Source organism: Yaniella soli (assembly GCF_054782375.1).
In genome coordinates this window covers 1-56,951 of the sequence record NZ_BAAGSP010000013.1, presented here as the reverse complement: position 1 = coordinate 56,951, position 56,951 = coordinate 1, and the positions used below count along the sequence as shown (strand labels likewise).

Annotated in this window: 54 protein-coding genes and 2 pseudogenes (1 of these 56 running past the window's edge); 20 read left to right on the top strand and 36 right to left on the bottom strand. The window is 55.7% G+C overall.

The genetic code is table 11. The annotated features are described in order from the left end of the window. From ACYVJT_RS08475 to ACYVJT_RS08465, 3 genes are all read right to left on the bottom strand, one after another. Positions 1–447: the 5' portion of an RES family NAD+ phosphorylase gene (locus ACYVJT_RS08475; RefSeq protein ID WP_343956142.1), read on the bottom strand. The gene continues 210 nt to the left of window position 1, outside the view; only the first 447 of its 657 coding nucleotides appear in the window; the start codon lies at positions 445–447; its stop codon lies off the left edge, out of view. Continuing rightward, complete coding sequence (locus ACYVJT_RS08470; RefSeq protein WP_343956143.1) at positions 441–971, bottom strand: hypothetical protein; 531 nt, start codon at positions 969–971, stop codon at positions 441–443. The genes ACYVJT_RS08475 and ACYVJT_RS08470 overlap by 7 nt, the downstream gene beginning before the upstream one ends. Positions 972–1,176: 205 nt before the next feature. Beyond that, the gene (locus tag ACYVJT_RS08465; protein ID WP_343956144.1) at positions 1,177–2,835 is read right to left on the bottom strand and encodes a thiamine pyrophosphate-dependent enzyme; all 1,659 of its coding nucleotides are present in this window, start codon (positions 2,833–2,835) and stop codon (positions 1,177–1,179) included. Positions 2,836–3,022: 187 nt separating this feature from the next. Here ACYVJT_RS08465 and ACYVJT_RS08460 point away from each other — a divergent pair, with 187 nt between their 5' ends. Further along, entirely contained in the window at positions 3,023–3,691 is a 669-nt protein-coding gene (locus ACYVJT_RS08460; RefSeq protein WP_343956145.1) for an NAD(P)H-binding protein, read from the top strand. Positions 3,692–3,762: 71 nt separating this feature from the next. Here the strand turns inward: ACYVJT_RS08460 and ACYVJT_RS08455 are convergent, their stop codons facing one another. Then, positions 3,763–3,954, bottom strand: coding sequence for an LPXTG cell wall anchor domain-containing protein (locus tag ACYVJT_RS08455; protein ID WP_499418304.1), 192 nt, complete (start codon positions 3,952–3,954; stop codon positions 3,763–3,765). Between the two features lie 394 nt (positions 3,955–4,348). Between ACYVJT_RS08455 and ACYVJT_RS08450 the strand changes: the two genes are divergently transcribed. Continuing rightward, entirely contained in the window at positions 4,349–5,422 is a 1,074-nt protein-coding gene (locus ACYVJT_RS08450; RefSeq protein WP_343956192.1) for a 2,3-butanediol dehydrogenase, read from the top strand. A 31-nt stretch (positions 5,423–5,453) separates the two neighbouring features. Here the strand turns inward: ACYVJT_RS08450 and ACYVJT_RS08445 are convergent, their stop codons facing one another. Then, positions 5,454–7,115, bottom strand: coding sequence for a serine hydrolase (locus tag ACYVJT_RS08445; protein WP_343956147.1), 1,662 nt, complete (start codon positions 7,113–7,115; stop codon positions 5,454–5,456). 129 nt (positions 7,116–7,244) lie between these two features. Further along, a complete protein-coding gene (locus ACYVJT_RS08440; RefSeq protein WP_343956148.1) occupies positions 7,245–7,724 on the bottom strand; it encodes a MarR family winged helix-turn-helix transcriptional regulator in 480 nt (159 codons plus the stop codon). A 100-nt stretch (positions 7,725–7,824) separates the two neighbouring features. Between ACYVJT_RS08440 and ACYVJT_RS08435 the strand changes: the two genes are divergently transcribed. The 3 genes and pseudogenes from ACYVJT_RS08435 to ACYVJT_RS08425 all read left to right on the top strand — a co-directional run bounded on the left by ACYVJT_RS08435 (position 7,825) and on the right by ACYVJT_RS08425 (position 10,387). After that, positions 7,825–8,241, top strand: coding sequence for an AMP-binding protein (locus ACYVJT_RS08435; RefSeq protein WP_343956149.1), 417 nt, complete (start codon positions 7,825–7,827; stop codon positions 8,239–8,241). Then, positions 8,213–9,205 (top strand): AMP-binding protein, encoded by a 993-nt coding sequence (locus ACYVJT_RS08430; RefSeq protein WP_343956150.1) that lies wholly within the window; start codon positions 8,213–8,215, stop codon positions 9,203–9,205. The genes ACYVJT_RS08435 and ACYVJT_RS08430 overlap by 29 nt, the downstream gene beginning before the upstream one ends. Beyond that, positions 9,205–10,387: pseudogene (locus tag ACYVJT_RS08425) on the top strand (acyl-CoA dehydrogenase family protein). The gene ACYVJT_RS08430 and the pseudogene ACYVJT_RS08425 overlap by 1 nt, the downstream one beginning before the upstream one ends. 73 nt (positions 10,388–10,460) lie before the next feature. Here ACYVJT_RS08425 and ACYVJT_RS08420 read toward each other — a convergent pair. After that, positions 10,461–11,441, bottom strand: a complete 981-nt coding sequence (locus ACYVJT_RS08420) for an ABC transporter substrate-binding protein (protein WP_343956151.1) — start codon at positions 11,439–11,441, stop codon at positions 10,461–10,463. A gap of 299 nt (positions 11,442–11,740) precedes the next feature. Between ACYVJT_RS08420 and ACYVJT_RS08415 the strand changes: the two genes are divergently transcribed. The 4 genes and pseudogenes from ACYVJT_RS08415 to ACYVJT_RS08400 all read left to right on the top strand — a co-directional run bounded on the left by ACYVJT_RS08415 (position 11,741) and on the right by ACYVJT_RS08400 (position 14,872). Then, positions 11,741–12,736: a Bug family tripartite tricarboxylate transporter substrate binding protein gene (locus tag ACYVJT_RS08415; RefSeq protein WP_343956152.1), complete on the top strand. Its 996-nt coding sequence runs from the start codon at positions 11,741–11,743 to the stop codon at positions 12,734–12,736. A gap of 23 nt (positions 12,737–12,759) precedes the next feature. Continuing rightward, entirely contained in the window at positions 12,760–13,281 is a 522-nt protein-coding gene (locus ACYVJT_RS08410; protein ID WP_343956153.1) for a tripartite tricarboxylate transporter TctB family protein, read from the top strand. A gap of 36 nt (positions 13,282–13,317) precedes the next feature. Further along, a pseudogene (locus ACYVJT_RS08405) lies at positions 13,318–14,331 on the top strand (tripartite tricarboxylate transporter permease); the annotation flags it as partial. A 46-nt stretch (positions 14,332–14,377) separates the two neighbouring features. Beyond that, positions 14,378–14,872, top strand: coding sequence for a tripartite tricarboxylate transporter permease (locus ACYVJT_RS08400; protein WP_499418312.1), 495 nt, complete (start codon positions 14,378–14,380; stop codon positions 14,870–14,872). Here the strand turns inward: ACYVJT_RS08400 and ACYVJT_RS08395 are convergent, their stop codons facing one another. After that, a complete protein-coding gene (locus ACYVJT_RS08395) occupies positions 14,873–15,778 on the bottom strand; it encodes a LysR family transcriptional regulator (protein WP_343956155.1) in 906 nt (301 codons plus the stop codon). 142 nt (positions 15,779–15,920) lie between these two features. Between ACYVJT_RS08395 and ACYVJT_RS08390 the strand changes: the two genes are divergently transcribed. Beyond that, positions 15,921–16,943 carry an MBL fold metallo-hydrolase gene (locus ACYVJT_RS08390; protein ID WP_343956156.1) on the top strand — a complete coding sequence of 341 codons (1,023 nt, stop codon included), beginning with the start codon at positions 15,921–15,923 and terminating at the stop codon, positions 16,941–16,943. A 96-nt stretch (positions 16,944–17,039) separates the two neighbouring features. On the opposite strand, the gene ACYVJT_RS08385 is transcribed toward ACYVJT_RS08390, so the two are convergent. From ACYVJT_RS08385 to ACYVJT_RS08370, 4 genes are read right to left on the bottom strand one after another with little or no spacing between them, the layout of a single operon-like run. Then, complete coding sequence (locus ACYVJT_RS08385) at positions 17,040–17,510, bottom strand: MaoC family dehydratase (protein WP_343956157.1); 471 nt, start codon at positions 17,508–17,510, stop codon at positions 17,040–17,042. 32 nt (positions 17,511–17,542) lie between these two features. Next, positions 17,543–18,721 (bottom strand): acyl-CoA dehydrogenase family protein, encoded by a 1,179-nt coding sequence (locus tag ACYVJT_RS08380; RefSeq protein WP_343956158.1) that lies wholly within the window; start codon positions 18,719–18,721, stop codon positions 17,543–17,545. After that, a complete protein-coding gene (locus ACYVJT_RS08375; RefSeq protein ID WP_343956159.1) occupies positions 18,718–19,623 on the bottom strand; it encodes an amidohydrolase family protein in 906 nt (301 codons plus the stop codon). Before ACYVJT_RS08375 ends, ACYVJT_RS08380 begins: the two co-directional genes overlap by 4 nt. A 9-nt stretch (positions 19,624–19,632) precedes the next feature. After that, positions 19,633–20,556: an SDR family NAD(P)-dependent oxidoreductase gene (locus tag ACYVJT_RS08370; protein ID WP_343956160.1), complete on the bottom strand. Its 924-nt coding sequence runs from the start codon at positions 20,554–20,556 to the stop codon at positions 19,633–19,635. 129 nt (positions 20,557–20,685) lie between these two features. Between ACYVJT_RS08370 and ACYVJT_RS08365 the strand changes: the two genes are divergently transcribed. Continuing rightward, complete coding sequence (locus ACYVJT_RS08365; RefSeq protein ID WP_343956161.1) at positions 20,686–21,150, top strand: MarR family winged helix-turn-helix transcriptional regulator; 465 nt, start codon at positions 20,686–20,688, stop codon at positions 21,148–21,150. Positions 21,151–21,211: 61 nt separating this feature from the next. Here ACYVJT_RS08365 and ACYVJT_RS08360 read toward each other — a convergent pair whose 3' ends face one another. After that, on the bottom strand, positions 21,212–22,771 hold the full coding sequence (locus ACYVJT_RS08360; RefSeq protein ID WP_343956162.1) for an acyl-CoA synthetase: 1,560 nt from the start codon (positions 22,769–22,771) through the stop codon (positions 21,212–21,214). A gap of 204 nt (positions 22,772–22,975) precedes the next feature. On the opposite strand from ACYVJT_RS08360, the gene ACYVJT_RS08355 reads away from it, so the two are divergent. Next, positions 22,976–25,972, top strand: a complete 2,997-nt coding sequence (locus ACYVJT_RS08355) for an FAD-binding and (Fe-S)-binding domain-containing protein (protein WP_343956163.1) — start codon at positions 22,976–22,978, stop codon at positions 25,970–25,972. A 79-nt stretch (positions 25,973–26,051) separates the two neighbouring features. On the opposite strand, the gene ACYVJT_RS08350 is transcribed toward ACYVJT_RS08355, so the two are convergent. The 4 genes from ACYVJT_RS08350 to ACYVJT_RS08335 are packed head-to-tail and all read right to left on the bottom strand — an operon-like array spanning position 26,052 to position 29,962. Next, the gene (locus ACYVJT_RS08350) at positions 26,052–27,050 is read right to left on the bottom strand and encodes a VOC family protein (RefSeq protein WP_343956164.1); all 999 of its coding nucleotides are present in this window, start codon (positions 27,048–27,050) and stop codon (positions 26,052–26,054) included. Positions 27,051–27,059: 9 nt separating this feature from the next. Further along, a complete protein-coding gene (gene ligK, locus ACYVJT_RS08345; RefSeq protein ID WP_343956165.1) occupies positions 27,060–27,743 on the bottom strand; it encodes a 4-carboxy-4-hydroxy-2-oxoadipate aldolase/oxaloacetate decarboxylase in 684 nt (227 codons plus the stop codon). A gap of 16 nt (positions 27,744–27,759) precedes the next feature. Continuing rightward, positions 27,760–28,782 carry an amidohydrolase family protein gene (locus ACYVJT_RS08340; protein ID WP_343956166.1) on the bottom strand — a complete coding sequence of 341 codons (1,023 nt, stop codon included), beginning with the start codon at positions 28,780–28,782 and terminating at the stop codon, positions 27,760–27,762. A gap of 43 nt (positions 28,783–28,825) precedes the next feature. Further along, positions 28,826–29,962 carry a 4-oxalomesaconate tautomerase gene (locus ACYVJT_RS08335; RefSeq protein WP_343956167.1) on the bottom strand — a complete coding sequence of 379 codons (1,137 nt, stop codon included), beginning with the start codon at positions 29,960–29,962 and terminating at the stop codon, positions 28,826–28,828. 147 nt (positions 29,963–30,109) lie between these two features. Between ACYVJT_RS08335 and ACYVJT_RS08330 the strand changes: the two genes are divergently transcribed. Then, entirely contained in the window at positions 30,110–30,772 is a 663-nt protein-coding gene (locus ACYVJT_RS08330; protein ID WP_343956168.1) for a GntR family transcriptional regulator, read from the top strand. Here ACYVJT_RS08330 and ACYVJT_RS08325 read toward each other — a convergent pair. The 15 genes from ACYVJT_RS08325 to ACYVJT_RS08255 form a co-directional block, all read right to left on the bottom strand. Next, on the bottom strand, positions 30,758–31,363 hold the full coding sequence (locus tag ACYVJT_RS08325; RefSeq protein WP_343956169.1) for a PadR family transcriptional regulator: 606 nt from the start codon (positions 31,361–31,363) through the stop codon (positions 30,758–30,760). The two genes, ACYVJT_RS08330 and ACYVJT_RS08325, sit on opposite strands and share 15 nt — an antisense overlap. 98 nt (positions 31,364–31,461) lie before the next feature. After that, complete coding sequence (ligM, locus tag ACYVJT_RS08320) at positions 31,462–32,859, bottom strand: vanillate/3-O-methylgallate O-demethylase (RefSeq protein WP_343956170.1); 1,398 nt, start codon at positions 32,857–32,859, stop codon at positions 31,462–31,464. A 16-nt stretch (positions 32,860–32,875) separates the two neighbouring features. Continuing rightward, complete coding sequence (locus ACYVJT_RS08315) at positions 32,876–33,739, bottom strand: methylenetetrahydrofolate reductase (protein ID WP_343956171.1); 864 nt, start codon at positions 33,737–33,739, stop codon at positions 32,876–32,878. A gap of 179 nt (positions 33,740–33,918) precedes the next feature. Then, on the bottom strand, positions 33,919–34,917 hold the full coding sequence (locus tag ACYVJT_RS08310) for an ABC transporter substrate-binding protein (RefSeq protein ID WP_343956172.1): 999 nt from the start codon (positions 34,915–34,917) through the stop codon (positions 33,919–33,921). Between the two features lie 101 nt (positions 34,918–35,018). Then, positions 35,019–35,924: an ABC transporter ATP-binding protein gene (locus ACYVJT_RS08305; RefSeq protein WP_343956173.1), complete on the bottom strand. Its 906-nt coding sequence runs from the start codon at positions 35,922–35,924 to the stop codon at positions 35,019–35,021. A gap of 43 nt (positions 35,925–35,967) precedes the next feature. Beyond that, positions 35,968–36,741 (bottom strand): ABC transporter permease, encoded by a 774-nt coding sequence (locus ACYVJT_RS08300; RefSeq protein ID WP_343956174.1) that lies wholly within the window; start codon positions 36,739–36,741, stop codon positions 35,968–35,970. Then, a complete protein-coding gene (locus ACYVJT_RS08295) occupies positions 36,741–37,763 on the bottom strand; it encodes an ABC transporter permease (RefSeq protein WP_343956175.1) in 1,023 nt (340 codons plus the stop codon). Before ACYVJT_RS08295 ends, ACYVJT_RS08300 begins: the two co-directional genes overlap by 1 nt. Before the next feature lie 452 nt (positions 37,764–38,215). After that, entirely contained in the window at positions 38,216–38,362 is a 147-nt protein-coding gene (locus ACYVJT_RS08290) for a hypothetical protein (RefSeq protein ID WP_499418299.1), read from the bottom strand. Between the two features lie 11 nt (positions 38,363–38,373). Then, positions 38,374–38,631, bottom strand: a complete 258-nt coding sequence (locus ACYVJT_RS08285; RefSeq protein ID WP_343956176.1) for a transposase — start codon at positions 38,629–38,631, stop codon at positions 38,374–38,376. Positions 38,632–39,023: 392 nt separating this feature from the next. Then, entirely contained in the window at positions 39,024–39,812 is a 789-nt protein-coding gene (locus ACYVJT_RS08280; protein ID WP_343956177.1) for a gamma-glutamyl-gamma-aminobutyrate hydrolase family protein, read from the bottom strand. 163 nt (positions 39,813–39,975) lie between these two features. Further along, entirely contained in the window at positions 39,976–41,334 is a 1,359-nt protein-coding gene (locus tag ACYVJT_RS08275; protein ID WP_343956178.1) for an NAD-dependent succinate-semialdehyde dehydrogenase, read from the bottom strand. A 117-nt stretch (positions 41,335–41,451) separates the two neighbouring features. Then, the gene (locus ACYVJT_RS08270; protein WP_343956179.1) at positions 41,452–42,174 is read right to left on the bottom strand and encodes a gamma-glutamyl-gamma-aminobutyrate hydrolase family protein; all 723 of its coding nucleotides are present in this window, start codon (positions 42,172–42,174) and stop codon (positions 41,452–41,454) included. Further along, positions 42,171–42,878: a substrate-binding periplasmic protein gene (locus ACYVJT_RS08265; protein ID WP_343956180.1), complete on the bottom strand. Its 708-nt coding sequence runs from the start codon at positions 42,876–42,878 to the stop codon at positions 42,171–42,173. The genes ACYVJT_RS08270 and ACYVJT_RS08265 overlap by 4 nt, the downstream gene beginning before the upstream one ends. Positions 42,879–42,911: 33 nt before the next feature. Then, on the bottom strand, positions 42,912–44,363 hold the full coding sequence (locus tag ACYVJT_RS08260; protein ID WP_343956181.1) for a glutamine synthetase family protein: 1,452 nt from the start codon (positions 44,361–44,363) through the stop codon (positions 42,912–42,914). 35 nt (positions 44,364–44,398) lie between these two features. Further along, positions 44,399–45,610, bottom strand: coding sequence for a cytochrome P450 (locus tag ACYVJT_RS08255; RefSeq protein WP_343956182.1), 1,212 nt, complete (start codon positions 45,608–45,610; stop codon positions 44,399–44,401). Positions 45,611–45,922: 312 nt separating this feature from the next. On the opposite strand from ACYVJT_RS08255, the gene ACYVJT_RS08250 reads away from it, so the two are divergent. The 5 genes from ACYVJT_RS08250 (at position 45,923) to ACYVJT_RS08230 (ending at position 51,181) form a co-directional block, all read left to right on the top strand. Further along, positions 45,923–47,209, top strand: coding sequence for an FAD-dependent oxidoreductase (locus ACYVJT_RS08250; RefSeq protein WP_343956183.1), 1,287 nt, complete (start codon positions 45,923–45,925; stop codon positions 47,207–47,209). A gap of 29 nt (positions 47,210–47,238) precedes the next feature. Beyond that, positions 47,239–47,724 carry a flavodoxin domain-containing protein gene (locus ACYVJT_RS08245; protein WP_343956184.1) on the top strand — a complete coding sequence of 162 codons (486 nt, stop codon included), beginning with the start codon at positions 47,239–47,241 and terminating at the stop codon, positions 47,722–47,724. A 58-nt stretch (positions 47,725–47,782) separates the two neighbouring features. Beyond that, a complete protein-coding gene (locus ACYVJT_RS08240; protein ID WP_343956185.1) occupies positions 47,783–48,535 on the top strand; it encodes a FadR/GntR family transcriptional regulator in 753 nt (250 codons plus the stop codon). 5 nt (positions 48,536–48,540) lie between these two features. Next, complete coding sequence (locus ACYVJT_RS08235) at positions 48,541–49,257, top strand: cache domain-containing protein (RefSeq protein ID WP_343956186.1); 717 nt, start codon at positions 48,541–48,543, stop codon at positions 49,255–49,257. A 634-nt stretch (positions 49,258–49,891) separates the two neighbouring features. Further along, positions 49,892–51,181: an ethanolamine utilization protein EutH gene (locus ACYVJT_RS08230; protein WP_343956187.1), complete on the top strand. Its 1,290-nt coding sequence runs from the start codon at positions 49,892–49,894 to the stop codon at positions 51,179–51,181. Between the two features lie 137 nt (positions 51,182–51,318). Here the strand turns inward: ACYVJT_RS08230 and ACYVJT_RS08225 are convergent, their stop codons facing one another. Next, positions 51,319–52,134 carry a gamma-glutamyl-gamma-aminobutyrate hydrolase family protein gene (locus tag ACYVJT_RS08225; RefSeq protein WP_343956188.1) on the bottom strand — a complete coding sequence of 272 codons (816 nt, stop codon included), beginning with the start codon at positions 52,132–52,134 and terminating at the stop codon, positions 51,319–51,321. A 324-nt stretch (positions 52,135–52,458) separates the two neighbouring features. Between ACYVJT_RS08225 and ACYVJT_RS08220 the strand changes: the two genes are divergently transcribed. Beyond that, positions 52,459–53,394: an HpcH/HpaI aldolase/citrate lyase family protein gene (locus ACYVJT_RS08220; protein WP_343956193.1), complete on the top strand. Its 936-nt coding sequence runs from the start codon at positions 52,459–52,461 to the stop codon at positions 53,392–53,394. An 89-nt stretch (positions 53,395–53,483) separates the two neighbouring features. Further along, positions 53,484–54,683, top strand: a complete 1,200-nt coding sequence (locus tag ACYVJT_RS08215) for an MFS transporter (protein WP_343956189.1) — start codon at positions 53,484–53,486, stop codon at positions 54,681–54,683. 15 nt (positions 54,684–54,698) lie between these two features. Here ACYVJT_RS08215 and ACYVJT_RS08210 read toward each other — a convergent pair whose 3' ends face one another. The 3 genes from ACYVJT_RS08210 to ACYVJT_RS08200 all read right to left on the bottom strand — a co-directional run. Further along, on the bottom strand, positions 54,699–55,319 hold the full coding sequence (locus ACYVJT_RS08210) for a superoxide dismutase family protein (protein WP_343956190.1): 621 nt from the start codon (positions 55,317–55,319) through the stop codon (positions 54,699–54,701). 32 nt (positions 55,320–55,351) lie between these two features. Beyond that, positions 55,352–56,302, bottom strand: coding sequence for a catalase-related domain-containing protein (locus ACYVJT_RS08205; protein WP_343956191.1), 951 nt, complete (start codon positions 56,300–56,302; stop codon positions 55,352–55,354). 52 nt (positions 56,303–56,354) lie between these two features. Continuing rightward, positions 56,355–56,951 (bottom strand): IS3 family transposase (locus ACYVJT_RS08200; protein WP_499418296.1); only part of this gene is annotated, 597 nt, incomplete at its 5' end.

Sequence of the window (56,951 nt, the reverse complement as noted above, 5' to 3'; positions counted from 1 at the left end):
CCCAGCACGATGTGCAGCTTCGGCCCATTGCACAGTATGGGTATAAGTCCACATATCCGACGACGTTAGCTCCTGATGAGTAGTGCCCAAGGCTCGGAGCCCAGTACCCATAAACTTGGCCAGGCTCAGCTCCCGATTGGTACGAAGTCCGGCCATCATGCTACCTATGTAGTCGGCTTCCAGAAGCACACCCCCAGCGGCTGGTATATCCCGGAGGAGGGTTTCGCACACAGCTGCTTCGGCTGAATAGGCAGCATACAGTACTGGCACGACTGCCCCGGACTGGTCTGGAAAGAAGGCAAACCTGGTGGGCACACCAAATCCTGGGTTGAAGTCAGTGGCGAGTCTTCCGCCGGCGACACTTAGCACTCGGTATAGCAACTGGTCGGCTTCAACGGTAAATGTCTCTGCGGAGCGCAGACCTGTTGGCCACTGACCTTCTACCATTGGGCCCCGAACCGACCTCTAAAAACTGCCAAGATCTGGTCAGCATCCTCAATGACGTCGACCGGTCGCTCACCATCCAGGCTCGGCGACTCCAGTAGGAACCATTGGGCCACGTCCTCATCCGACACCTCAAGTTGCGAGGCCTCTCGGAGGACATCCAGCACGGAGTGATAGACCATGCCGGAATCGGTAAATTGAAAGCCGGGATACAGATATGCATTGCGCCGAAAGATACCCAGGATTTTGCGAGCTTTGCGCCTGTCGTTAGCAAATCCCCCGGTCGTTTGCTTCGAGCCTGCGAGCCGAGCAACCGTGCGGCCGTCGAGTAGCCCGAACTCGGCTTCAATCTCAAGCCAAGCATTTTCGGTCGCAGCAATACCAGCTGCCATCTGAGATGAAACCGGTTGCTCTAAAGCTTCCATTGCATCACCGAGCAGTCGCATCGATTGCAGCATCCGCTGATAATCCTCGGATTCCGCCAGCGCGAGCTGTTCGGCTCGAGACTCGGGTGTAAGCGTTGGCATAACAGCCTCCTTCCTTCGATTCAATTTTAGTCGGATACCCGATGGAAGTAAAGGTTATTGGTATGGAAACTATATTTCGGACCTCACCGCACCGCCCGCGAACTCCCCGCCACAGCTATATCTAGGGGCACGCAAAAACACTGCGGGGACCAACGTATCCGTCGGTCCCCGCAGTGCTATTACAACTGTTTGATCTCGATCAGTGTTAGTAGGCCTGTTGACGCTGCTCCACGATCAGATGGATGAGCGCAAATTTGCCGTCATTGTCAATGGCGTCGCAGCAGGCTTGAATCGCCGCTGGGATCTGCGAGTTCTCAGTCACCTGCACACCGTAGCCACCAAAGGCGTTTGCCATGTCAGCGAAGTTCGGGTTTTTCAACTGTGTACCGGAGACGCGGTCCGGGTAATCACGTTCTTGGTGGGTGCGAATTGTCCCGTATTCTTGGTTGTCCATGACGATGATGAACGGGGTGGCACCGTATTGGTTTGCGGTGGCGATTTCTTGGCCGTTCATGAGGAATTCGCCGTCACCTGCTACCGTAACTACACGCTTCTCAGGGTTGTTCAGAGACACAGTGATCGCCGATGGGATCGAGTACCCCATGGAACCGTTGCGCGCCGAGATCAGTGAACCATAGTTATGGGTTGGGAAGTAGCGGTGCACCCAGTTGGTGTGCTCGCCCGCGCCGAAAGTGACCATGGCATCGTATGGCAGAGTCGGCACAAGATGCGCCATCATCGCATCCATAGTTGCCGGACCTTCGTTGAGGCTCTGCGTTGGAAGTGCAGCGAATTCTTCCTGCTGGCCGCGCATTTTTGCCGTCCACGCTTCCCACTCAGGTTTATTGGGCAAATCCATCCGGATCAAATCGCGGATGAAGTCAGCTGGCTTGGCAACAATCTGGTGGGACACCGGACCGGAGCGGCCGCGCAGCGACGGGTCAATAGTGACCAGGAAGTTTTTCTTGTCCCAGTTCTGACGAATCGTGAACCCGTCGGTGATCATATCGCCAGGAACCGTCCCGACAAACACGATGAGGTCGGTTTCTTCGAGGAGATCGTATGTTGGTTTGGGACGTCCGTATCCCATCGGGCCAACGTAGGAGGGAGAATCAAAAGCGATGGTGCCCTGAGTACGCCATTCAACCGCGCCAGCGATCTTATGATCTTCCAACCAGTTTGTCAGAGCCTTCGACGACGCATCGTCCCAATCGTTACCACCGGTGATAAACAGTGGCTTTTCGGATGCCAGTAGTGCGTCGTGGAGCTGTTTCCAGTCGTCTACCGTCATGCCGCCACCAGCAACCGGGATCTGTGGATGCAACCGGGCATCGATTTCTTCTTTAATGATGTCTTCTGGAAGCCCCACCACGACTGGGCCTGGGCGACCAGAGCTTGCCGCAAACATCGCTTCAGCGACAATTTCTGAGGCGCGTTCCGCGTGGTCGAGGACCATGACGCGTTTGGTACCGGTGCCGAACCAGGCGTGCGGGTCGAATTCCTGAAATGCTTCTTTTTCGCGGTGTTCGAATGGAATGAGGCCCACGAACAGCACCATTGCCGTCGAGTCCTGCCATGCGGTATGCAGTGCCACGTGGGCGTTAGCTGCACCTGGACCACGAGTCACCATGGCCACACCGGGAATTTGGTTCAGTTTGCCGTCGGCTTCAGCCATATACGTGGCCCCGCCTTCGTGGCGACAGACGACATTTTTAATCGGGGAATCTACAAGTCCATCAAGGACATCCAAATATGATTCACCGGGAACCGAATACACACGTTCTACTCCGTGCGCCACCAACGTGTCGACGATGACGTGTCCGGCTGACTTCTTTTGACCATTACTATTAAGTGGGTAACCCATAAATAGTGCTCCTTGACTGAAATTTTTGGCGTTCAGCCCAGTCGCCATTGACCTGTGGGCAAGCGCTAACCATCTCAAATTACCAGCCTTGCTCGGAATATGTGAACTGTAACCCAACGTTGCAGCATATAGAACCCCTGAAAGCAGTCGAACAGCACACGGTGCTGCGTTAGGAGAACGCTCAGCAATGTCGAACGTCATCATCATCGGTGGTCATGGCAAAGTCGCTCAGCTCGCCACCCCGCTGTTGGTCGAGGCAGGTCACAAGGTCACGTCCATCATTCGCAACCCTGATCAAAAGCAGACCATCACAGACCTTGGCGCGACACCATTGGTCTTCGATATCGAAACTGCAACGCAAGACGATTTTGCAAAGGTCCTTGGCAACCAAGACGCCGTAGTGTTCGCAGCAGGTGCCGGTGGCGGGAACCCGGCCCGTACATACGCAGTGGACCGTGACGCGGCCATCGCTTCGATGGACGCCGCTCAGGGTGCCGAAGCCATGCGGTACATCATGATCTCCTACTACGGTTCTTCCCTCGACCACGGTGTGGATGAGGACAGCTCATTCTTCCCGTATGCCCAGTCCAAGGCGCTGGCGGATGAACACCTCATGGATTCTGATCTGCGCTGGACCATCCTGGGGCCAAGCACGCTGACGTTGGATGAGCCATCCGGCAAGATCCGTCGTGTCGGTCGCATGACCGATGAAGAACTGGCCGAAGGAGACAGCTCCGACACCTCCCGCGCCAACGTGGCACGCACGATCGTTGCTGCGCTGGGATCAAACAAGACCGTCAATATCATTGTGGACTTCGTCGACGGTGAGACTCCGATCGAAGACATCTTCGGTTAAGCCGTCCAGCCACACGCAAGCGCCCGGAAACTGTCTCAGTGTTTCCGGGCGCTTGCTGTAACCGTGACAAGTCAGAGCTCTGGTGGCTGCTCAGCTGCAGTTTTTCGACGGCGCGCTACCAGCAGCATACCGAGGCCAATGGCTACCAGTCCGATGAGCACCGCGATGGTGATGCTGGCACTCGTATTTGCCAAGAAGCCATCTGAGGGCTGAGCATCTGGATCGCCTTCGTCGTCACTGTGGTCATATTCACCGGCGGTCAATGCGCTTCCACTCAGCACAGCTGCCGCACGACAGCTTGCTTTCTTCCAGAAAGATCGTTGAGACGCCACAAACACTCCTCTTCACGTGTGAGACCTTCTGAGAGTAGGGAGCACATATGAAATATTCGGGCATTCTGAGTGAACTCTCAGCAAAGAGTACGTATTGAATGCCTATGCCAAGATAAAAAGCGTCTCAGCCGATAAGTCCCAGACTGACAAGTGATAATGCCACGTGCCTGGCCAGGTCGAAGCTCACCGATCTGATCTATTTTTAAGTGCGCTGATGCATAGTTCCAGCGACTGCTCAGCTGTTTCGTTTCCTCACGAGAGTTGAGACGATGAGATTGCTAGGAAATTTAATGTTGTCTATCAACCAAGGATGGTAATCATGACAATGCGAGCTGCTCGTTTTCACGATCAAAAAGATATCCGTATAGAAGACATTGAACGCCCCACTGCAGGTCCCGATGACGTGCTGATTGACGTCGCCTGGTGTGGTCTTTGTGGTACGGACATCCATGAATACCAAGAGGGCCCAATTTTCATTCCACCGAAAGGTAGTCCACACCCGATTACCGGAGAAGAAGCGCCTATCACCCTCGGGCACGAATTTTCTGGGACCGTCGCGGAGGTCGGCGAAAACGTAACCAACCTCAAGGCGGGCCAAAACGTCGTCGTTGAACCTTATGTGATCTACAAAGAGTATTGGGACACAGAAAACTATCACCTGACGCCGGACCAAAACTTTATTGGTCTAGCAGGCGGTGGCGGCGGTCTCGCCGAACAGATCGCAGTGGATAAACACTGGGTGCACCCTATTCCAGACAGCATCTCTTTGGACGAGGCTGCACTCATTGAACCACTCGCGGTGGCCTACCACGCCGTCGAACGCTCCGAAGCAAAAGCAGGAGACGTCGCGCTCGTAGGTGGCGCCGGCCCGATTGGCCTGTTGACCGCTGCGGTGCTGAAAGCAAAAGGCGTCACCACGATCATCTCGGAGCTGTCGAAGAAGCGTATTGAGACCGCGAACGAGACCGGTGTTGCCGACCACGTATTCAATCCCCAAGAGGTTGACGTGGTGGAAGAAGTTGTGAAAGTTACCGACGGCAAAGGTGCCGATCTCGGCTTCGAGGCGACTTCGGTTGATGTCGTGCTCAATACGCTGTTCGCAGCGGTTCGAAAAGCTGGCGTCATCGTGAACGTGTCCATTTGGGGCCACAAGCCAGAGGCCGACCTGGCCACGATGGTCACGAAGGAACAAGATCTACGTGGGACGATCGGGTATTACAACAGCCACGAGCCATCCATCGAATTAGTCAGCTCGGGCAAGGTCGATTTGAAACCGTTCATCACCCATAAGATTGCGTTGGATGATCTCGTAGACAAAGGTTTCGACATCTTGATCAATCACAACGACACTGCGGTGAAGATCTTGGTCTCGCCGTCAGGTAAGGGTCTCGAAGACTAGCAGTCCTCCCCTGCGGAACTCAGCCTTGGCTCTAGCTATGGGCTAAGGCTGAGAGTCCCAGGCTGCCGAACTTCGCTGGCACATCCATGGTGCCGACCGGTGCGTGTGCCGCCAACGGGACCAGGCCGCGAGGGCCCCTGAGAATCAAGACAGAAGTTCGACCTTCGTGTGCATGTATGCCGTCGAGGCGCGCCCAGCCTGAAATCGTCCAGTGCTCGGCGGTGTGCGGGCCATACCCGGGCAGTGCACACGCAAGGCCTGCAGGCTCGAACACCGAGGACATCCATTCCTTGACTCGACCGTTATGATCGATGAGTTGGCGCAGCACTATCAACAAGTCAGCTACGGTTGTGTACCCGGTGAAGCCTTCACCGCTTGAGCGATCCTCGACCCCGGTGATTGTGGTGTTGGGCAGGCCTGCCACGAACCGACGCCCTTGTTCGAGCACGTCAACGCCCCGATTGTGCAGGTATCCCAGCAGCGCGAGTGTCACTGAGCCATCGCCACTGGCAATCATCAGACGCAGAGCGTCATCCACACTGACTTGCAGGGCGCCCGTGAGATGCCTTAGTGAACCCGTATTCGCCTGCGCGCGGTGCTCGTCCGTGATCTCAATCGTTTCATCAAACAACCCGGGCTCGTTCTTCTCGAGTTCGGCCAGGGTGCAGGCGAAGAAGAGTTTGCCAACCCCTGAGAAGGTGAACACTATATCGTCGTTCACCGCTCGACCGCCTTCAACGGAGTAGAGCAACTCCCCGAACTCTTGTTCCCAATAATTCGGGACAACGACCTGCCGAGCAACGAGCTCATCCGGCGTAGTACTCAGGAACGCATGCTCGATCACTTGACCGCACTCTGCAAAAAATTCAATCGCACGAGCGCGACCCGGCGTGCCGTCCATCAACTCCACCGGGATGTGTTCGGCGAAGACAGCGACCGAAGCAACCGGTTGGCCCGCCACATCTAGGAGCAAGCCAACTTGGGAAAGTCCGCGGATGCCACGGCCGTTCTTTTCTGCCATCACACCCTGACGGAGACGGGCACCAAGCATAGGCGTGAATAAATTGCCCATGAGTTCCACGGCGAAACCGCACAGCTCTGAATTGAGCCCGAGCTTCGCCGCTTCGCGTTCATCGGTGCACCCGTATGCCAGCTTTTCTAGAAGTAACGCCTGATCATGCGCTGAGGTAACCGTCATCGATTCAATGGAATGCGACCATGGCAGCTGACCGGATCGGGGGAAGATCTCGCGGTGCAACGTGTCATACATGCCGACCTGCGCGCAGTAATCATTGACCGACTGCAGAGCATCACCGGTGGCATCTTCAATCGCTTGAAAGACCAGCTGAGTACAAATGTTGTCCGAAGTGATCATCATTTGTGCCAGGTGATCACGCAGAGTCAGTTCGATACCGGCAGACAGGTTGCGCATGATGCCCGCCTGCACGCCGTCCTTCAGCTGCTCATCTATCGTATAGGTGTCGTCTAATGACAGTCTGCCCGACTGCACCAGGGCCAAACATGCCAACAGCACGCACACTTTTCGCGTGCTAAACGCCCCGAGCACTGTCCGGTCGGCATCACCAGCCACATGTCCAGAACTCAAATCACGTATTTGCCAGTGCACAGCAAACGGATACCTATCCGCGAGCTGACGTATGCGCAGTTCTAGCTGGCCCAGTTGTGTTGTCATATGCTCCACGCAGTATCTCGATGTCATCGATGGGTCTTCGTCTAATATAGACTGCCTTGCGCATCGGACGGCTTTTTCACGAGGGCGTTTCGGGCGCGAGAATTCATTGCGCCCTTATGAGCCGGGGAGTTAGATTTCATATGCCTGCGCATTCACACCGGCCCGGCGCAACAGATTGCGAAACTGTGCCTCTTCGACTGCACTAAAGTCTTCGCACAACGCGGTGTCGAATGCGGCAACCTGAGATTCTAATTGACGCATGAGCGCCGCCCCCGAGTCAGTAATCGAGATGACGCGCTCACGTCGATCCTCCTGGGGACGTTTGCGCTCGATGTATCCTTTGGCCTCGAGTGCTTGGATGATGTCCTGCATACTCTGCGGCTTCACAAAAGTTCTTCGCGCGAGCGCGGCACCTGACAGCGCCTCATGCTCCAGCAACACCCCTAGGGTCAAATACTGCATGGTCGTCACGCTCGCATCGCGCAGCAGAGCATCCATCTGACTCCGATTTGCAGCCTCGAGGGATTTCACCAGGTATATCAACGATGGGATCTCACGGAACCTCGACGAAGTATTGGAACCGTGCTGGGCATGGTGGTGAGCGGTCATACAGTGACTCTAATGGATTGCGTCGATGTGTGAGGCGTGACATACTACCTATCAGGAAACCTGATTATTGAGTTTTATAATCAACACGCAAAGGATTGTGATGTCTGGACAAAATATCGGCTTAGGATCTTGGCCGGCACGTCGCGCACGACTCACCCCTCACAGCGTCGCCCTACGTTACGGTGAACGCGAAGACACCTACCGCGAACTGGCAGAGCGGGTTGAGGCACTCGCGGCGGGGTTCCGCAACGCTGGCATTTCCCGAGGCGACAGGGTGGCGTATTTCGGAGCCAATCACCCTGATCTTCTCACCACACTTTTTGCAGCTGCGCGCATCGGCGCGATCACTGTATTACTCAACGCTAGGCTGAGCCCAGCGGAGATCAGTTTTATGCTTGCCGACTCGGACACAGCACTGCTGATCCACGGCTCCGAGGTGAGCGATACCGTGGAACACCTCAGGCACGACCGGCCAGCCCAAAGGTGCCGTGCTGACTCATGGCAACCTATTTTTTAACGATGTGAATGTATTGATCGAAACCGATCTGACCAGTCACGAAGTCTGCTTAGCCGTGGCTCCGCTATTTCACATCGCGGGCCTGAATGGTCTCGTACTCCCGGTCATATTGAAGGGTGGCACAATCGAGATTCTGCCGTCGTTTATCCCTCAGACCGTGTTAGAAACGATTCGCCGTCGTCAGGTGACATGTATGTTCGGAGTTCCAGCAATGTTAGACGCTCTGAGTGCAGAACCTGCCTTCTCACAAGAAACGTTGGCGTCTCTGAACACCGTGATCGTCGGTGGCGCACCTGTACCCCAACGAACACTTCGACGCTGGTCCGAGCATGACGTCGACGTACAGCAAGGGTACGGTCTGACGGAAACCTCACCGGCAGTGCTCAAGTTGGCCGCGGAAGACGCTCGCGACAATATTGGTTCGGCCGGCAAACCACAATTCTTTGTAGACGTTCGTCTCGACGACCCGAACGGCAAGGAGTCAAACAAGACGAGCGTAGGAGAGATTCTGACTCGCGGGCCGAACGTGTTTCGCGAGTACTGGAATCGGCCGGATGCCACGCGGTCGGCATTTCATGAGGACTGGTTCCGCACCGGAGATATCGCCACCGTCGATGCGCACGGGTTCTATAGGCTGAAAGACCGGTCCAAAGACATGTATATCTCTGGCGGGGAGAATATTTATCCGGCAGAGATCGAAGCGCTACTTATGGATATCGAAGGGGTGGCAGAAGCCGCTGTTGTGGGGATTGACGACCCCAAATGGGGCGAGGTAGGCCGAGCGTTCATCGTGACGGACGGCGTCACCCAATGGACAGAGGCCACGTTACTCGATGCTCTACAGGATCGATTGGCGCGCTACAAGCAACCAAAATCCATCGTGTTTGTAGATGAACTCCCGAGAACTTCCACCGGAAAGCTACGCAAAAACACACTGCGAGAACAAGCCCAGGAGAGCGAATAATGTCCACGACGTACCAACCCCTTGCAGCGGACTTTTTGCAAACCCATTCCTATCTCACCGAGCAGGAGAAGGAGACGCTGGCCAACTTACGGGCGCTCCTTGAGGAACATGCCGCACCATACGTGAACTCGTGGTGGCAGTCCACTGAGTTCCCACAGGAGCTGTTGAAGACCTTCGCTTCTGGAGGCTGGTTCCATCACGCTTACGAACAGACACGCCCTTTCGAGAATTCCGCACTCTTCCGTGGCATGATCGCTCTTGAAATCGCACGAGTAGACGCTTCACTTGCGACCTTTTTCGGAGTGCACACCGGATTAGCTATGGGTTCGATCATGCTGTGCGGCTCCGATACGCAGCGCGAGGAGTTCATCCCGAAGATGGCTACCGGTGAACTGATCGGATGTTTCGCACTGACCGAACCAGATCATGGCTCGGATGTGGCACGCGGGTTAGAGACTACGGCACGCAAAAATGGGGACCATTGGGTTCTCAACGGCTCGAAACGATGGATTGGGAATGCCACCATCGCAGATCTAGCAATTATCTGGGCCAAGACCGAGGATACCGGCGAAGTCAAAGGGTTTATCGTCGACCCAAATAGCGACGGGTTTAGGGCTACCAAGATTGAAAATAAGTACGCACTGCGCATAGTACAAAACGCTGACATTACCCTCGACAACGTCATCGTGCCCGAATCAAGGCGATTGCAGAAGGCCGATAGCTTCCAAGATACCGCCAAGGTGTTGAAACTGACGCGGTTAGAAGTCGCGTTCACGGCCTTGGGCAATGCGATTGGTGCGTACGAAAAGGCAGTGGCCTATACAAAGCAGCGCGAGCAGTCCGGACGCATCCTGCACTCTTACCAACTGGTCCAAGATCTTTTGGCAAAGTGTCTCGCCAACATCACCAGTTCATGGTCGCTGGCCATGGAAGTTGCACACATGAAAGATCAAAACCGACAGGATGATGAACACTCCGCCATGGCCAAGCTGGTGGTCGCCAATCAAACGTGAAGTCGTGTCCTGGTGCCGCGAGCTGCTAGGAGGCAACGGCATCGTACTTGACGAAGGCGTGATGCGACACTTTACCGACGCTGAAGCACTGTACTCTTTTGAGGGCACGCGCGAGATGAACTCGTTGATTGTGGGACGGTCCATCACTGGCAAACAGGCGTTCGTCTAATACTTCGGCCGGGCGGACCATCAACGCTCATCGCGCCAATGGTTCGCCCGGCAAAGACAGAAGCCCTCAGTCACTACTCAGAGAGAAACAGATCTTCCTCGGTAGGAGCATTTTCGATGAAATCGTAGCGATCTGCGAGGTTGGTCATTTCCATGAGCGCTTCACGATCCACTTCGCCATCCAAGCGTTCCATCACGAGCGATTCAGCGTCTTCTTCAGAGATTTCTAGGAACTCCACAAGCAGTTCGCGTGAGCCTTCCTGATCTTCTTCAGCTGCAGCGAGTGCCTCTGTCATGGCTTCACCGAATTCTGCCGCCATCTCTGGATCATCGGCGGCGAGTTCCCCCGAAGTAAAGGTCACCATGGTGGACATGCCAGGATCGGTCTCTTGGAAGGAATAGCCGATGAGTTCGTTGGCGTCATCGGCAAGCAGGCCAGAGAGGAATGGCTCCGGAATCCAGACGGCATCGGTGTTGCCGCGTTCCAACTGTGCTGGCATGTCAGGGAAGCCGATTTCTGAGAAGTTCAGTGCCTGCGGGTCTGCCCCGTCTTGTTCTGCAAGATTCATCACGGTGAGATCACCCAGTGTGTTGAGTGCATTGACCGCGGTAGTTTTGCCTTCGAGGTCTGCCCAGGTGTCAATATCGGAGTCTGCTCGCGTCACTACACCAGCAACATCTTCGCCTTCTTCAAGCGAGTTTGAGTACCCTGCGACGATTTTCATGTCCAGGCCCTGGTCTACAGCAGTCACCACGGACAGTGGGTTCCCGACGCCAAAGTCCATCTGGCCGGCGGACACCGCGGGCAGCATGGCCGCGCCAGCACTGGAGACTTCATAGGTCACATCGAAACCGTGTTCTTCAAAAATGCCGTGCTCGATACCGTATGCGACGCCGACGCTTGGAGCGATGGACAGCACGCCGATCGTGACTTCGCGCAGCTCCTCCGAGTCTCCACCGGCAGCTTCTTCTCCACCACCGCCACCACCGCAGGCAGTGAGCAATAGCGCCGAGGCAGCGAGCGTCGCAAAACCGAATGATACTTTCTTGTTCATGTTGTTCTCCCTGTGAAAGTGATTTGATCGAGATATTCATCAATTGAATTACACAATAGACTAGATGTGGCAACGATGGAAGAGTTTTGTCGATTGAATTGTTACGCATGTCACAACTTTCAGGCTTCAATTGCGAGCAAGACAAGCCAGCCACCAAAAACACCCGTCAGCCAGCTGCCGTTACAGATATAAGTAAAATTTGTGGAATACATCAAAAAGTTAAGGTTTTCTCATGTCTGTGAGCCATGTCATGATGACATGCATTGTTCAAACGCCACTGCGATGTAAGGAGATACGCGATGAAACGCGGAACCGGCCTGACCACCCTCGCTAGCGTAACCATGCTCATGTCGACCGGATGCGGTCCCAACGCTGGGCAGCAAGTGTCGGCCGAAGATTATCCAGAGCAAAACATCGAGATGGTTGTCGGCTTCGGCGCCGGAGGACACAACGACTCAGTAGCACGGAAATTCGCCGAAGGGCTTTCCGAAGAGCTAGGAGAACGTGTCTTGGTGGTAAACCGGGAGGGTGGTGGCGGGGCCATCGCCGCAACTGAAGCCGCCCACGCTGCCCCAACCGGTTATGAAGTGCTGTTTGCACCGACTGGAGCCTTCACAGCCACCATGCTGCAGCAAGATGTCGCCTACGAGATCGACCATTTCCGATCGATCACTCCCCTGGCGGAGAACACGTTCGTTATCGCCGTGCCCGCAAATTCGCCGTTTGAAACTTTTGAAGATCTCATTGAAGCTGACGGTCGCGTCGTTTTCTCTGCTTTCGGGGAGGGCCATCAGACCCACGTTGTCGGCGAAGGCATCGGGCGCGAATACGACCTCGACGCTGAAGTCGTAGCCTACCCAGGCAGCCCTCCCGCACTGCAGTCGGTCGTCAATGGTGAGGTTGATTTCGGTGTGCAGGATGTCACGAGCGCGATGCCAAGGATTGAATCGGGTGAGCTGCGAGCTCTGGCCGTGACCACTGACTACGTTCCAGACGCATTTGAAGAGCTGTCCCCCGGAGTCCCTTCGATAGCGGATTATGACCTCGAGCGATACATGACCGCCGGATCGCAAGGACTCGTTGTTCCGTCAGATGTTCCCGAGGAAATCGTCAGCAAGTTGGAAGACGCCTCCGAGAAAGTCATTGAGTCCGAAGAATACGTCGAGTTCATCGAAAATTCGGGCAGCGTCATACCCGATGTGGGCGGCGAAGAATGGTTCGGCCGCTACGTGCCCGGTGAACATGAGCGTTTCCGCACCCTGTACGACGAACTCGGGATCCCCTACGAATCATGACGCCAAACATCAGAAAGCCAGACATGTCGAAAAACGCCGCTGAGCAAAAGCTACCCCAGCATGATGATGAGCTCGACGACTACGATCTCGAGAATTACGAGGGCTCACCGCCGCGCGACGAGCCGGGCATCATCGATTGGTATTCCCCAGTGGTGATGTTCATACTCGGTGTTATCGTGCTGCTCGCCGCGCTCGACCTGGGTATTGGTACGCTACAGGACCCTGGGACTGGGCTGTGGCCCGCGCTGAACGCAGTTTTACTGATCGCGATGGCACCATTGGGGCTATTTGCCCGACACAAGTTCGAGCCTCCCACACAACAGGGACTGCTGCGTGTACTCGGCGTGGCGGCCCCCATGTTGATTTTCGTCCCCCTCTACAACTGGGCTGGCCTTATCGGAGCGGGGGCCGTCGCATTGATCATCATCACCCGGTTCGTCGGAGGGATGCGCTGGCTTCCTGCCTTCGTGACCTCGGTGATGACCCCCGTGATCGTATACGTGGTTTTCGCCATCCTGTTGGGCGTAAACCTGCGACCCTTCTGACCTCCGCCCGCTCGCACCGACTGAAAGTTCTGCATCATGAATGAAATCCTCAACGGTTTAGGCTACGGCTTTTTCGTGGCGTTCCAGTGGGAGAACCTGCTGTTCGTCCTGATCGGCGTAACCGTCGGGACCGTCATCGGACTGATTCCCGGTCTCGGCCCGGTGGCAACAATCGCTCTGCTGCTGCCCCTGACCTACACTCTTGAACCGGCCAGCGCCATCGTGATGTTGGCCGGCATCTATTACGGGTCAATGTACGGCGGTCGAATACCAGCCATTCTCCTGCGCATGCCCGGAGACGCATCAGCGGTGATCACCACCTTCGACGGGCACCCGCTCGCCCAGCAAGGCAGAGCCGGGCCAGCATTAGGCATCACTGCGATCGGGTCGTTTCTCGGTGGTACCGTCGCCATCATCGGCCTCACATTGCTCGCTCCAACTTTGGCCAATGTAGCCGGTGATATCTCCTCACCGGACATGTTTGTTCTTGCCGGGCTGGGCTTGCTGATGATCGCATTCATTGGAACCGGTTCCCGACCGAAAGCCCTCATCGCTGCAGCGCTGGGAATCCTCATCTCCATCGTTGGCCTTGACCCCACTACCGCGGAACAACGTCTTACCTTCGGTTCCTTTGAGCTCACTGCCGGGATCCACATCGTGGCGGTTGCCGTCGGTGTCTTCGGCATCGGAGAAATCATGTTTAACGCTCAGCAGGGTTTCTATGGCGGGTTAGCCAAGACGACCATCGATAGGGTGCTGCCTACAAAAACAGACTGGATCCGCAGTCGTTTTGCCATTGCCCGTGCTTCCATTATTGGCTTCTTCGTCGGTATCATTCCTGGCGGCGGTGGCACGATCTCCTCGGTGTTGGCTTATGGAGCCGAGCGAAGGTTCTCCAAACAACCAGAGAAATTCGGCAAAGGTGCTATCGATGGGCTGGCTGCCACAGAGACCGCAGACAATGCGTCCTCGAACTCCGCGTTCATTCCCCTGCTAACCCTCGGTGTTCCGCCCAACCCGGTACTGGCGTTGATTTTCGGCGCCTTGCTCTTGCACAACATTACCCCCGGGCCCGGATTAGTTAACGATCATCCCGATGTCTTCTGGGGGCGTAATCGCTTCGATGTATGTCGGAAACGTCGTGCTACTGCTCCTGAACCTTCCGTTGATCGCCCTGTTCGTGAAGATGCTGAAGATCCCGGGCAAGGTCATGGCACCAATCATTCTCATGGTCGCAGTTGCCGGAGTCTATTCGGTGCGGAACTCAATGTTCGACGTGCTGCTAGCGATTATTTTCGGGGTCGTCGGATACTTTTTACGAGTGTTCAACTTCGATCTCGGGCCGTTCATCCTTGGATTCATCCTCGGACCCATTTTGGAAGAACACTTCCGCCGCACCATGATACTGTCCGATGGATCGTTCATGATTTTCTTGCAGCGCCCCATCCCCCTCATCATCATGTCCTTGCTGATCATCGCGGTCGTCTGGTTCGCCTACGATTCCCGCCGCCGAAAGAAGCGCATGCTACCCACCATGGATCAGTATCAAGAGGCTGAGCGCACAATAGGCTCAACCGACCGGAAACACTGATCAGTTATGCATTTCGAGGTGTTGTCGCAAAAATTCGATGGCTGTTTCGACCTTTGCGCTACGGGTCCGGTCAGGCTGTTCAACTGCCACGATGGCGTTATGCGGCGTCGTATCGGCAACAGGAATGTAGCGCACTTCGCGACCATCGTAAGCGACATAGGAGGACGGAATCAGGTTGAAATAGGACCACCCCAAACCATGAGCCACCATAGAACGGACGGTCTCGTAGTTCGAGCTCGGCCACTGAATCTTCGGCGTCAAACCAACTCCGGCGATGGCTTCGGTGATCCGCTGCATCGAAGGTGGGATGTCCACGGGGATCAGCGGCTCATCAATAAGGTCAGCAAGATAGATCGACGACCGGTCCGCGAGGGGATGGTTCGCAGCAACCACGACATAGGGGTGGATTTCGTGCACCGTTGTGGTGGTGACCCCGGGGTGGGTTTGGCGTTGATACAGCAGACCGAGATCCGCATTGCCTCGACGAATGAAATCGTATAGCTCGGCTGGTCGCGATTCGGCAACTTCGATCGTCACCTGCGGGTGGTGTTTATGAAAGTGGGTGATCAAGGGCGGAACTACGTGCGGGGAGATCGACGCTGTAACTTCGAGACGCAACGTGCCTCGCATGCGCGACTGATCATCCTGCACAACCGCTGCGGCATCATTTACCGCGGCTATAACGCGCCTCGCGTATGGAATGAGCGAGTCACCAGCCGGCGTCGTCGTGGCTCGACGCGCTGGGGAGCGGCTTAGCAACTGGGCGTTGAGGCTCCCCTCTAACTGCTGCACCGCCATAGAGACGGCGGCTTGGCTTATGTGCAAGGCCCGCGAGGAGGCACTGATCGAGCCGTAGTCAACGACGGCGAGAAAGTACTCCAATTGGCGCACGGTGATATCAGACAATGTCGAAACTCCAGTGTGTGTGCAGCTAGTCGGTTGGCTCAACGAACGTGCTAGCTGCCATGACGATATTCAATTTTCACTATGGACATTCTTGGGCACACTCAAGAAGAACTCAATCTACAACGGTAAGGAGCCAAATTAAATGGACTTCACACAAGGCGAGCATCATCACGTGGTCACCCTTGGCACCGCAGGCGGGCCTCGGTTCTGGCGCGATTCTTCGAGAAAAGGCATCGCTACGGCGATAGTTGTCGAGGACGGTTTCTACCTGGTCGACTGCGGTCATGGTGTTGGCCGACAGCTGGAGCAGGCAGGGCTGCCGCTCAGCGCGCTGAAGGGCGTCTTCATCACCCACCTTCATTCGGACCACACGGTGGATCTGAATACTGTGGGCCTGTTCGGACTATATGAGTTGCAGGACCGTCTCGATCATCCGGTCCCCATCTTCGGACCTGGTGACCGTGGCGTGTTGCCGGCGGTCTCACCGCGAGCGAAAACATCTCCGCAACCAATCGCGCCTGAAAACCCGACGCCTGGTACACGCAGTATGTTCAATCAGTTGATGAGCGCCTACGCCACAAACTTGAACGATCGCATCATCGATTCACTGCGACCCTCGCCGTTAGATCTGTTCAATGCCCAAGACATCGACATTCCGGCCGAAGTGGGCTTCCACGCCAACGATCAGCCGGTGCCGCAGATGGCCCCGTTCGAAGTTTTCCGCGACGAGCACGTCGTCGTGACTGCCACGCTCGTGGAGCATCCACCGATTGCTCCCGCCTTCGCCTTCCGGTTTGACACAGCGCAGGGGTCAGTGGCGATATCAGGAGACACTACCTATACGCCTAACATGGTCACGCTGTCTCAGGGGGCGGGCCTGGTGCTGCACGAAGCCATCAACTTCGATTTCATTGAGCAGATGTATGCAGGCAAGCATGACGAGACCTCGCGCGCTTCTGTAGATCATCACTATAAGTCTCACACCTCGGTGCAGGACGCTGTCAGAGTTGCTCGTGAAGCCGGCGCGCACCGACTTGCGTTGCACCATCTGGTGCCCGAGTTTGATTCACCCGAACAGTGGACACGGTTCGCGGTCGACTACTCGGGTGAGTTCTTGATCCCGGACGACTTGGACGTCATTGGGTTCTCAGTGCCCGATGCCTGACGAGAGTGACGAGCGGCGGCTAGGCAAATTCAATACGAAGGCCCGTGGAACGTTGTTGTACGTTCCACGGGCCTCGTTGCACACTGCTCCGTGTTGTTATGCGTAGAAGCGCGAGAGGAAGGTCGCCACAACTGCTGGGCGCTCTTCTCCTTCGATCTCAATGGTGCCGTTGGTGACCAGGTGCAGGCCGTTGCCCTTGACTTCTTGGACATCCGCGACTTCAGCTTTCATGCGAATGCGTGCACCGGCTTTGACCGGGTTGGTGAAGCGCACTTTGTCCAGGCCGTAGTTGACCTTGGTTGAGACGCCGGTGACGTCGAAGAGTTCGGACCAGAATGGAATGATCAACGACAGGGTCAGGAAGCCGTGTGCGATCGGTGCACCGAATGGGCCTTCTTTGGCGCGTTCGACGTCGGTGTGGATCCACTGGTGGTCGCTGGTGGCATCAGCAAACGTGTTGATCATTTCTTGGGTGACGGTCGTCCATTCGGTGACCCCCAGGTCGGTGCCGGCAAGGTTGGCTACCTCGTCAAATGCAACAACGGTACGTGCGGTAGGTTCAGTCATGGTAATCAGAAGTTCCTTTGCTGTATTTCAGGTTAGACAAAAGCGCTCTGGCCGGTGATGGAACGGCCAACGATGAGCGCGTTGATTTCGTGTGTGCCTTCATAGGAATAGACGGCTTCGGCATCCGCATGGAAGCGCGCGACGTCGGTGTCCAGGGTGATGCCGTTTCCGCCGCATACTTCGCGGGCCAATGCAACGGTTTCACGCAGCTTTGATGCGGTGAACATCTTGGCCAGTGCCGAGTTCTCGTCTTTATAGACTCCGGCCCCTTGCTGCTCGGTAAGTTGCATGGCCATCGCAACGGATGCGGTGACGTTGGCAAGCATGGTCGCAAGCTTTTCTTGAATCAGTTGGAAGCCGGCGATGGGTTTGCCGAACTGTTCACGCTTGGTGGTGTAGCGGACCGCGGCCTCATAGGCGCCGGCCATCGCTCCCGTCGCAATCCATGACACATCGGAACGCATCAAGCGCAGGCAGCTGGCCACATCGCGGAACGAGTTAATGTTCTGCAACCGCGCCGCATCGTCCACCTGCACGTCGGTGTAGGTGATGTCAGCATTCTGCATGATCCGCAGCGAGGCTTTGTGACCGATTTTTTCCAATGTCACACCCTGCGCGTCGCGTGGCACGAGGAATGCTTTGACTTGATTATCGGCGGTATCGCGGGCGAACGTGCAGAGCACATCGGCACGGAATGCCCCACCGATCCAACGCTTTGCGCCGTTGATCGTCCAGGTGCCATCGGCATTCTGGGTAGCTGAGGTTTGCAGACCCTTGGCCACGTCAGAACCGTTCTCTGGTTCGGTCAGCGCGAAAACACCTTGGAGTTCATAGTTGACGATCTTCGGATCCAGTTCGGCAACCTGTTCAGCACTGCCACCTTGCGTGACGGCCGTGCGGAACAGCCCTGCCTGCGCGTTGAAGAACGTCGCGACGTTAGTATCACAGCGCGCGAGCTCGAAAGTGCGCATCGACTCGAAAATATCGCGAACCGACTCGCCGGCCTCGTGCAATGCAGACGGCTCCATCAGCCGCAAGGACTCCAAGGGCTCAATGATCTCTTCGGGGAACCGGTCTTCGTGCCACGCATCATTGAGATAGGGGTATACCTTCTCATCGAGCGTGTGACGCAGCTCGTCTAATGCGGCCTGCTCGGCCGCCGTCAAACGATCCGAGAAACCATAAACATCCCAGCTAGGTGTGCGACTCATGCAGCGTCACCGCCCTGGCCAAGACCCAACAGTTTGACCGCGTTGTCCTTGAGGATGAGCGGCCGAACTTCGTCCTTGATGGGCAGGTCATCAAACGCAGCCAACCATTTGGTTGGTGGGATGAGCGGGAAATCGGTCCCGAATAGCACCTTGTGCTTCAACACGTTATTCGACTGACGCACCAGCGATTCCGGGAAGTACTTCGGCGACCACCCCGAGAGGTCGATGTAAATATTCGACTTGTGGGTGGCGATCGAGTTCGCTTCGTCCTGCCAAGGCACGGACGGGTGGGCCATAATGATCGGCAGGTTCGGGAAGTCTGCGGCAACATCGTCAAGCAGCAGCGGGTTCGAGTACCGCAGTTTGAGGCCAGCACCGCCAGGTAGCCCGGCGCCCATACCGTTTTGCCCAGTATGAGACAGCATCGGCAAGCCAATTTCTTGCAGTGCTTCCCACAACGGGTAATACTGCCGGTCCGATGGATCAAACCCCTGAACTGACGGGTGGAATTTGAAGCCGCGAACGCCAAGTTCAGTGGCCTGACGCTGCGCTTCTTCGATAGCCGCTTTCCCGTTGCGCGGGTCAACCGAGCCGAATGGCAACAGCACGTCGTTATGACGAGCCGCACCGGCTACAACGTCATCGATCGAGTTGGGCAGGTGGCCCTCAAACTGCGTGCGGGCGTCCAAGGTGAACACGACCGCTGCCATACCGAGCTCTCGATATGTGTCAGCGATTTTATCGATCGAGGGCGTACGGTCTTCGGATTTGAAATACTTGGCTGATGCCTCGTAGAAGACTTCTGGCATGGGCTTGTGGCCCTGTTCGTCCAGCTCAATGTGGACGTGCATGTCCAACGCCGAGATGGCCGAAACATCAATATTGGATTCATAGACTGCCATGGATACCACCTAGGCCTTTGGCTGCAGCTCTGCTGGAAGTTCTGGCATCTTTTCGCCAACCTCCTGCAGGTTGTTTTCGATGACGGTACGCCCCTTCGATTGCAAAGCATCGTAGGTCCACCCGCCATCATTGAATTCAGTGGCAACTGGTTCTGGGTGGCTCCACACCTGGAGACGGTCGCCGCCCACACCGATGGCTTGACCGGAGATGTTCTGCGCTTCGTCAGATGCCAGGAATGCCACGAGTCCGGCAACGTCGGCAACCGGCCCGAAGCCCAGGTCTTTGCGGAAGAAGTCTGGCATGGCTTCGCCTGCTTTATCCGCTTCGATCGCAGCCGAGAAGAATGGCACAGTTTCGGTCATGGCGGTTGCAGCAACCGGAATGATGGCGTTGACGGTCACACCGGCGCGTTTCATTTCCAGAGCCCAGGTGCGAACCATCCCGACGATGCCGGCTTTGGCAGCGGCGTAGTTGGTTTGACCAAAGTTGCCACGTTGACCGGTTGGCGAACCGATGGTCACGATGCGACCTTTGACCTCGTTGTTTTTGAAGTAATCGTATGCCGCACGGACACACGTGAAGGTACCGCGCAGATGGACATTGATGACGGCGTCGAAGTCGTCGTCCGACATTTTGAGCAGGCTGCGGTCACGCAGAATGCCCGCATTGTTCACCAAAATGTCGAGCTGGCCGAACTCTTCCACGGCAGCATTGACGAGCTTTTCTGCGGTCTCAGTGGATCCGACGGCCGCCGTTACTCCAAAGGCCTTGCCACCCTCATCAGTGATGGACTGGACTGCGCGATTGGTCACGTCTTCATTCACGTCGTTCACGACGACGCTTGCGCCTTGGCGTGCGAGTTCTTGTGCGTAAGCTAGTCCTAGACCAGCTCCTGATCCCGTAACGATGGCTACTTTACCGTTCAGTGACATTTTGCCCCTCAATTCATTGTGAACTGGATACAAGTGTTAGTTGCATCTAGAAATAATTGTGAATAACACCTATTGTCTATCCCAACCTAGAATTTTGTAGATGTCAATAATTGATGGGAAAATGCTTCTATGAACGCCGAACTGTTAACAGCCAATGATCTCGATCCATCTCCCCTGCGTGAGACCGAACTGGTTCAAGAGGTCCAGTTTCTCACCGCCCGGCTTGCTGCTAAGGGCAACAGCCACGCGAATAAAATGTTGGAAACCGTGGATCTCAATGTTCGGCAGTTTTCGGTTCTTGCACTCGCCGCGTCATCATTGAAACCCACCCAGCGCGAGATGTCTGCTTTCGTTGCCCTGGATCCATCCCAAATCGTTGCACTCGTCGACGCGCTTGAAGATCGCGGCCTCGTGACCCGAGAAACCGACCGTAACGATCGTCGCTCCAAAAATATTGTGGCAACGCCGTCGGGCGAAAAGCTCTACCGCGAGGCACGAGCAATCACCATGGAAGCTGAAGACCACGTGCTCACCAACCTGACCTCAAGTGAGCGCGATCAGTTGCGTGAACTACTCATCAAGGCCACGCTGTAGCGTTCCTTGACTTGACGCCACGGGGGCACAGCTTGAGCGCTGTACCCCTTTTTCGTGTCGACTATTCGCCGTGTAGCTCGCGAAGCTGCGGCTTGCGCACCTTGCCGGATGCTGTACGCGGCATATCGTCGACGAAGACCACCGATTTTGGAATCTTGTATCGTGCCAGCTTGCCGTCAAGATAGGACAGCACGTCTTCTTCGGTGAGCTCGTGTCCTTCTCGAACCACAACCGCTGCGCGAGGCACTTCGCCCCACTTCTCATTGGCAACACCAAATACTGCTACCGATGCTATCGACTCCATTTGGGCGAGTTCTTGCTCGATCTGGGCCGGGTAGATGTTCTCCCCACCAGAGATGATCATGTCCTTGAGACGATCGGAGATAAACAGGAAGCCGTCGTCATCCATATACCCCATGTCGCCGGAACGGAACCAGGTGCCGCCGTCATCGGTAATGAAGGAGGATTCGTTGGCTTCCGGGCGTTCCCAGTAGCCGGAAATGACGTTCGGGCCTTGAATTTGAACCTCGCCAACCTCATTGGGTGGGAGTTCGTTGCCGTCAAAATCAGCAACGCGAATATGCGTGTGCATTTGCGGCAGACCGGCCGACCCCATTTTTTCGCGGGAATAGCGAGCCGGAAGCGTCGTTGCGCCCGGGGCGGTTTCGGTCATGCCGTATCCCATCGTGAAGCTCAGCCCGCGATCCTCATAGGTTTCCAAGATGCGCAGTGGGACTGCAGAACCGCCACACGTGAGATTGTGGAGCGAGGAAATGTCGGTGGTTTCCCAATCGGGGTGCTCGGCCAGCATTTGATACGTCGTGGGCACGCCAGAAATGTAAGTGGCTTTGTGCTGCTCAATAAGTTGTAGCGCGCGGCCCGGCTCAAATCGTGGCTCCAAAATGAGATGACCTCCCTTGAGGAACGTCGGCAGCACACCCATACCCAGCGCCGCAACGTGGAACATCGGTGAGATCATCAGGGCAACTTCGTGATTGCTGATGTCCATATCGGAGATGACGTTCAGCGCATTCCAGGTCATGTTGGCATGGCTGAGCATGGCACCTTTTGGATTGCCCGTCGTTCCCGAGGTATAGAGAATAATAGCCAGGTCATCGATGCCGACATTGACTTGCGGCCGAGTAGCGCTGGCGCCTTCGAGTACGTCGCCGTATTGCTCCACCGGAAGAGTCAACCGACCGTCTTCGGCAGGAACTCGTGAACCATCATCGACAACGATGACACGCTCAACATCGGTCTCCGCCACCCCCGCTGCCACCAGCGGCTCCATGGTGTGTGAGGCGACGAGTATTTTTGCCCCGGCATCATCGAGATGGAACGCGACTTCAGGGCCAGCTAAACGAGTATTGAGCGGTACGAAAACCGCGCCAATACTGCCCAACGCGAAGAGCGTCTCAAGAAATTCAACCGAGTTTTCACCCAAGAACGCCACCCGGTCGCCACGTTGAACACCGCGCTCCGACATGGCATTGGCCAAGCGGTTAATGCGTTCCGAGAACTGCTCGTAGGTCAGCTCCAATGTTCCCGCGGTAATCGCCATTCGACCGGCAGACTTTACTTCCCGTCGATGGATCCAATCGCCTAAACCGTGATTCGTCATCGCACTCCTTGCAAGCGTTTCTGTGTGAGCGGTCTCATATCACTTACATTTTGCCCCAAATCGTTGCTATTCGCAACGATTGCGAAAATAGATCATCTACCATCGAGGCAGACGGACACAGACTCTGGGCGGTGGTGTGCCGTAGGGTAGTTCAACCACCGGGCTTCACCTGCGGACCACACACCGACCGAAAGGGCCCACAGCATGAGACCGTCGCAGCAGCAAGTACCTAGCTCCGCCACCACAAGCAGTCTGGCCGAAGCCGAGAGGGGTGCGATCGTCTCGGCCTTACGCGCGGCAGGGATCTCCAACGTGGATGACTCGCGGCTGTCGCGCGGGATGTACTCTTCTGATGCCAGTCTCTATCGGGTGCTGCCGGAAGTGGTCGCCCTGCCGCAGCACGTCGATGAGCTCCACGCCCTTCATGAGGTGTCTCGCGACCTGAAAGTGCCGGTGACGATGCGAGGTGCCGGCACCTCGATTGCAGGCAACGCGGTGGGCGAAGGAATCGTCGTCGATACCCGAGATCTGAACCGCATCATCGACTTCGACCCGGTGGCACGTACCGCCAGGGTCCAGCCCGGTGTGGTGCACGCGGATCTGCAACGTGCGGTCGCACCACACGGGCTGCGCTTTGGTCCGGACCCGTCAACGCATTCGCGGTGCACTCTCGGCGGGATGATTGGCAACAACGCCTGCGGCTCGCGTGCCCTGGGATACGGTCGCACAGTCGATAATGTGCAGGCGGCACAGGTACTATTCGGCAATGGGGAAGTGGGTGACTTTGACTCTCGTCGCGGCCAGCCCGAGGGCTCCACGGCGGCGCGACTGATGGATTTAGCCGCAGAAAATCTTGCCCACATCCGTACGAGCTTCGGCCAATTTGACCGGCAAATCTCCGGCTACAGTCTCGAACACCTACTGCCCGAAAACCGCTCACGGATAGAACGCTTCCTGGTAGGCAGCGAGGGCACCCTGGCCACCGTGTTGGAGGCCGAAGTACAGCTGGTCGTCGATGAACCCGGCCGACTGTTGTTGGTGCTGGGCTATGACGCCATCAGTGAGGCCGCCGACGCTGTGCCCCATATCCTGGATGCTGCGCGCAGCGAATTCGGGCCCAATAGCCTCATCGCTTGCGAAGGCATGGACGCCCGACTCGTGGAGTTGGTCCGCTCGGCTGGCAAGCCCGTGCCGCAGCTGCCCAACGGACGCAGTTGGCTCTTCGTCGAAGCGACCGGGCAACAGGCCTCCGCGATATTGAAGACGGTCAGCCACGCCGCACAGGCCATCGACACCCGAGTCATCGGCGATGCCGCCGAGGCAGCAGCACTGTGGAAAATCCGCGAGGACGGTGCCGGCCTGGCCTCAATCAGCCTGCCCACCCCGGCACATGCCGGGTGGGAGGACGCAGCGGTCCCGCCAGAGCACTTGGGTGCCTGGATGCGTGACTTCGAAACGCTCATGCAGGACTTCGGACTCCACGGCTACCCTTACGGACACTTCGGGGACGGTTGCATCCACTGCCGAATCGATTTCCCCTTCCACCACGGAGATCCAGCCAGCATCGAGGTCTTCCGCGACTTCATGCTTGCCTGCGCCGAAAAATTAGCCGTCTACGGTGGGTCCATCTCCGGGGAGCACGGCGACGGCCGGACGCGCTCCGAGTTACTGCCATATATGTACGACGCGACGTCATTGGACCTCTTCGCGCAAGCGAAACAGATTTGCGACCCAGACAACCTGCTGAATCCCGGTATCATCACGGCCCCGCAAGCCGAAAGTACCGCTGCCGGACCAGCCACCGGGGTGGCAAACTTCACCGACGATATCCGTCCGACCCAGCCCAATGTGCCACTCCCCTGGCCCGGCTTGAAACTCCCCCACGACGATGGAGACTTTGGCACCGCAGTCCACCGTTGCACCGGCGTGGGCAAGTGCGTGGCCCCGCACACCACCGGGGTCATGTGTCCCTCCTATATCGCCACCAGAGATGAGAAAGACTCCACCCGCGGTCGCGCCCGCATCCTGCAGGAAGCCATGGACGGCACCCTGGTCAAGGGACTCAGCGATCCGTCCGTACATGAAGCCCTGGATCTGTGCCTGTCGTGCAAAGGGTGCGTTTCAGACTGTCCCACCGGCGTGGATATGGCCACATACAAAGCCGAGGCCCTGCACCAGAAGTACGACCGCAATGACGAGGGCAAACCCCGGCGCCGACTCCGACCGCGGACACACTATTTCCTCGGACGGATTCCCATCTGGGCCAAGTTGGCGGCCCCGGTAGCACCGCTGGCCAACCTCGCGATAACGGTGCCTGTGATAGCCGCTGTTGCAAAGTGGGTGACGGGGATCGATCCGCGGCGCTCGGTTCCAAAATTTGCCAATCGAACGCTGCGTCGCAGTTCCAAAAAATCCGGCTTCACTGCACGCCAGAGCCAGACGAACCAGGACCAGCCCGATGTGTGGGTGTGGGCCGATTCATTCACGAACCATTTCTTCCCGCAATCTGGACTGGCGGCCATCCAATATTTGGAGTCGCAGGGACTGGACGTCCGACTCATCGACGAGAGCGCTTGCTGTGCCCTGCCGTGGATCACCTCAGGCCAGCTGGATCAAGCCCGAGGCCGAATTGAGAACGCGGTCAGTACCCTGGCACCATATGTGGACTCGCAGGTGCCAGTGATTGGGCTGGAACCCAGCTGTGTGGCCACGCTGCGCAGTGACGTACAAGAGCTCTCCGACTCCCCGCAGGCTAAAACGGTCGCCGACGGGGTCCTAACTTTCGGGGAACTCCTGACCCGGCTGGTGCAGGAAGACCGCGTGAAGCTACCTGACTTGTCCAGACTGGATGTGGTGGCCCAGCCGCACTGTCACCAGTCGTCGATCATTGGGTGGGATGCCGACCAGACCCTGTTGGAACAGGCCGGTGCCACGGTCACCAAGGTTGCCGGGTGCTGCGGGCTGGCCGGTAATTTCGGCGTCGAAAAGGGCCATTACGAAACCTCCGTGGCGGTGGCCGAGTCCTACTTGTTGCCTGCGGTCCGCGCTCAACGCCAACGCCAGGAAGCTGCAGACAACAATACTGTGGTGCTTGCCGATGGCATGTCCTGCAGAATCCAGTTGGACGATCTGGCCGATGTTCCGGCCATTCACCTGGCCGAACTGCTGGCCGAAAGAGCGCATACTCCGAAGTCACCCTAGGATGAGAAGGCGCTCGATACGTCAGAACGTTCAGCCGAACACGTCGAGCTCATTCCCGTCGTTCAGACACGTACCGCGGTTAGCGGCGAATCCCAGCCAGTGCGTCACGGTCGATTTCTTCCTGGTTTTCCACGTACGGCGTGCCGTGAGTGTGGAAGGTTGGCACGGTCTTCATGCCCCACGCCTGGCCCTTGGCACGTTCGGCTTCAGACCAGTTAACAACGGGTTGATCCGGATTCAGGATCAGGCGTGCACCGGCATTGGCGAACTCGATCCGGTTGCCGCCCGGCTCCCAGACATAGAGGAAAAACGTCTGGTTGATCGCGTGCTTATACGGCCCGTATTCGATATACACGCCTTCTTCCAGGAAGAAGTCTGCAGCTTTGAGTATGTCCTCGCGAGTGTCGGTGGCAAACGCCAGGTGGTGGAAGCGCCCACGCTCACCCGTCCAGTCGTCAGAGTAGACGACGTCGTAGGATTTTTGCGCGAACCGGAACCACCGGGCCGCATAGCCGCCCTCATCCAGTTCGACCTGCTCAGTTTCACGCGATTTCATCACGCTCTCCCAGAAGTCACCGGCAGCATTCACATCGGAGGCCAAATAGTTAATGTGATCCAAGCGGCGGGCATTGACCCCGCGCCCAGGATAGCGGGACGCCTGATTTTTCAGCGCTGGTCGGTCTTCGTCGTCGACAACATAGAGCGTGGTGTCGTAGTAGATGCCGAATTCGTGACCGTCCGGATCCTCAAACTCGTACCAAGCGCCGATGCCGACTTCCGGTTCGCGCCAGCCTTTGCCAAGTCCGGTTGCCTCGATGGCTGCGACGCGACGTTCAAGTGCCTCAGGGCTGGTGGCTCGCAGCATCGTTCGACCGACACCGTTGGTGTTGGACGCGGTCAGCTTGATCGAGTAGGTTTCGTACTCATCCCAGCAGCGCAAATACGCAGAGTTGCCGATGCGTTCGACTTCGCGCATCGCCAGCAGTTCGTTGAAGAACCACAGGCTCTCATCGAATGTTGGGGTCAGGATTTCTACGGCGCTGATGTGCGCCAGGTCGAAGTTTTCTAATTCAGCCATGGTGATTCCTTACTCTCGGTACTGCAGTCCCTTGGCAGCAAGTTTTTCCCGCATGCCATATACGTCTAATCCCAGCTCACCTGCGGCCAACCGCTCGCGCACGCTAGCTTCCTTGGCCTCCCGCGCTTTGGAAGCCTCCGCAACCTCGGCCACGTTCTCGCGCGGCACGACAACTACCCCATCGGCGTCGCCCACCACCACGTCACCCGGATTGACGGTCGCATTGGCGCAGTTGACCGGGATGTTGACCGAACCGAGCGTCTCTTTTACCGTACCGCGCGCATGGATAGCCCGCGCAAAGACCGGGAAATCCATCTCGGCTAGCTCCGCGGTGTCGCGCACCCCGCCATCAATGACCAGCCCGGTCGCACCGCGAGCGCGGAAGGACGTTGCTAAGAGGTCGCCGAAGAAGCCAACGTCCGTCTCGGTGGTGCAGGCCGCCACGACGATGTCACCCTGCTGGATTTGTTCAGCCACAACATGCAGCATCCAGTTATCACCGGGTTGCAGTAGCACCGTGACCGCGGGGCCACAAAGTTTTGCCCCGTCGTACACCGGACGTAAATATGGTCGCATGAGACCGACTCGGCCCATGGCTTCGTGGATGGTCGCGGTGCCGTAGTTGCTCAAGGCTGCGACATCATCGGGGTCTGGGCGGTGGACGGCCGTGTGGACTACGCCAAGGTCATACATGTGTTGCTCCTTGCTTCTACCGGTTCTGTGCCTTGAGGCGGCGATCCAGACGCGGGTGAATCTTGCGGGCGGTGTCTTCAAAAATGGACTGCCGTGATGCATCGGTCAGGTCGGCTGCCTGAATATAGCGCACGGTATCGTCGAAGAAGTGACCGGTCGTTGGGTCTTCGGTCCGCACCGCTCCGATCATTTCCGAGGCGAACATGATGTTTTGATGTGGAATCACCTCGAGCAGCGTATCGATGCCCGGCTGATGGTAGACGCAGGTGTCGAAGTAGACGTTGTTCAGCAGGTGATCTTCCAGTTGCGGCTTATCCATCATCATGGCCAGACCGCGGAAGCGTCCCCAATGGTAAGGTGCGGCTCCCCCACCGTGCGGGATGATCATTTTCAGTTCAGAGAAAGTGGAGAACAAATCGCCTTCCAGCAGCTGCATAATCGCGGTGGTGTCGGCGTTGAGGTAGTGCGCGCCGGTGGTGTGGAACGCTGGATTCACCGACGTCGAGACATGAACCATGACGGGCAGTTCGTGTTCGATGAGCTTTTCATAGACCGGGAACCAGTGTTCATCGGTCAGCGGCGGTGAGGTCCAGTGCCCGCCAGAAGGATCCGGATTCAGATTGACCGCGACGATGTCATGTTCGGTGACACAGCGCTCGAGCTCATCAATGACGGTCGCGGGGTCCACTCCCGAGGATTGGGGCAGCATCGCCGAGGGTACGAAACGGCCCGGATAGAGTTCCGAGACCCGTCCGATGAGATCGTTGCAGTGCCGCGCCCATGCAGACGAGACCTCAAAATCCCCTGCATGGTGCGCCATAAAGGAGGCTCTGGGAGAAAACACCTGCACATCAATGCCACGCTCATCCATCAGGCGCAGCTGATTGGCCTCGATCGAATCTCGGATCTGGTCGTCGGTAATCACCGGACCAGCTACCGCCGGCGGTTTACCGCCATCAAGCGCTGCCAACTGTTCATCCCGCCAGGCACCCAGCGGCTCCGGTGCCGTGGTGTAATGCCCGTGAATATCAATGATCAATATATGTCCTTCCGCTAAAAAACGGCTCTCCAAAAAATTCGGTCTAGGCCTCGGGATCCCATACCGTGTGCGGCACGAAGACCTCACCACGGCTCAGCAACCTAGCGGTACGCGTGTTGCCTGAGGCCACCACCGCACCGGTGTCATCGAGATCCAGCGACGTTTCAAAAATGCCGGATGGATGTTCGATGCCGAGCGTTTGCTGTCGGCCCGTACCGGCAGTGCCCACTTCGGCTGCGACGGAGCCTTCCATCATCAGGGCGGTAGCCACGGTCACCGCAGCGAGTACCCCGATCGATTCGTGCACCCGGTGTGGGATAAAACTCCGCGTAGACAATGCCCCACCGGCCATGGGCGGCGACACCAAGGTCATTTTTGGATACGATGCTTCCGTCACGTCACCAAGGCCCATCCGCTCTCCAGCCAGCAGGCGGAGCTGCTCGACGCGCTGCTTGAGCTCGGCGTTATCGCTGAGCTCAGCGACCGATTCATAGCCGCTGACGCCAAGATCTGTGGCACGGATAATCACTAAGGGTTGGCCGTTATCTATCAACGTCACCCGATAGGTGTCGCCGCCCACGGCTAAGTCATCACTCACGTTTCCCGTTGGCAGCAGTGCCCCGGTCAATGATCCTGCAGTATTGAGGAACCGAATCTCCACTGGTGATGCAGCGCCCGGCACTCCGGCAATGGCCGTGTTGCCCGAATACTGGACAAAGCGGTGCCCGTCGAACTCGGGGGTGTGAATGGTAATGCGTGCGATGAGCCCCGTATTGGTGGTTCGCACGACGGCTTCGGTGACATCCTTTTCGGGTTGCAATAAACCTGACTCCACCGCAAATGGCACCACTGCCGCCAGCATATTCCCGCAATTGGCACTCGTCTGAACAGTCTCGCCATCAGTCTGAAGTTGCGCAAAGGTGAAATCGAGATCAACACCGTCGTACTCGGAGCACTCCACAATCGCGGCCTTGGAAGTCAGCGGATGTCCGCCACCAACACCGTCTACCTGCAGGGGATGCGGACTGCCCATGATCGCCAGTAGCACGGCATCACGTAGCTGTGGGTTGCGTGGCAAATCAACTGCCCGAAACATGGGGCCGCGCGAAGTACCGCCCCGCATGAGGTGAAATGGGATCGCTGTTTGATCCCCAACGCGACGCACTGCACGAGAGCTCATGTTCTTCCTTTACTGTGGGTGTCCTCACACAAGACTATCTGCCAACAAGATTGTTTACAATATTGTTCATGCTTTTGTTGAGTATCTAGCTCCGGTGACTATCATGGAGTCAACGGCAAGCATTCCCTCAGCCATTGGAGACCGGCTATGGCAAGCAACGCATCGCAGGCAACCGAGACAAAAGAAGCACTATCGCTAACAGATCGGTTGCGACAAGATATCGTCACGGGCAACCTGGTCCCGCACCAGCGCCTGGTTGAAACCGATGTCGCAGAGGAACATGGCGCATCTCGTGGCGAGGTTCGGCTTGCGCTCAATGAATTAATCACCGAGGGTCTGGTCGAGCGCATCCCCAATCGAGGTGCACGGATCCGGAAGGTCTCCCGGCAAGAAGCACTTGAGATTACCGAGGTTCGTGGTGCGGTTGAGTCATTGTGCGCGCGGAAGGCTGCAGAGAAAATCAGTGATGAACAAGCCCAAGACTTGCGCGATATTGGTACGCAGATGGAAACGGCAGTCGAACGCGGTGCTCGCGATGAGTATTCAAACCTCAACCGTCAGCTGCATAATTTCATCATCGAGATCGCTGAGCAACCGACAGCTGCTCAGACCATCAGACGCTTACGCGGCCAGGCGATTCGGTATCACTTTCAGCTCTCCACCCAGCCGGATCGACCACAGGTGTCGCTACCGCAACACTTGGCCATCATTGAGGCCATCTGCGCACGCGACTCGGAGCTTGCTGCGACCGCGATGCATGCACATCTAACCTCTGTCACTCAGGCAATTGCTGACTCAACCAGCGTCTAACGTCTCGGATGAGCCCGCCGCACCCAGAAGCGCCAGACCGTCTTGTGCCCATTCGATCTCGGCCTCAGCCTGCTTGAGAATACCCTCGTAGGCGAAAATTTTGAAACGCGTGATTCTGGCGTGCTCAGCGTGCGGGTACCGCGCAAGTCTGCGTTGATGAACTTCAGTCGTCCCCTCTCGGAGCTCCTGCATCTGATATTCTACGTCGGCAGCAACCTGGCGGTAATGCACCAGGTGTTCTTGCAGGCTACGTCGAGCATCCGCGTCTTCAGCGAATTCAAAGTACGCTGCCCGGAGCCGCATGTCATTGCGCTCTGGTCGATAGGTGACAGGCTTTTCCTGCCAAGCACGCAGATAGACCATACCCGCGTCAGTAATCGCGTACTCGGTTTTCGTTGCCCCTTTGGAACCCCACGGCACCGGGTAACCGGTGATGAGCTCTTCCGCCTGCATTTTCTTCAATTCCGGATAAATTTGCGAATCTGGGGCATGCCACAAAAACCCCACCGAAGAGTGGAAGTTCTTAGCGAGGTCGTATCCGGTATGTGGACCCGACGACAAAAGGGTAAGCAGTGCAGATCGTAAACTCATGGTGACCGTAGTGTAATCGAGACAGTGAGCGGCGAAGCGCTATGGAAGAGACGTCGCGGCCGCATCCGGCTGGATACGACCGCGACGAGAAATGAGGTTTAGGCTGTGCGCCATCCGGTCTGGTATGACTCACGCGCAACCGTCGAGTACGGCACCGGTGAGACAACAGCACGAACCGTTTTTTGCTCGTGCGGTTCGACCGAGAGTTTGGCTGAGCCACCATCCGGCTCGCCCCAGGTGACGGAGAGCTCTGCACCTTCAGGCACGTTGGCATCGACGGTGGCCAGCGACAGACCGCGCCGCTCATTTGCGGTGTAGCCGGTAAACATCGAGACCCCGACGACGTTGCCGTCCGCGTCGGTGACCTTGTCGTAGTTGGAGGCGCCGTAGTTGGCCAGTGGGAGGTCAAAGAACTTGTAGTTCGGGCCGTCAACGTTCAGCGGTGCTGCGACAACTTCCTTGAGGTCGTCGGCGTTCCATTCCAGGGTGACTTTGCGACGCTGTTTGTCTTTGTCGATGGCTTCCAAAGCGTTTCGGCCGATGAAGTCGTGATCGTATTTCACGAAGGAACCGTAGCCAATCTCCCAAGGATTCACATAGTAGTCTTCGATGTTGTCGGAAATGAATGAGCCGGCCAGTGGTGCGGTGGCCTCGTAGGAGTCTGCTCCCAGCCATTCGCGGTAGCCCTTTTCCGCTGCGCCCGAGTAGATGCCCGGCAGTGGGGACGGGATCCAACCGGATTCCAAGGTGTTCGTCGCATAGGCACGTGAGCCGACTGGCAGCAGACCGAATTCAGCACCTGCTTCGATGATCGCATTGCGTACGCGGGCGTGGTGTTCGTAGGGACCATAGATTTCCAGACCCGGAGCACCAGCCATGCCATGACGCAGAGTGCGAACCTTGAGTCCATCGATGTTCATGTGGGACATGCGGAAGAACTTCAGTTTTTCGACTTCAGCGCCATTGAGCTTGTTGATAACATCCCAGGCTGCGGGGCCCTGAATCTGGAAGCGGAAGAGTTCGCGGGAGACGGCATCACCATAGGGACGTGATGGGGAACGACGGTCCACCTGCAGATCAAGGTTCTTATAGTCACCTGCTTCGGCGTGGTACATCAACCAGTTGGTGACGGGCGCACGGCCGACGTAGGTGAATTCGTCTTGTCCCTCACGGAACAGGATGCCGTCACCAACCACGGCACCAACCGAGGACACCGGCACATACTGTTTGGCCATGTCGATCTCGAAATTTGCCACCGAGTTGATGGCGGTGTCCGAAATCAGGTTGATCGCGTCGGAACCGGACAGGAATACCTGGTCCATGTGGTGCGACTGGTCGTAGAGCACCGCAGCGTCACGCCAGGCGCGCTGCTCGTTGATCCAGTTACCGAAATCCGCTGGAACAACCGGGTAAATGTAGGAGCCGGTTTGTGCATTGCGTAGCAGATCGACCGCGGATTGTTGGTTGAGCAGGTCCTGAAGAGAGTTTGCCATCATGGCACCTTTCGTATCGTTAGAGGTTTTCAGTAAAGTCTTTGGCCCATTCGGCGGTGTTCGTGATCCCGCCGAATGTGTAGAAATGGACGCTAACATCGCCCTGGAAATTGGTTTCCTGGGTCGTAGAGGCCAGCTCGTTGAGGAATTTATCTGGACCGGCAGTGCCGATCAGGTTGGTAAGCGAAAAGCCGTATTTCAGGGCAACGCCTGCCGATGCTCCTACCCCGAAACGCTTGGCGAATTTGAGTAGTCGACGAATCCCCGCGGGGCCTGGCACACCAATGCGTACCGGGGCGGTGATGTCTTTGGCGGCCAGGTCGTTGAGCCATGCGGCGACAGGGTCGATGTCAAAGCCAAACTGGGTGATGATACCCGAGGATAGATTCTGCTCGGTCAGGGCGGAGAGCTTATGTTGGGTTTCACGCAGAAAATCGTCATCGGCCATGTGCTGATGGCCTTCCGGGTAGCCAGCAATCGAGACTTCTTCGACACCAAACTCAGGAAAAACACCTGATTCAATCATCTCCAACGCGGAACCATATGGCCCCATCGGTTCTGCTGGGTCGCCACCAACCGCGAAAACATGCTTGGCTGCATCGACGTCGGCGAGTGCCTGAAGAAATTCTTTCAGCTCGGCTTCACTTTCGATGCGACGTGCCGAGATGTGCGGCACGGGAACGAATCCGAGATCTTTGACGGCCTTGGCCGCAGTCACCCGCATATCGAGATCCTCGTTGCCAAGAAACGTCACGTTGATCCGAGTGCCTTGAGGCAGCAGCGGTGCTGCCTCACGCACAGCATCGACGTCTTTGCCGGTCATTTCTAGGGAAAAGTCGTGCATCAACGCTTGAGCTGACGTGTCAGTGCTTGAGGGGGACATTGGAAAACCTCGCTTATTGTTGGAGCAGAATTGCCCCAAATCGATGTCGCACATCACACACTATCTATGTACATAGTGAGTTGCAATACTTTTGATAGAAATTCTTGCACTCATGAGAAGAGCCACCCGCTCCCATTAGGGATCGGGTGGCTCCTTTCACTCGATATTCGGCTTAGCGGCTATGCATCCTCGTGCAGCAGTTCGTCGATGTTGACAGCTTCATCAATCAGGCCCGTCTCTTCGGAGAGCTCAATGATGCGTTGGATCGAGTCACGGGTCACCTGTTGTGGGAACTGCGGCATCGTCAGCTCGTCGACAACCTCTGGCTCGATCTCCGTATACTCCGACAGAATCGCTTTGGCATCATCGGGATTATCCTCTGCGTATTGCTGCGACTCTTTCATAGCGGCAATGAACGCATCGACGGTTTCTGGATCTTCTTCAATACGTTCCGTTGACGCGAAATATGCGGCAATGGTCAGATCCTCGATCGGCTCGGCGTAAGGCGAGTAAATTTCGCGCGCACCAGTGTCCATGGCCATGGTCGCAAACGGCTCGACTGCCATGATGGCATCGACGTTGCCGGATTCAAGCTGACCGATCATATCCGGGAAGGCCACTTCGACAAGATCCATAGAATCACGATCGCCACCCTCTTGCCGCATGCCTTCCTTCAAGACCGTGTCGTTGATGTTATTCAGCGTATTGACGGCCACCCTATCGCCCTCGAGGTCAGCGATGGATTCAGTGTCTGAGTCTTCAGGCACCAGTAACGACGAAAAGTCATCCCCCGCTTCACCGGTAGTTTGTGGCCCCGGGGCCACAACCTGTAATGGCAGCCCCTGAGCTTGCCCAATGACTAATGACGTGATGTTGGAAAATCCGAAGTCAAAATCGCCTGACTGTACGGCCGGGATGATCGCAGCACCCCCCTGGGCAAGCGTCAACTCGACATCGAGGCCATGCTCTTCGAAGATTCCTTCTTGCACACCGAGATAAATCGGCGCTACGTCAACAATGGGAATCACCCCGATGGACACCTCGGTGAGCCCGCCATCCTGTGCCGCCTCGTCACCTCCGGCTGGGGCTTCTTCGCCCCCACCACAAGACGTAAGTACCAGTAAGCCTGCAGCCGCAGCTGCAGCAAAACTGCCACGCAATCCAAGTTTTTTCATCATGTTCTCCTCTTGCAGGTGTGAAACCTCAGCATTGTGTGAGGTATATCACAAGAGTATGTTTACTTGCATGTGAACGTCAATAGTTTTGCAAATAAACGCTTTTAGGCTTGAGCTTTGGCTGTGTCTGGGCGGAATCCTTCTTTGGCGAGTTGGATTTGTTCGTAGACGTGGTGGCGCAGTTCGCTGAAGCGTTGCGAGGAGCGGGTTTCTAATTGGTTGCGTTCAGTGGGAAGGTCGATTTTGATGTCTTGTTGGATCACGGTTGGTGAGGAGGACAGGATGACCACACGCTCGCCGAGGTAGACGGATTCGTCGATGTCGTGGGTGACGAACAGTATGGTGATGCCCAGTTGGCTCCAGACGCGTCGGACGAGGTCTTCGAGGTCAGCGCGGGTTTGGGCGTCGACGGCGGCGAATGGCTCGTCCATGAGTAACACTTCTGGTTGATAGGCCACTGCGCGGGCGATCGCGACACGTTGTTGCATACCACCCGAGAGCTGCCACGGATAAGACCGTGGCACGTGATCCAGGCCGACAGCTTGCAGGGCTTCGTCGACGACGTGGTTGCGTTGGGCTTTGTCCGTGCCTTGGACTTTCAAGGGCAATTCGACGTTTTCTCGTACCCGCATCCATGGATACAGGGAGCGCCCGTATTCTTGGAAAACCACGGCCATATTCTTCGGCGGCCCCGTCACCACATTGCCAGCCAAGGTGACTTCGCCAGCGCTTGGTTCTAGTAGTCCGGAGATGGCCTTCAACAGTGTGGTTTTACCGGATCCTGAGGGTCCGACCAGGCAAGTGAGTTCGCCTTTGGGTAGGTCGAAGGTCAGGTTGCGCACGGCTTCAATGTCGCCGCCATCGGTGTGATAGATCTTTTTTAGGTTCCGCACCGATAGTAGCGCTTCGCCATCGGGCAGGGTGTGGCCAACTGGTAGTTGACCGTCTGGTGTCTCGGCGGTGCTGCCCTGGTTGATCACCGGGTTGTGGTCTTGGGGTGGAGTCGTCATAACAAGTATTTCCTTTACAACAGAAGTTCAGTGAGCTTGCGTGTTAGCCGGCGTTTTCCATCTCGCGCTGTCCGTGATACCACTTCAAGACGTTGCGCTCGACGATTTGGAAGATAAACGACATGATGACACCAATCAACCCCAGCACCACGATGCCTGACCACATTTCCGGGATCGCAAAGGACCGCTGGAACTGAATAATGGTGTAACCAAGGCCTGCCGAGGAGGCGAACATCTCAGAGATCACCATCAAAATCAGCGCAATGGACAGCGACTGACGGATACCAGCCATGATCTGGGGCATCGCAGAGGGCAAGATCAGATACCGGATCCGAGCGAACCCATCGATGCGATAGGTATGCGAGGTATCAGATAGGACTTCGTCCATCGACCGCACACCTTCCACGGTGTTGAGCAAAATCGGCCAGACCGCGCCCAGCACGATGACTGCGATTTTCATGTCGTTGCCGATACCGATCAGCAACATAAACACCGGGATCAACACCGGTGGCGGAATCGCACGGAAAAACTCCATGACCGGCTCGGTCAACTGGCGCAGCCAGCGGAAGGAACCAATCAACAACCCCACTACGATGCCCAGCACGATCGACAATAGGATGCCGGCCAACAGGTTGGTCACCGAGGGCAAGACATCCGACAGCATCCGGCCCCAGGTCCAGGTCGTGCTGAAGGCATTGGTCATTTGTTCCAGCGTGGGAACAAAGAAACTCGTCGACTGGGCAGACCAGACAATCCAAGCGGCGATGAGCAGCGCTGGCAGGCCCAAAATGTACAACATGGTTTTGATGTAACGCATTATTTGACCTCCGAGCGGACCGAGGTGTGCCAGGACAGGATGCGACGCTCAACCGCTCGCACGACCATGTTGATTATGACACCCAATAGACCGGTTGCTAGCACCAGTGAGTACATCGACACATAGGCCCCACCGGACTGTGCCCGAGCAATCTCGGCACCCAGACCTGGGGTCCCGATGATCAACTGGGCAGTAATGGCCAAAATCAGTGCGACCGCCGCAGCCAAACGAATGCCCGTCATCAAATACGGCAACGCGGTGGGGAAAATGACATACCGAATCCGATTGACCATCCCCAACCCATAAGATTTGGCGGTATCCATGGCCACCGAATCCACATCCGCGACCCCGTAGAGCACCTGAATCAGCACCTGCCAAAACGAGGCGTAGACAATGAGGAGCAGCGCGGATTCAATACCAACACCAAAGATCAGCACCGCCAACGGAATCAGCGCTACCGAGGGCACTGGACGCAAAAACTCAATCGTCGAGTTCGTAGCCTTACGCAAGAAATTCGACGAACCAATGATGAACCCAAGGATTGCTGCCGAGACAACAGCGATGACCATGCCAATCGCCCAGGCCCGCATGGTATCCCACACCGCAACCCAGAACACCTGATCGGTGAACTTCTCCAACAGATCGGCAATGGCCGCCGAGGCGGGCGGCATAAACCGCTCATCAACAACCCCCAGCACAGGTAACAGCTCCCACGCCACAAGAAACAGCAGCATCCCCGCCACGCCTAGTAAACGGTTGGTCCAGGTACGGCGTCGTTGACGCACAGCACGCGCCTGCCCCGTACTGGTTTTCCGTCCGGTCGCACCGCGCTGGGCCGTCGAGACCGCGGGCGCACCAGGATCTGGACGGGTCGATGTGTCCAATCCAGCCGTGCGATACCCGGCAGGTAGATCATCACCCCCACCGGCCTCAACCCGGTGCAAATCCCGGGCTTGCCGCTGGCGATCCACCGCCTCATCATCGCCCGGCGCAGGCCCCCGCGAAGGGTCGCGTTGTGTCATAAGTTTCTCCACTCAGGTGTGCAAGTTGAGTTTGATGTGTGCCGTAGTTTCACCTCATCATATGTGAAGTGCGCCACTTGAACTAAGCGTAACCCGCGCCCCTAGATGATTCAAGCTAGCAATCGTTTTATTACTCAATGATTCCGTTGGAGTCACAGACATGAAAAGCCCGGGTGGTCATGCATCGTGAATGACCACCCGGGCTTTTCACGCCAGGCATATGACTTAGCAGGCCACGCTACGCTCCAAAGAAATCTTCCTGCGTCGCGCTTGGGTGCTTAACCAACGGTGTGCCCTTCGCTTCCATATGGGCAAATCATTAAGAAACCCGACAAGATTTAGTGCAGCTCGTCGAGGCCATTAAGGTTTAATGGCTCTTCGCAATTAAGGGTCTCGATCGGGTTTTGGATCTGAATGGTCTATGAAGCTTCTATGGACGTCATGCCCTTGATCTAGTCCGAGGCTTGGTTGAGGTGACGGTGGATGCGGCGGGCGAGATAGCGTTTCGGGCACCATCGAATCTCCCGGTCGGTTTTTCCTTGGGCGCGTCGTTTCTTGATGTAGGGCCGGGTTTCTGGGTCATGGATTGTTCGGTGCACGCCGATGATGTTCAGTGCGTGGTTGAGTTGGCGATCACCTCCGCGGCTGAGTCGGTGCCTCGCGGTTTTTCAGAGGAGGCAGGAATTGGATTGACTCCGGCCAACGCGGCGACTGCAGCTTCCGAACGCACTCGCCCCAGATGAAACCATGCGGTGTTGACAACAGCAGCGTTGACGAGGCCAATGCCGATTTCTTCCAACAGGACTGCAGCTGGTGTGCTGCTTCCAAAATTGTCACGATTTGAGCTAGGGGCTGTCCTTGACGTCACTGTCAAAAGCGGTAAGTTGTTTCGCCAAACAGATCGCTTCAGCCCGGGCCGTTGCGAGAGCTATCGTGACTGCTAGTCTGTCTTTGCAACGATAACTGCCATGCGCTTCGTGCTGTAAAGGCGAACGCTATCAAGGCGAATTGTCGTTCGACCACCCAGTAAATCAGCAATGGCAAACCCAGCACTTGCGACATGTCAATCAGTACTGAAAGCTGGGTAATTGCGTAGGTCGCCACCCTCATGGAGACGCGCTGCCATAGCTCTCCACGCACAGGCCACGTCGCTCCGTAAGGCAACAAAAACGCCATCCCCGGAGATGCACGCTCTGCTAAGAGCCGTTGCGACTCAACCAGGTCCACACAATAAACTGTGCCAGCCCGGCCATCTGTGGTCTAGCGTACTTTCGCGCCCTGGACAACCAGCGCACCAAAAATCTTCTGTCGATCTTCGGCATTGGCGTTGGCCTCTTCAGGATGCCACTGCAAACCGACCACCCACATTTTTCCTCTGTGCTCAACACCTTCGATCGTGCCGTCGGGAGCATACGCAGTAACGTCTAGTCCCTCACCAGTTTCATCTATTGACTGGTGGTGGGAACCCCGAACACTTATGTTCTGTCGTCCCAAGACCTTGGCGATCTTCGAATTTGGCTCAAGGTCAAGACGTTCGTCAACGAAACCCGCCTGATCCTCTGACCTATGGCCGTCAATGTGTTGCAGAATGCTACCGCCCAACGCGACATTCAACAGTTGTGAGCCTCGGCAAATTCCTAGGACCGGTGCATCACCGTCGATAGCACGCTGCAGCGAAAGCAAGCAGAATTGATCTGCATTGGCGTCCACTCCGACCATCTTCTCATCTACATCGGCATCAGAGAAGAAGCCTGGATGCACATCTGCCCCACCGAGGTAGATAAAGGCATCAATATCTTCGTGCCAGATCGTTCCTGTCGCCTGTCGCGCTTGGTCAGAGCTGTCTATAACGACTGGTCTTCCGCCAGCATTCCGGACTTCCTGTACCGAAACCAGCGTAAGATCATGCATAGCCTGTATTTCAGACTCGCCGAAATCCGGGGACCACAGCGCCACAATCACAGCTATCGCGGGTCGTTCATCGAGGACACAGTCTTCGTCAATTTGGTAATCGGCCAGTGTGTATCGCCGGTGCGCTTCAACGTTCAAAATTATCTCCTTCGATCTGCACTCGATGAACGCTTGTTGACTCCGACCAGAGTGGTCACAGCATGGGACCACTTCTAACCCAGGTATTACCCTATGCGCATCACGTCGCAAATGAAGAATGGAGCCCACAATTAGCAAACTCCATCCCTCTTGCAGCTACGACTCAAAGACGGACAACTTTCTTATTCATAAACTCTTCTATCCCCAGTGGTCCAAGTTCACGCCCTATGCCTGATCGTTTCACGCCGCCAAATGGCAAGTCTGGCTGTGAACCGCCCGCTTCATTAAAGAACACCATGCCCGTTTCGATTTGGTCAGCGACCTCAAGGGCCGCTTCTGGATCTTCTGTGAAGATACTTGAGCCAAGCCCGAAAGGCGAGTCATTGGCTAACCGCAGTGCGTCATCCACCGTTTTGGCCCGATATACGATCGCGACAGGTCCAAAGAGTTCTTCGTAGTAGCCGCGCATTTCCGAAGTGACATCAGTTAGGACAGCCGGACTAAAGTATGCCCCTGTATCGGAAAGACGCTGGCCACCGGTGTGCAAGGTGGCACCAGCCTTGACCGTATCCTGCACCTGCTCAATCAATTCTTCGAGTGCCTGTGCTGACGAGATTGGTCCAACAACACTGTTCGGATCCATCGGATCGCCGACTTGGGCATTTCTAAATTCCCTGACCAAGACTTGAACGAACTCATCGTAGTATTCATCCATCACAATGAGACGTTTTGGTGAATTACATGCCTGTCCAGCGTTACGCAGACGAGTTTGTGCAATTTTGGTAGCAACAGCTTGGACATCTTTTGTGTCCAACACAAGCAGCGGGTCGGAACCACCGAGCTCAAGAACCATCGGTTTAAGATGTTGGCCTGCGTTTTTACCAACTGCCACACCGGCACGTTCGCTACCGGTCAACGAGACACCAGCTATGCGCGGATCAGCGATGACGTCAGCAATCTGATCACTGGATGCATACATGTTGATGTAGGCATTTTCTGGGAGACCGGCATCGCCTAGTAGCTGTTCAAGAGCAGCAGCTGATTCTGGACAATTCCGTGCGTGCTTCAGCAACATCGTATTGCCAAGTATCAGGTTTGGTGCGGCAAAACGCGCTACCTGGTAGTACGGGAAGTTCCAGGGCATAATACCCACCAGCGCCCCAATAGGCTTCTTTTGCAAAAGCGCTCGACCGCCTTCAATATCGAGCTCCTCGTTGGCGAGGAGCTGTTCGGCGTTGTCGGCGTAGTAGCGGAAGATATCCCGAGAAGTTTCTACCTCCCCGATACCTTGAGCAACGGGTTTGCCCATCTCTCGAGCGATGATCTTGGCGAGCTCTTCTTTCCGTTCATCGAACAGATCCGCGGCTTTCCAGACGATAGTCTGCCGTTCACTTAAAGGGCGGCGGTTCCATTCGCGGTAGCCCTGATCAACCTTTTCAACGGCCTCTGCAACGTCAGCATCCGACATCTCTGGATACGTTGCTTCAACCTCGCCGGTTGCTGGGTTCATTACCTGATACATTTGGCGGCCTTTCCACGCATAATATTGCAAAGTCTTGAATAAAAAGTCTTGAATAAGTGGTCGCAGGGAAAGCGGTCTCGTCGAAATACGCGAGACCGCTTTACCCTTCCCGAAGGTTTATACCTGCATCCGGTCAGACTGCATGTTCGCAGTGGTTACCAACCAGTCGAAGAGGGCTTGCTGCTGCTGGTCTGTAGCAGCGTTGTCTTCTGGATGCCATTGGATAGCCACCACAGGCTTTATTGAATCCACTGGTTCCAGGGCTTCAACAATGCCATCTTGCGCCCTTGCCACAGCCCGGAGTCCCGCGCCGATCTGATCTACAGCCTGATGGTGATAGGAGGAGACACGAATTTGGTCATGCTCATTGAGCACCGACGCAAGACGGGAGTCCGCTGCAATGTCCACATCATGAAGACCATTGCGGTGCATCTCGTGTTCGGGAGGCAAGTCCTGCATCAACGTGCCGCCGTGCATAACGTTCAGCATCTGGAAACCGCGACATACAGCCAGCGTCGGGAGCCCTAGTTTCAGCGCAGCCGCTAAGATGTCTCGTTCGAATTCGTCCTGGTATTCATAGTCGGCGACTTTAGTATCGGAGCCAGCTTCCTGGCCGTACATCTCAGGTTTAATATCATTTCCACCGGGGATAAGTACACCATCGAAACCAGCTAAGCGGTCAAGTGGTGCCAGGGGCGATTCAGCAAATAACGTCACTGGTTCGCCACCGGCACGGACCACACTTTGCAGCAGGGCCGTAGCTACTGAGTTTCCTGAGAAACGTAGACCACTGACACTATTGGCCCACATCCCAACGACAGCAATCTTCGGAACTGTCATGTGGCATCTACCTTTGACTCCTCAAGTGGGAACTTGAGTGCTGGCATCCACTTCTCCCAAGCCTGCTTCAAGCTACCGTTGCGAATCGACGCTTCGAGACCGCGATTAATCGCTTCTCGTAGCTTGTCGTTGCCCGGGGTAACTCCGATGGCCCAACGGTTTTGAGTTTTTATGGTGAAGGCTTCCTCGAGGTCCTCATCTTGCTCAGCAACCGGCAGCATGACGACGTCGTCATCAACGAACGCGTCGATTCCACCGTTCCGAGTTGCTTCAATCATGGCACCAAAGACATCTTCACCTTGAAAAGGCACCAACACAGCACCCTCGAAAGTTTCAGCCAGCGCCATGTTGGCGGAATTGGCAATCGCACCAACTTTCAGACCGTCCAATTGGACCGGTTCAGTAATACCTGATCCCGATCGCACCAGGATGGTTTCATCGAAGATCGCATACGGTTGGGTGAAATCTACTTGGCTGGCGCGTTCATCCGTAATGGCTTGGCCGCACCAGACGGCGTCCACCTCTCCGGAATTCACCGCAGGGAGCATTTGTTCCCAATTCAGGTAGACCCATTCAAATTCTTCACCGATATGGTCGAATACGATTTGGGCTGCTTCTGGTTCATAACCTACCCGGTTACCCTGGTCATCTTTCAGGTCGAATAAGGGTAGGGCTTCGCTGTCGATACAAGCGATACGTAGCATGCAATGTCTCCTTGAGGTCCGTTTACCAACTGGTTATGGGATGCTGGCCCAGTATTGGGTGAATTCCCACTCGGTCAGAGTGGAGCAATAGCGAGCCCATTCGTCCTTTTTGATATCGAGGTAGACGCCGGTGACTTCACTTGGAATGGTATTCATAAGATATTTGTCAGCTTCGAACGCGTCGATGGATTCGCCCATGGTGCGTGGCACAGTCCGACCTGCGAAATCCGATACAGGGCCCATCGGTTCGCCAGCATTCAGGTTGTTAGTAATACCATCATCCATGGCGGCCAACAGGTAGGTATGAGACAGGTATGGGTTCACCGAGGCGTCTGGCTGGCGGTATTCCATACGACCGTTTGCCGAGATGCGCATGGTCGCGTCACGTCCATCCAGTCCCCAGCTGAGGTCCATGGTTACGTACTGACCGACATCCCAGAAGCGCTTATACGAGTTCACCGTTGAGTTCATCACAAGCGCTGAACCAGGTGTGTGCTTGAGAGCACCAGCAATGGCGTTCTTTGCCAGCTCGGTTGCGTGAAGCTCGACACGACCGTCTTCAACTACGTTTTCATTCCCCCGCCATAGGCTGAGGTTGTGGTGACACCCATTGCCCATTTTGCCGTTATACGGTTTCGGCATGAAGCTTGCTTGCATATCGAGTTCGCGCGCAACCTGTCGGCAGATTTGACGGTAAGTTGTCATGCGATCTGCAGTGAGGTTCGCCTGATCGTAGTCCCAGTTGAGCTCGATCTGACCGTCGTCCTCGTAATCCCCCTGGATCATGTTGAAGCCCATGGCCTGCGCGTAGCCGATGATCTTCTTATAGACCGGACGCATGCGCTCCAGGTTTTCGACCTGATATGCAGGCGAGGCGCCATCCTTGACGATAACATCTGCCATCGAACCGACCCAAGTCATCTCTGGCTCTAGACCGGAACGTAGTTCCAACCCGGTTCGATCTGTGAATTCCTCATGAGTGATCTTGAACAGTGAACGCACATCTGTAGGTAATACAGAACCACCAATGTCTCCGAAGTGGAGCGGCTCATAGGCGCGGCACCAAATGGTCGCAACGGTAGTGTCCCACGGGATAGATGTGAACGTCTCAGCTTCAGGCAATGCCCAGAACTCTTTGGCTTCAACGCCGCCATGAACCATTTCCCCTTCGCGGGTAGTTTGGAGGTCAGCCATAGCAGGGCGGTGCATGGCAATGCCCTTGCGCAAGAAGCGTTCGAAGTGCTGTGCTGGAACAACTTTAGCTACTACGCGTCCCTGCATGGTTGGGATCTGATAGTAGATATATTCTGTGCCAGCCGCCTTGATTTTCTCACCAAGTTCAGCAATAACCTCTTTGGACATGTTGTGGTCACGATGGCGTGCGAAAGCGTCCTTGTCCGCGTAGCGTTTTTCTAGTCGCTCGGCAAGCGAGAGACCCTGTGGCGCTGCAGTTTGAGTTGCAGAAACTGTAGGTAGAGCGGTCATGGTAATCTCCTTGGAAAATCCTTTACGTTGTGGGGTTAGCTACGCTTTTGGAAGCGAATTGGGAGCTTCACTGGGCCAGTGTTCCCGGAATCGGGAAGCCACTCATCGGCTCCATCCAGCTGTAAGTCGGTAATTGCTGTAGCAAGGGTAGCGAGCGCTACACTCATGTCAGCCTTTGCGATGTGTTGCCCGATGCATTGGTGTTTGCCTCCGCCGAACGTGAAGTGTGCTTTTCGGTCCTTCTCTTCGATATCGATCTCGGGATCCGGGAAAGCCTGCACGTCAGTACCTGACGAAGCGGTGAAGAGGTGAACTGTAGTTCCTTGTTTGAACTGAACCCCTTGAAACTCAAAATCTTCAACTGCTTCACGAGTAACCCAGCGAGTTGTAGGGTTCACCCGCAAGACTTCTTCAAGCGCGCTGTTCACAAGTTTGGGGGTTTGCCCCAAGAGCTCCCACTGTTCTGGGTTATGGATAAATGTCTGGATGGCCAGACCAAGCTGGTTGCGTGTGGTGTCCATGCCACCAAACAACATGAGTACAATCGCGTTTCGAAGTTCCTCCGGTGAGAGACTATCGCTGTCACTACTCTGAGTGACGAGCGTGGAGATGACGTCGTCAACGGGATTTTCTCGACGCTCTTGGATCAATGTTTCGACAAATTCGTAGAGCTCGTCAACGGCAGTATCAATCTTGTCGATTTCTTCTTGGATATTGACTGAGAGCGCTAGTCCGATGGTGTCAGCGCGATCGGCAATAAATTCCCAGTGCTCTTCCGGCAAGCCCAACATGATGCAGAGCGCTCGGGTTGCGAATGGTGCAGCAAAGTCGTTGACGAATTCGATAGAGCCCTTATCCGCAATATCGTTCACCAGTTCATCGGCCAGTACCTGGAAGCTCGCTTTGAGTTTGCGAGCACGAGCCGGCGAAAAAGCCGGGTTGAGTAACCGACGAATACGAGTATGCTCCGTCCCCTCAAGCACGAGAAGATTTTTGCTCCACCATGCATAGAACGAACCGCTATGAACACCGTGGTGCTCCGGCCATTGCGCACTGCCCTGGGATAAAGACTTACTACGAAGCAAGGAACCCACTTCAGCATGACGCAGCACAGCGTACCCGTAGTTTGTCCGAGCAATCCAAGACTCGTCTCGAGCACGTCGAACTTCCTCAGACTGCATCGCGAAGCTCGGGTCGGCGATATTGAAGTACGGCCCCTCAAAGGCCTCTTCTGAAACTTGTGTCATGCCACTCCTCATAAATACATTCATTTTGAGATGTTTTATCCTTGAATGTGACTCAGCTAATCATAAAATCTGCTGTGAGGCAACTAACACAGCAAAGAGTTGCGCGGCACTTGAATCAAAATCTTCGCCTGGATGCTCCGAGACTGCCACAAAGCCTCAAATAAATAAAGGGAAATACATTTATTTATTATGGTCGAACGTAATAAATGCCCTGTGAGTTGCACCACAAGATTTTTTCGATAATGATCTAGTATCGAATGTTTTAAAAACTGCTAGGCGCAAATACACAGTTCGCCAGTGAAAGGAAGCTCCATGACTACAGATAAACCACTCCAAATCGCTGTTGTGGGTTCTGGTCCAAGCGGCTGCTTTCTCGCGCAAGCTCTCAACCGGAAACGCCCCAATGACATCATCATTGTCTTTGACCAGCTCGCTGCTCCGTATGGCCTGATCCGCTACGGTGTGGCAACAGACCATCAACAAACCAAATCAATCACACGGCAGTTTGATCGCCTCTTTGCAAAAGAGAATGTCAAGTTTGCCGGCAATATTGAAATTGGTGCTGATATAAAAATCGAAGATCTCCGCGAGCAATTCGACGTGGTGGCGCTGGCCACCGGACGCCCCAATGCTCGTCAGCTAGATGTTCCCGGAAAAGATTTAGAGGGGGTCTATACGGCCGCCGATCTCATCTACTCACTGAACTCGTTCCGCGGGAAAACTGATGTCTTCTCAACGCTGGGAGAGCACATCGTGCTAGTAGGTGGCGGGAATGTAGCTCTGGACATTTTGCGCTTTCTGATCAAAGAACACACGGACTACGACGGCAGCGACATCAATGACGACGCTTTGGAAGCCTATCTTGATGCTCCGGTCAAATCAGTCACTGTTCTCAACCGCTCTAGTATTGATGAAGCGAAATCCGATTCAGCTATGCTGCGAGAACTTGGAAGCATTGAAGGAGTACGGTTTAGCTCCAATCACAGCCCCAAGGACGGCCTCGACGAAAACTCAGCGGCGGCTCGTCGGCGCGCTGCGGTGGATTCACTTGTGACAGACCAGCCCTCAACACCTCGCGTTGAGGTTGGGTTTTGGTTCTCCACTGCACCAGAACAATTTCTGGGCACGGATACCCTCGAGGCAATACAGATACACGAGACTGAAACGCACGAGAGCTCTGAAATCCATGCGGACTCAGTTATTACCGCAGTCGGGTTTGAGGCTGACGACAAGTCACCCATCTACAAAGGCCACGAGAGCCTTATGCGAATCACCGAAGATTCAGGTCGAATCGAACCTGGGCTCTACCGCACTGGGTGGTTGAAACGCGGTGCGGTTGGCACAATCCCTGCCAACCGCGCGTGTGCACAAGATGTGGCCAAGGAAATTCTTGCTGATATTGACGGCAACCACATTCATACCGCAACAGAAAAACGAGGTATCGACGGACTGAGGCACCACTTGGCTGAAGATCCCATTTCATTCGCGCAATGGGTGTTAGCCAACGAGAAAGAACTGAGTCTCGCAGAGGTCAATCGCGTACGCAAGAAATTCGTTGGTCAGCAAGGGATCATCGATCAAGCAACCACACAAAGTTAAACCCTCAACGCTACAACAAAGGACATAGGATGAACATCCAAATTTTATACGGCACCGAGTCAGGCAACACTGAACTACTTGCGATGGATCTTGAAGAGAACATTACAGAGGCAGGCGAACACGACGTGGAGTTCGCTGATCTTCAAGAGTATGAGGTCAGCAGCCTCGACTCCTCGAAATACTACATCTTCGCGTGTTCCACACACGGCGAAGGAGAACTTCCTTATACTGCACAAGAATTTTACGACCAACTAGTCAAACAATCACCGGATCTTACCGACGTGTACTATGCGATGTTTGGTCTTGGAGATCGGTTCTACGAAGACACGTATAGCCAAGGCAGCGAAGTACTCGACAGCAAATTGCGTGAGCTCGGTGCCACCCGGGTAGGTGAATACGGTCGACACGATGCATCGTCTCTTGAAGTTACACCTTCCGACGCTGCACTAGAGTGGCTACCGCAAGCACTCGTAGCTTTCTCAGAAGTTGAGGAGGATGTCTCTGCCGCTAGTTGAGCGAGAGATCATAGCTTCGGGGCTCGTACCTGACGTCACCCCAAACCCCGAAAGTCGAATGCATTCTCGAATACCCCTTGTTGGTGAAGCTGTCTCCGGCGTTATACCACTAGGTTATGAGCACAGCCATGCAGGCCAGATAGCTACTGCTATATCACTTGGCGAATTGGCGGTAGGCGATCGCTTGCCTGCAGAGTCTGAGCTTGCTGATCAATTCGGCGTGGCCATCGCCACCATTAGGAAATCCTTAGCCGAATTACGCGACAAGGGGCTCGTAGAAACCCGACGTGGCAGAAGCGGGGGCACATTTGTCATCAAAGTGCCATTTCCAACGAGCAATCAAGTCAGTCAGTATCTGAATGGCATCAGCATCGTAAATTTACGGGACTTCGGAGATGAACGAGTCACGGTAAGCCGGGGCATTGTGCATCTTGCGTGTCAGCGAGCACAAGCAGCTAGTATTCAGACACTAGAATGCGCTGCCGAACGTCTTCTGAATGCAGAAGAGCCATCCGCACAGGCCAGCGAATATAGTAAATTTCACACGCAGCTAACGGTCGCAGCACAGTCACCACGCCTGCTACGGCTTCAGATGCGACTCCTCAGCGAAATCACTTCACTCCTCTGGTCCCCTGGCGGCGCTGGAATAACTCCTGACCTCGTACAACGGGATCACGAAGAGATTATTGAAGCCCTGAAACAACGCGAAGCCTTCAATGCGCAGCAATCGATGGAACGTCACGTCCAAGACGGCGTGTATCGACTGATCGACGCCAAATTAACCCTGCAAAGCCGATCTGAGACAGAGTAGGTTTCATGGAATTTGCTCACACCACAGCAGAGATAACCCTGCGACTGTCGGACTGGATAGAGAGTATCTTCCAAGACGTAACGCAAATAGGTTCAAAATTTGCTGACGTCATCGAACAGGATGTAGAAAGATCACCCAAGTTCTATGTCCCCTCGAGCGAACGCAAGAGGTTGTCGAAGATAGCTGCTGAATACCTCACCCATCAGCCAGCAACAGATGGGGTAGGACTGATTTTCCAACGGGAGATTGTAGACCCTTCGTCTCCTGCGCTGGAATGGTGGGTTCGCGACGAGGACCAATTTCATTGGCAAGAGTTTGACAATGACCCCTCCTCTCCAAGGTTCTACGACTATGAACAACTGGAGTGGTTCCGTGGAGGTTTTGGAGCCGAAGCCCGAACTATTGCCGGTCCATACATCGACTATCTTGGGGTCGACGAATATATAACGACTTGGACAATCCCCCTCATCGTTGGGCTTCAAACCGTGGGAGTCGTCGGCATGGACCTCAAAGTTGACACTCTGGAAAAATGCCTCATCCCGATACTTCGGAAAGCTCCCAATAGTCGCGCTGCGCTGGTCAATGAGGGCGGTCGAGTAATCGTCAGCACGATCGGCCCTTACGGCTCAGGAGCCCTGATCGAGAGCGCACCGACCGGATACGCACTAAAACCGCTCAACGTAGCCGACATGCACTTACAGTTACTCGTTGAGGAAAGCTAAACCGCTGCCTCAGGAGCTCAGCATGAGCACTGCAATCCCACAAAGACGAGCCTGCTTGCGCTGTACCCAGCCCCACCCGGGCGGCATTTCCAGCGATGTTACAGCCCTATGGAACATTTTGCTTTGAAGCTCTTGAAAACCTTCAGACAAGAAGGTATTAATAGATGAAAGTAAAATGTGACTCATACAACACACCAGCGGTGAACGTCACAGGCGAAAAAATATTGACCGACTGAATTTCATCCACTTCTGCAACGCGGATAGTGCCACGATCCCCCGGCACTATCAGCTAACCAGTTTGGGTCGGTATTTCCTCCGAGACTAAGGAATACAGTGCTTTCAACTCTTAAGTCTTCCGCTACTCAGACTTGCACGAAGCTGACCTTCAGCGCTTGTGTACTGCCCGCAGTGTCCGCGATACACGCTGGCAAGTATGCAGCTACGAAGCCGATCTACGGATCTTATTATGGAGATTTCTCACCCACAGCACACTAAAACAAATATTGCATCAGTAAATGTTTAGTGATGGCGAAACCCCGCACATTCTTCCGCTCATCTACGAGCACCTCACTCACCAACGACAACTACAAATCACCCACCGCAATGTTGTCATTTCTTATGGAGATTCAAAACTATGGAACTTATCGGCGACATAATTGTCTACAGCATGATGGTTGCCCTCATCATTGGTGCAGCTGCCCATATCCTCCGCCCCAACTCAGAGCTTGGCCTGGAGTTCAAACAAGGCATTCTCACTATGGGGCATATTTTTATTCCCATCGCCGGAATCATGACACTAATTCCGGTCTTGGTCCCCCTGATCAACTCGGTCGTAGCCCCGGTATACTCCGCGGTTCAATCAGACGCTTCCATCGCAGTGAGCACTTTTATTCCGGGCGATCTCGGTTCGTATCATCTTTCGCACGCCGTGGCGGATAGTCACGGTGCATGGATTCTCGCGTTCACTGTGAGTATTACAGCCGGTGCAACAATTGCGTTCTGCATTCCAGTGGGTCTATCAATCTTACAAAAGCGAGACCATAAGTACCTTGCCCTTGGCGTTATGTCAGGGTTTCTCGCGATTCCCTTTGCTTCATTGATCATGGCACTAGTACTGCTGCAAACAGGCGTTCCACTACGCGAGGGTCTTGAAACCACCGGCCCTGGGACACGCCCATTCGACCTTTCATTGCCTGAAATTCTACTCAACATTGTTCCACTAGCGGTCATTATGGTCTTGCTGTCGCTGGCCCTACGTTTCTTCACCCAAAAAATGATTGCTGCGTTCCTCATTTTCGGACGTGCGATCCAGATCATTACGACCATCGCCGTTGCGCTGTCGATCGTCGAATACTTTACCGGCGTCTTTTCCGCACTATTTGGCGGTTGGCCGTTAGCCCCATTCATGGCCGATGCAGAAGACCAAATGCGAGCATTGGAAATCGTTGGTGCAATTTCCATCATGCTGGCAGGTGCCTTCCCGCTGATCTTCCTCGTCAGAAAAGCACTAGCCAAGCCACTTGACGCAATGGGGAAACGAGTGGGACTGTCTGAAGCAGGCATTGCTGGTTTCTTGGCAGTAGCCGCCAACGCTGTAGCACTGTTCCCTCTCATTCGTCACATGCCACCGAAGGATAAGGTGCTCACACTGGCATTCATGGTGTGTTCAGCCTTCGCAATCGGCGACTACCTGGCATTCACCGCCACTTTCCAACCAAACATGATCGTTACCATGATCGTCGGAAAAATTGGCGGCGGACTGATCGCAGTACTGTTCGCCATATGGTTAGCCTTGCCGTACGCGCGCACTCTCGAGCAAACGGACATTGAAGCAGACCGCCTAGCGGCGGAAGCTTCCGAGCGCGAAACAGCCGAGGAAGCCGCCCTTACAGCAGATTCAGAAACTGCCGCTGCAAAAGTCTAATACCAACCAGACAAAATGATGGTGGCCTGGAAGCGTTTAGAGCGCTTCCAGGCCACCATCATTTTTGAGGCTCAGCTGCTCATGAGTCCTCAGCTTCTCAGAAGTTACCGTGGCAAAGATGTATCAACGCTGCTCAGTTAGGAATCTTTTGCCGCAGCGTTAGCAGCTTGTTTCACGATTGCTTCAAAGAGTGTGGCCAAGTGTTGTTTATCGGCTTGATCATCCTCAGGATGCCATTGGACCCCAATCACCCATGACTTGTCAGGATGCTCGGTCGCTTGCACAATCTCGTCACGGGCAAATGCCACGGCGTTGAGCTCCTTGGCTACCTCGTTTACCGCCTGGTGATGCCCGTTTCGCACCGTGAGTGTCTTGCTACCAAGTACTGTGGCTAGACGACTGCCCGCCACAATATCAACCGGTTCGTCAATAAAGGCAATTTCTCCGGTTTCTTCATCAAGAACTTTCCGGTGCCCGTCGACGTGCTGGTGGATAGTACCGCCCAGCGCTGCGTTTAGCAGCTGTGAGCCCCGGCAAATTCCCAGAATGGGCATATCGTCAGAGACTCCTTGTTGAATCGACTCAATGCAAAATTTGTCAGCATGGGGGTCTACGCCTTCGAGTTTTTCTGCGAGATCAACATCGGAGAAGAAACCCGGGTGGATATCTGCTCCCCCGAGATACACGACGGCGTCGAGTCCGCGAAGCCAGTCGGTTCCGGATGCCTGACGCTTGTCGTCCGAACTATCGATGACCACGGGTCGACCACCGGCATCCCGGACAGCTTGTGTTCCGTTGGCGGTAAGGTCATGAGACAACTGTGCGGCCGAGTCACTCATATCAGGCGCCCACAGTGAGACCACTACACCAACAACAGGGCGTCCATCGTCTTCAAAATCTTCGTTTTTCTGAAAGTCTGCCAGTTTCAGACCTGGATGTCCCTGCGTCGTCACAATTGCTCCTTCTTCCAAGTGATACATCCAATATTAGATGTATCCCAGAGTCTATGTGTGCAGCAATCACAGTTCAAAGAGATGGTACTCGTGCGCATGGCCTCGCGCAGCTCACAATTGACTTTCCCGGCCGACGCTAATTCTCGACTATTAAGTAGATCACACGTGCTGCTCTCTTAGCTTGATTTTGTGGTCAGCCCTAGTCCACCACGATAGCCTTGAACGAGTACTTATGATCGCTGATTCTAGCGAATTCAACACGTTGCGTATCGCATCATACCGGGTGCAATACGGTCAGGAGATTTGGTGTCCAACAGCTCAATTATGACTACCCACGTCACGCCGTCCAAAGGGCAAAAAGTCCAGGCGGATCTTGCTCGCACGTGGCTGCTAGTCAACGCTGTGCAACCCGATCGTTTTGGTCCTGCCGACGAATCTGCCGCTGACGTCGTCGTGTACGACATCGAAGATGCCGTGGCTCCGAAAGATAAGGAGCTCGCCCGCAAGAACGTGGCCGACTGGTTTGCCGCCGGCCACACCGGCTGGGTTCGCATCAACGGCTACGGAACGCCCTGGTGGGAGCAGGACGTCACAGAACTCGCGCGGTATATTTCTCATGAGCTTGACGGTCCGCACCACAACGGTGGGCTGCTTGGCGTCATGTTGGCCATGACCGAATCGACCGACCACGTCAACGAAACCGCTGCGCGTCTGCCCGGTGTGCCAATCGTTGCGCTGGTGGAAACCGCTCGCGGCCTGCAGCGCATCAACTCGATTGCAGCAGCTCGTGGCAACTTCCGCTTGGCGTTCGGCATCGGCGACTTCCGCCGTGACACTGGCTTTGGGGGTTCGCCGATGGCACTGGCCTATGCACGCAGTCAGTTCACCATCGCGTCGAAAGCTGCCATGCTGCCCTCCCCGATTGATGGTCCATCCCAGGGCACCTCGGGCAAGGTACTAACCGAAGGTGCATCGGTCGCCTCCGAGTTTGGTTTCACCGGCAAGCTATGCCTGTTACCAGAGCAAACGGCGACCATCAATGAAGGCCTGAGCCCATCACAAGAAGAACTCACCTGGGCCCACGACTTCCTGGACGAGTTTGAGCATGACGGCGGCCAAATCCGCAACGGCTCTGATCTGCCCCGGTTGGCTCGCTCCAACGGCATCATCGAGCTGGCCGAAGCACTGGGCATTGCATGGTGCCGCCCTGCCACTTCGGACAACTACACGTCGGCACCAACGGATACCTACCACTACTAAGAGACAGAATCCCCAATGTTCCGTAAGCTAGCCCAGTGAGCTCACGAGTACATTGGATAGTGGATATGACGAATATTGGGTTGTGCTAAATGGCGCAGTCAGACGAGCAGCGCCTGTGGACGCGCGATTATTTTTTGGCATTTGTTGCATTGGTCGGTGCCCAGTTAGTCTTCATCACCTTGATGACGTACATGGCGCTCTATGCGGTTGAGCAGTTCCAGGCAACCGACACCGGCGCGGGGTTTGCGGCAAGTTCCTTCGTCCTCGGCGCGGCGCTCTCACGCCTGGCAATTGGAAAATACCTCGACTTCATCGGGCGCAAACGCATCCTACTGGTCGCGCTAGCCCTCTACGTGGTCTGTTCGCTGCTCTATCCGCTGGTCGATCAGTACAGTCTGCTCATCGTCATCCGTCTGGTGCAGGGCTCTGGGTTCGGAGTGATCTCAACGACTGTTGCCACCGCCGTCATTGACCTCATTCCGGCAGCACGTCTCAGCGAAGGCCTGGGCTACATTTCCCTTGCGGGCACGCTTTCCAATGCGGTCGGCCCACTGGCCTCCATCCAGTTGAGCCAGAACGCCTCGAGCGTCTGGGTATTTGGTTTTGCCACCCTGTGTGCGCTCATCGCCCTGCTTGCTGTCCTCCCCATGCACATCCGAGAACGCAAGCCAACTCAAGACGAATACGATCGACGGTGGCGCATTCGTGGCTCAGATCTGCTGGATAGCAACATGCTGCCGGTAGCTATCGTGGCACTCATAGCCTCGGTAGGCTTTGCGATGGTGATGACCTTCTTGACACCATATTTGGTGAGTCAAAACATGGCCGATGTAGCATCGCTCTTCTTTCTCGTGTGGGCGCTTGCCATGCTCGGCGTCCGTCTCTTCGCGGGTCGCATGCATGATCGCCACGGTGATAACGCGGTCATTCCGGCCGCACTCTGCTCGCTGGCCTTAGGGCTCGCCGTGGTAGCAGTCGCTGACAACGCTTGGCATTTCGTCATCGCCGCCATTCTGGGCGGGATGGGCCACGGCGGTGTGGTCCCGAGTCTACAAGCGGTTGGTATCCGCCGCACGACCACCAACCGTATTCCCGTCGCGACGTCAACACACTATCTCGCCCTCGACTCTGGTATTGCGATCGGCCCCGTGGCGCTGGGGTTCATGATCGGCGTTGCCGGGTACCCAGGCCTTTACCTGGCCGCTGCTGGCATTGTCCTACTTGGCGTGCTGGTCTACTGGATCGCCCATGGGCGGCATGCTGATGGACATCGAATCACACGACAATGAGCCGGACCCTACCGATCAGCCTTCGATCACACCACAGCCGATGCGGTCACCGGCGTCACCCGTAGACAGTGTGTCGTCGTCCGGGGTGGTCCCATCATCCAGATACCGTTCGGGGACATTGCCATAGTTGTCTGGAGCGGAGTGGATCATCACGGCCGCGCCATCGAAGTCAAAGAGTTGGGATTCTTCGAGACGATCGGTCACCACGGACATTTGGGCGGTCCCGTCCTCATTGACCATCAGCACGGGTAGGTCACCGGCGTGTTCGGGGTGATCTGCCCCATCTTCACCTGGGATGTGACTGCCCGCTGACATGAAATTGCCGGTGTCTGAACCATCGGGCGCCTCACTGTCGGGTTCGCACTCACCGATTTCGTGAATGTGCAGACCATAGAAGCCGGCATCCAAATTTTCGGCATCAACGCTGATTTCAGTGGTACCGTCGCCGAAGCTAAACTCTGCCTGGCCGAGCGGATCACCCTGGACGTTGACCAAATCGGCGGTGGCTGCAGCCTCCTCGGCTCCGTCTTCGCTGTCGTCGTTGGTATCATTCGCGCAACCGGCCAGCGTGAAGGCGGCGAGCGCCGTCACCGCTAAAGTCAGGGTCCGGCGTGTGCCTGGTAGTGCGTTGTTCATGATGGCTTCCCCTTCCGTTGCGACATGAGTGCTTAGGCGAATCGTTCCCAGACTCGGTGGCTGCGGAGCGCTTCGAAAACGTGTTCGGCAACCACGTCAGGTTCTCCTACAAAGACCCCTGGTGCTTGGGTGTCGACACCGGCGGCAGCAGGAACTGGGCTTGCTGCGTCGAAGGCCATGGCTTTTGCATGCCGGAATGTTTCAGCCGCTAACAGCACGAGTCTGGGATCGACATTGCCGCTACCAGTCGGGTCGCCAACTTTGGCGTCTGTACCAGGAGTCTGCGTGGCTGGGGACGCCCCGTCGACGAAAATCACAGCATCGTATTCGACTGACCGGCCCACCAAATAGGTTTTTTGCACCGGTGTGCCGTCGGGCAGCGGATCCGCATTCGGTGCGATCACAACCGGCACCATCTTGCGATTAGCAATGACAGTGCGCAGTTGGTTGATGCGGGTGGTATCTGCGGTGGCGTTGTCTGCGATTGCGATACCAATGACTCGGCCATCGAGCGGCCAGGTCTGACCAACTTGCGAGAGGGCGGGGCTGGTCATGATGTCGTCGCGCGGCGCTGCACCATCGTCGTCCACGGACACTTCCAGGCCCAACAGTTCGGCCACCCTGTTTGCCAGGTTGGTGTCGATCTTGGCTAGCTGGTTGACCTGGCGCTGCCTGACGGTGGTCTCATAGCATTTGCCGAGTTCGAACGCGTAGCCCTGGATGGTGTGCTCTTGTTCGACCGGGCTGAGGCTGCGGTAGAACATGGTCGCCTGCGAGAAGTGGTCGTCGAAGGACTGGGCGTGCCGCCGCACCATCTGCGATTCGGCGATGTGTTGGGGGATGTCGATGAGGGCCTGTTTTTCTTCTTCACTTCCGGGTCGGTCTGCTCCAGCAAAAAACGGGCAACCGCCGTCCAAACTATTGGGTTTATAAGGGGCAACGCCCTCTTGCACGCCGTGCTGGTGAAAGCCGTCGCGCAACATGTCTGGGCTGTGTCAAGTTTTTTGGACAGTTTGTTCGGGGTTTTCTTCCTTGTTAAGCCGCTTGGGTTGATGCCGTCGCGGCGAGGTCTTCGTGGTCGGTCCAGGCACGAACCGGGGTGCGGTAGCCGAGGCTGGAATGGGGTCGCTGGCGGTTATAGAACACTTCGATGTATTCGGCCACGGCCATGCGTGCTCGGGGGCGGGTCGTGTAGACGTGTTGGTGGTACATTTCGTTTTTCAAGCTGGCAAAGAACGTCTCGGCGACGGCATTATCCCAGCACACTCCGGTGCGGCCCATTGACTGGGTGATGTCGGCTGCAGCGCAGTAGGCCGTAAATTCCTGCGAGGTATATTGCGTGCCGTGATCGCTGTGAACCAGCGCATCATCGGCGATTCTGCCGTGGGTGCGGGCCATGTCCAAGGCATCGATGACCAGGCTGGTTCGCATATGGTCTGCCAGTTGCCAGCCGATGACCATGCGAGTGGCAAAGTCAATGATCGTGGCGAGATACAGCCAGCCCTGTCCTGCTTGGATTCCAGTCATCGTTGCAACTGTCAAGTCCCGGGTTTTGTGGAGGGTCTGCGTATTTTCATTTCTAGGCTGCCGCCGAAGTGTCGGTTTCGGTCCAGTGGTAGTCGGTTTCGACTT

What these genes read in the sequence shown, in the direction of transcription:
- ACYVJT_RS08310 (WP_343956172.1), bottom strand. Translation starts at nt 34,917, where the DNA reads ATGATGAAAAAACTTGGATTGCGTGGCAGTTTTGCTGCAGCTGCGGCT.
- ACYVJT_RS08255 (WP_343956182.1), bottom strand. Translation starts at nt 45,610, where the DNA reads ATGACACAAGTTTCAGAAGAGGCCTTTGAGGGGCCGTACTTCAATATC.
- ACYVJT_RS08210 (WP_343956190.1), bottom strand. Translation starts at nt 55,319, where the DNA reads ATGAACAACGCACTACCAGGCACACGCCGGACCCTGACTTTAGCGGTG.
- ACYVJT_RS08360 (WP_343956162.1), bottom strand. Translation starts at nt 22,771, where the DNA reads ATGACGAATCACGGTTTAGGCGATTGGATCCATCGACGGGAAGTAAAG.
- ACYVJT_RS08400 (WP_499418312.1), top strand. Translation starts at nt 14,378, where the DNA reads ATGTCTTCTGGGGGCGTAATCGCTTCGATGTATGTCGGAAACGTCGTG.
- ACYVJT_RS08415 (WP_343956152.1), top strand. Translation starts at nt 11,741, where the DNA reads ATGAAACGCGGAACCGGCCTGACCACCCTCGCTAGCGTAACCATGCTC.
- ACYVJT_RS08465 (WP_343956144.1), bottom strand. Translation starts at nt 2,835, where the DNA reads ATGGGTTACCCACTTAATAGTAATGGTCAAAAGAAGTCAGCCGGACAC.
- ACYVJT_RS08240 (WP_343956185.1), top strand. Translation starts at nt 47,783, where the DNA reads ATGCATTCTCGAATACCCCTTGTTGGTGAAGCTGTCTCCGGCGTTATA.
- ACYVJT_RS08270 (WP_343956179.1), bottom strand. Translation starts at nt 42,174, where the DNA reads ATGACAGTTCCGAAGATTGCTGTCGTTGGGATGTGGGCCAATAGTGTC.
- ACYVJT_RS08450 (WP_343956192.1), top strand. Translation starts at nt 4,349, where the DNA reads ATGCGAGCTGCTCGTTTTCACGATCAAAAAGATATCCGTATAGAAGAC.
- ACYVJT_RS08235 (WP_343956186.1), top strand. Translation starts at nt 48,541, where the DNA reads ATGGAATTTGCTCACACCACAGCAGAGATAACCCTGCGACTGTCGGAC.
- ACYVJT_RS08315 (WP_343956171.1), bottom strand. Translation starts at nt 33,739, where the DNA reads ATGTCCCCCTCAAGCACTGACACGTCAGCTCAAGCGTTGATGCACGAC.
- ACYVJT_RS08245 (WP_343956184.1), top strand. Translation starts at nt 47,239, where the DNA reads ATGAACATCCAAATTTTATACGGCACCGAGTCAGGCAACACTGAACTA.
- ACYVJT_RS08410 (WP_343956153.1), top strand. Translation starts at nt 12,760, where the DNA reads ATGTCGAAAAACGCCGCTGAGCAAAAGCTACCCCAGCATGATGATGAG.
- ligM (WP_343956170.1), bottom strand. Translation starts at nt 32,859, where the DNA reads ATGATGGCAAACTCTCTTCAGGACCTGCTCAACCAACAATCCGCGGTC.
- ACYVJT_RS08220 (WP_343956193.1), top strand. Translation starts at nt 52,459, where the DNA reads ATGACTACCCACGTCACGCCGTCCAAAGGGCAAAAAGTCCAGGCGGAT.
- ACYVJT_RS08325 (WP_343956169.1), bottom strand. Translation starts at nt 31,363, where the DNA reads ATGAGTTTACGATCTGCACTGCTTACCCTTTTGTCGTCGGGTCCACAT.
- ACYVJT_RS08250 (WP_343956183.1), top strand. Translation starts at nt 45,923, where the DNA reads ATGACTACAGATAAACCACTCCAAATCGCTGTTGTGGGTTCTGGTCCA.
- ACYVJT_RS08305 (WP_343956173.1), bottom strand. Translation starts at nt 35,924, where the DNA reads ATGACGACTCCACCCCAAGACCACAACCCGGTGATCAACCAGGGCAGC.
- ACYVJT_RS08230 (WP_343956187.1), top strand. Translation starts at nt 49,892, where the DNA reads ATGGAACTTATCGGCGACATAATTGTCTACAGCATGATGGTTGCCCTC.
- ACYVJT_RS08370 (WP_343956160.1), bottom strand. Translation starts at nt 20,556, where the DNA reads ATGTCACTGAACGGTAAAGTAGCCATCGTTACGGGATCAGGAGCTGGT.
- ACYVJT_RS08265 (WP_343956180.1), bottom strand. Translation starts at nt 42,878, where the DNA reads ATGCTACGTATCGCTTGTATCGACAGCGAAGCCCTACCCTTATTCGAC.
- ACYVJT_RS08350 (WP_343956164.1), bottom strand. Translation starts at nt 27,050, where the DNA reads ATGGCTGAATTAGAAAACTTCGACCTGGCGCACATCAGCGCCGTAGAA.
- ACYVJT_RS08440 (WP_343956148.1), bottom strand. Translation starts at nt 7,724, where the DNA reads ATGACCGCTCACCACCATGCCCAGCACGGTTCCAATACTTCGTCGAGG.
- ACYVJT_RS08460 (WP_343956145.1), top strand. Translation starts at nt 3,023, where the DNA reads ATGTCGAACGTCATCATCATCGGTGGTCATGGCAAAGTCGCTCAGCTC.
- ACYVJT_RS08330 (WP_343956168.1), top strand. Translation starts at nt 30,110, where the DNA reads ATGGCAAGCAACGCATCGCAGGCAACCGAGACAAAAGAAGCACTATCG.
- ACYVJT_RS08260 (WP_343956181.1), bottom strand. Translation starts at nt 44,363, where the DNA reads ATGACCGCTCTACCTACAGTTTCTGCAACTCAAACTGCAGCGCCACAG.
- ACYVJT_RS08380 (WP_343956158.1), bottom strand. Translation starts at nt 18,721, where the DNA reads ATGAGTCGCACACCTAGCTGGGATGTTTATGGTTTCTCGGATCGTTTG.
- ACYVJT_RS08300 (WP_343956174.1), bottom strand. Translation starts at nt 36,741, where the DNA reads ATGCGTTACATCAAAACCATGTTGTACATTTTGGGCCTGCCAGCGCTG.
- ACYVJT_RS08385 (WP_343956157.1), bottom strand. Translation starts at nt 17,510, where the DNA reads ATGACTGAACCTACCGCACGTACCGTTGTTGCATTTGACGAGGTAGCC.
- ACYVJT_RS08435 (WP_343956149.1), top strand. Translation starts at nt 7,825, where the DNA reads ATGTCTGGACAAAATATCGGCTTAGGATCTTGGCCGGCACGTCGCGCA.
- ACYVJT_RS08205 (WP_343956191.1), bottom strand. Translation starts at nt 56,302, where the DNA reads ATGTTGCGCGACGGCTTTCACCAGCACGGCGTGCAAGAGGGCGTTGCC.
- ACYVJT_RS08215 (WP_343956189.1), top strand. Translation starts at nt 53,484, where the DNA reads ATGGCGCAGTCAGACGAGCAGCGCCTGTGGACGCGCGATTATTTTTTG.
- ACYVJT_RS08390 (WP_343956156.1), top strand. Translation starts at nt 15,921, where the DNA reads ATGGACTTCACACAAGGCGAGCATCATCACGTGGTCACCCTTGGCACC.
- ACYVJT_RS08365 (WP_343956161.1), top strand. Translation starts at nt 20,686, where the DNA reads ATGAACGCCGAACTGTTAACAGCCAATGATCTCGATCCATCTCCCCTG.
- ACYVJT_RS08375 (WP_343956159.1), bottom strand. Translation starts at nt 19,623, where the DNA reads ATGGCAGTCTATGAATCCAATATTGATGTTTCGGCCATCTCGGCGTTG.
- ACYVJT_RS08295 (WP_343956175.1), bottom strand. Translation starts at nt 37,763, where the DNA reads ATGACACAACGCGACCCTTCGCGGGGGCCTGCGCCGGGCGATGATGAG.
- ACYVJT_RS08420 (WP_343956151.1), bottom strand. Translation starts at nt 11,441, where the DNA reads ATGAACAAGAAAGTATCATTCGGTTTTGCGACGCTCGCTGCCTCGGCG.
- ACYVJT_RS08335 (WP_343956167.1), bottom strand. Translation starts at nt 29,962, where the DNA reads ATGAGCTCTCGTGCAGTGCGTCGCGTTGGGGATCAAACAGCGATCCCA.
- ligK (WP_343956165.1), bottom strand. Translation starts at nt 27,743, where the DNA reads ATGTATGACCTTGGCGTAGTCCACACGGCCGTCCACCGCCCAGACCCC.
- ACYVJT_RS08470 (WP_343956143.1), bottom strand. Translation starts at nt 971, where the DNA reads ATGCCAACGCTTACACCCGAGTCTCGAGCCGAACAGCTCGCGCTGGCG.
- ACYVJT_RS08355 (WP_343956163.1), top strand. Translation starts at nt 22,976, where the DNA reads ATGAGACCGTCGCAGCAGCAAGTACCTAGCTCCGCCACCACAAGCAGT.
- ACYVJT_RS08445 (WP_343956147.1), bottom strand. Translation starts at nt 7,115, where the DNA reads ATGACAACACAACTGGGCCAGCTAGAACTGCGCATACGTCAGCTCGCG.
- ACYVJT_RS08275 (WP_343956178.1), bottom strand. Translation starts at nt 41,334, where the DNA reads ATGTATCAGGTAATGAACCCAGCAACCGGCGAGGTTGAAGCAACGTAT.